A 57,671-nucleotide genomic window follows, 5' to 3' on the forward strand; every position below is an offset into this window, starting at 1 on the left:
GTCTCTCAGTTCCAATGTGGCCGATCACCCTCTCAGGTCGGCTACGCATCGTCGCCTTGGTAGGCCGTTACCCTACCAACTAGCTAATGCGCCGCGGGTCCATCTCAAAGCGGATTACTCCTTTAAATCAGTCTCCATGTGAAAACTGATTATTATGCGGTATTAATCTCCCTTTCGGGAGGCTATCCCCCTCTTTGAGGTAGGTTACCCACGTGTTACTCACCCGTCCGCCGCTAATCCACTCCCGAAGGAGCTTCATCGCTCGACTTGCATGTGTTAAGCACGCCGCCAGCGTTCGTCCTGAGCCAGGATCAAACTCTTAATTTAAAAGTTTATATGGCTCTATAGAAAATCAATACTAACTTCGCATTTCTGCGTCAAACCTTTCGCTGTGGTGCTCATTTACTTAAGTAAACTCCGCTCCTCACTCTAGGTTTTCCTTGAACTACTCGTTATTATTGATTTTAATATATTACATTTCAGCTTGTTAGCAAAATATAATACATTATTCTTACGAAATTACTTTTTAAACTGCTCTCGCAGCTCAAAAGAATTGCTGGTTTATTCTAAATAAGTTGTACTTATATCTTCCTCTGTTTAATTTTCAAGGATCATTTTGCCGTCTTACTTCGACAGCTTTTATAGCTTATCACGTCTTTTTTATCTTGTCAACATTATTTAAAAATTAATTTTTATAAATTCATTTTTAAATAATTGAACCTTGCTGTCATGTTCCAACGGAACAAAAACTATTATATCATATAAAGTAATAAATACAGAACATCTACTCTTCACTTAAATAAGTTATCTAACTTTTTCATCCGTTTTTAATACATTTCTACAAATATCATGTTCAGATACACCTGGATAAGTTTTTAGTAACATAATATGAAAAATTTGTTCAGCCCCTAAGAAATTAGAGATGATCTCATATTTTCTCTACAATTATTCATATTTCTATAATGTAAATAAATCAACTTGTCCAATTCCTGACTTAGCCTTAATACTTCTCCCCTACACAAATCATTACTTAAAATAACTAATTCATTTAATTCTTTTCTAATTTTTTCCATTTGTTCCATAATTCTACCATCCTCATAAAAATTTTAACAACATTTTTTATTGTATTACTTTCTTTAATAAATTACAATACTTGTTAAAAATATATTTTTATATAAATTACAATAAAATATGGTACTTATATTGAAAAATTTTATTAATAATGGTATTATAATATAAAATTTCCATAAATATTCCAATAAAATGGAAAATAGGAGGACACTCATGAACTTAAATAAACTTATTAAACTCATTCCAAAAACAGATCTCCATTGTCATTTAGATGGCAGTATACGACCTGAAACCATTTTGGATATTGCAAAAAAAGAACATATTCCTACTATAAATGATGATTTAAGTAGCTTTCAGAAAGAAGTTAAAGTATTAGGAAAATGTAATTCCTTAAAAGAATATTTGAACAAGTTCTATTTACCTATAAAAATAATGCAGAAAAAAGAATACATATATAGAGTTACTCTAGAATTATTAGAAGATGCGTTAAAAGAAAATATAAAGTATATTGAAATAAGGTTTGCTCCTTTAAACCATTTAGATGGTGGATTAACTTTAGATGAAGTTATAGAAACTGTGCTTTCTGCTATGGATTACGGAAGAAGTAACCTAAACATCATGTCAAATTTAATTATATGTGCTTTAAGACATGAACCTGTAGAAAAAGCCGTAAAACTTATCCATTCAGCCAAAAAATATGCAGGTAAAGGAGTAGTTGCTCTGGATTTAGCAGGAAATGAAGCAGACTTCCCACCTGAAATACACAAAAAGCCTTTTGATTTAGCTAAGGACTATAATATTCACCGTACTGTACATGCTGGTGAAACGGGTATAGTAGAAAATATAATGAAATCTATAAAATTATTGCATGCTGAAAGAATAGGCCATGGAACTTATGCTTATAAAGATAAAAATACCCTCGTATATCTGGCAGAAAATAAAATTCCATTAGAAATGTGTATAACTAGTAATGTAAATACTTCTGCTGTAAATTCTTACGAAGAACATCCTATAAAAAAATACTTGGACTATGGACTTGCTGTAACAGTAAATACAGATAATACAACTGTATCAAATACTACTATAACTAAGGAACTCGAATGTCTCGTAAAATATCAAAATTTTGATATTGAAGATATTAAAAAAGTTACGGAAAACGGAATAAACTTTTCGTTTGCCAGCGCAGAGGATAAATTAAAATTACATGCTGAATATTCCTCATTTATCAAGAGATTCTTAGGTTTAAGTGGAGTTTGCTTATAAGGAATACCTTTTCTCCATCTGAACCTTAGAAGAACTTATCCAGGCGCGTAGCAGTGCTTATCCCCCACTTTGAAAAAAAGCGACTATCACAGAGTACGATGGGGGTGTTAGCAATGGTAGCGATCGGATAAATAACCTATAGAGTCTCTAATCAAAAAAATCAACTTATACATAAAATGTAATGACAAAATTGAAAGCACATTTGAAAACTTTTCAATAAATCTTAGCGAGGTATTTTAGAAAATATTAGGAACTTAGATATGTTTGAAGTATGAGTTTAGCTAAGCTTCTTAGATTTTCAAAATGCCGAGCTTTAGACTTATTAAAGTTTTTAACGTGATGAAATTTGTCATTACATGATTCGTATAAGTTAACTTTCAAGCTAGAAACCCCATATGGATCTCAATTTTAATTTTAGCCTAATTTCTTACATTTTTGCTTATTTTCATACATTTTTGCATCTGCCCTTTGTATAATTTCATCAATACTTAAACTATTACCATAATCCACTTGGAATATCCCATAACTAAATGAAACAGAATAAGGCTTCAGCTTCTTTTCATTTTCTGAATTTATGTCAAAATTAATTCTTTCTATAGCTTTTTCTACATTTTCCTTTTTGCTATTTGAAAAAATAATTAAAAATTCATCTCCTCCTAATCTACATAAAATATCATTACTTCTTATAACTTTTTTTATAAATCTACAAACCATTACCAGAAGTTCATCGCCTTCGAAGTGTCCAAAATTATCATTTACATATTTCAATCCATTTACATCTATATAACATATAGAAAAGAAACTCTTATTTCTCTTTATAGAATTCAATTCAGTATCTAAAAATGCTAATCCCATACCTCTATTATAGCATCCTGTAAGTGAATCTATAGCTGCAAAATATTTTAGTTTTTCTTCTGCTCTTATTCTATCTTCAATTTCCTTTTTCAAATCACCTTGAATTCTATGAAGGTATTCTTGTTGACCATCACTAATTTTTATTATCTTTTCCACATCTCTTATGAGTTTATCAAACTGTTCAGTAAGAATAGTAAAACTTTTCAATAAAGTTTTTTTATCACACTTTTCACCTTTAATTAATTCTCGAGCTTCTTTAATCAATGCTTTTTCAGCTTCGAAAAAATCAGAATCACCTGGCATTACTTTCCCCCCACATCTATAGTTATTTTAATTTAAATGCAAAAACAGTAATATCATCTCTCTGTTCCTTGTTTCCCATGTAATTCTGCAATACTGTTTCAAATTCAATTTTCATTGAATCCAAATCTTGAGCTTCACATTTTTGTATCATATTATACAAACGTTTCTTTCCAAAAGGATAGTTTTTTGATCCTCCATTCTGGTGGATAAAACCATCTGTACTAACAATAAGTATATCTCCTTCCTCAGCTGATATAACTTCACTGCATAGAGATTGATTTAATTCTATATAATCATATCCAACTCCTCTAGTTTGAGGTTTCACAATTTTCATTTCTTTATCACACTTAATATATAAATCCAAATTAGCGCCACAATACGTCACATTAGATTTTTTATCTATACAAAATAATGCTATATCCAGCCCATCATCTATACTTTGAGGATTAGAACTTTTATTTAAAGTTTCCTTAAGCCTTACATGAAGTTCTTTTAAAATTGTACTAGGATCATCACTATTTATAGTAGTTACTATATCATGTAATATTGCATTTACAGTCATAGTCATAAGTGCACCTGGAACACCATGTCCTGTACAATCCCCTACTGCTAATATAATCATGTCTTCAACTTCTCTTAGCCAGAAAAAGTCTCCTCCAACTATATCCCTAGGTTTCCAAATCACAAAACTATCCATAAAAACTTTTTTCATTTCCTTATCTAAAGGCAAGATAGACTCCTGCAGCCTTTTAGCATATTCAATGCTATCTTTTATTTTTTCGTTAGACTCCTGAAGCTCTCGGGTCCTCACACTGACCTTATTTTCAAGCTCCTCATTAATCATCATAGCCTGTTTATATGGATTAGCGATTTTTTTAGAAATAAAGTAATATAAAAGCATAAAAAATAACAAAACTAAGATTACAGTTATTACAGTATTAATTTTTAGCGAGTTAATAAGAGAAATGCTTTCTTTTCTCGGAATTTCATAAAATAGAGTCCAATCAGTTGAGTTTAACTTACAGTAAGCATAGTCCATAATTTCATCATTAGAATCATAATATTGTGCTACTTTAACATTTAGAGGTCGATTTTGAATCTGCTTAACAACATCTTTTGGTAAAAACTCTTCAACTTTTTTCCCTACATCTTCTCTTTTATCAGACAGTTTAATTACACCTTTTTCATCTACCATCCAAAGGTTGCTTTTTTTACCTACTTTAAATTCTTTAAATTCCTTTGTTATGTTGTTGAGGCTTAAGGCAACACCTGTTATACCAACAGGATTTTCTACACTTCCCATAATTGTATTTACAAAAAGAAAAGTATCATCCATTACACGATCATAATTTACATTAAAACTCATTTGCTTTTTAGATTTAAGAGTTTCAAAAAACCACCTATCTTCAGAATTATTTTCTGACAATACTGTAAAATTTTTATTATTTTTATTTAAATTTCGGCTGAAATAATAATAATTTTTTGTTTTTGCTCCTGCTATAAAAAAATAATTATAATCATAAGAAGTTGCAATATTTTCTAAATTACTTAAAACCAATTTCCCAACTTTTTGATCCTTTTCTTCTCCATTTACCCACTCTATATTTAAAGGATCTCTTGCAAAAATATAAGAAGTTTCAACAGCTCTGCTAATACGTCCATCTATCTTAGATGCCATTGATTTTACCATAAAAACAATATCTTGAGACTTAGCTTTAGCTATAAGAGAATTTTTTATATTTATATATCCTAAAAAGGCTGTAGCAATTACTGCAAAAGATATAATTATACCAGATATAAAAATTATTCTAAAAATATTTTTTATATAAGATCGGCTAAATTCTTTAGGTGACTCTTTTTTCTTCATTTCTTATTCCTCATCATTAATTGCAATAAAGTTAAAAGGAATATCTATATCCATTTTAAAGTCTTGTCCCATGTCATAATCAAAACCATTATCTTCATCATAATACCAGTTTGTAATAATTTCTTTTCCATTTTTATAATTAGTATTGAGCTTATCAAACAATATAATTAAGCACTTTATACTGCTAGTATTGATATATGAAAGCTGAAAATTTACAGTTAACTTTTGAAAATTAATAAAATATTCATCTATTAATTTATAAATGGGTTCATAAAAGCTATAGGCATTCTCTGGATAAGACTCTCCTTTGAAAATCAGTTCATTATATTCTGGACTAAACTCTACATAGGGAGTACTTTTTGTACTTTCAACCATAAAATTATTCATTTTTCACCTCATACCGTAACAGTTAATGTGTAATAAGAGTAACTGTCATCTATTCTCTCAAAGTTATATTCAACTTTTTTAGTGGCTTTTCTTGCAATTTGAATCAAACCAAGCCCGCACCTTCCCCTATTCATATCGACTTCTCTTCTTGATACTTCTCTAAAATAATTAGTAAGCTCTTCATCATTCATAGATATTATTTTATCTAGCTTTTCTTTCAAACTTGAAATATCTGTGTTTAATATAGTATTACCTGAGTTTACACAATATCCTGAATCAGTTTTTGAAATAGCTATTACACCAGATCCAACTATAGCCAAAAAATCTTCTGTATTTTCTTTTGATACTTCATATTGTTTAATATTTTGTGTTTGTTCAACAAAAGTAAAAAAAGCCGAGCTAATCTTCCTCTTTTTAGCTTGCTGAAGCTGCATTCTCTGTTTTAGAGCTATTCCAAGTTCTTCTATTAGTCCTTGAGAAAATGTTCCTGAAAATATAAATTCAATATTTGATTGTTTTAACTTTTTCTGAAGCATGTATATTGCATTTTCCAATACGCCCACTCCCCTTAATTAATAATTTAAATTGTTTACCCTATAGCCTTAAATCTACACTATTCTTTAATGACTTAATTTCTAAGTAATATTTTCTTTACGGAAAATCAAATCAGAAAAATTTTTTAATTTATTATATCATACTTTGTCATAAACCTATATAAGTATTTCTCATAATACTATGGTTCTTTAAGCACTTAAATGTAGACCAAATACTAAAACTTATATATAATCTTCCATTTTTTCAGTTTCAAGTTTAAGACCATTTACCACCATATCATCTTTTAATTCTATGAGTAGGCACTTTCTACCACTTTTATTTACTACCTGTTTTACACTTCCTAAGTCGTGAGGATTTATAGTTATACTTGTATCTTCATTTTCTATCTTTATAGATTTACTTTTAAAATCAGGAATTATATTTCTAACTTTAAATTCATAGTCTCCCCCACATACTTCCTCAAATGCGCTTTTTACAACTTGTGGATTTTCTATACCGCTTTCTCCAAGCACTTCCGTCACTTGTTTCATATCTAAAGTAGTTTCTTCCTCATCCTCTTCTTCACTTAGTTTTTCATTCATTTTTTCATATATTTCCTGCATGGTATCGGAATTTATTTTGCCTCCTGCTGCCGTACCTAATATAGCATTAAAACTTTCTTTTTCTTCTACCGCTGTAGGCTTTATAGTACAATTTAATACTTTTTGTACAAAAGCACTGTTTATTTGTTTTGCCTTTTGAGAATAATATATAACTTTATTTACATCTACATACTGGGAAGAAAAACTTGGAAACATAAATCCATCTAGCGGTGAATTTAAATTTATAACCATATCCAGTGCAGAATTTGGTTTAAATCTCATTTCAGCATAATCAAATTTTAGTACCTTTTTGGGAATCTCCACCTTATTTACACTACACAATATAAATTCTATAGCATGTACATATTCCTCTGGAGAATCCTCGTTTCCCTTTTTCTTATCTGCATTATAATATTCTGCTTTTATAAAATTTATAACTACATCTGTATCATAAGTGTAATTTTTAGAAACTTTATCTACTATTTTATCTCCAAATTCAGCTATACTTTGTCCAGAATTTAGCGCTTGATATAATATATTTTGAGTGTGCTCACCATCTTCATTGCCTCTGCTTTCTTTAAAGTCCAACTCAAATATTTTAGAATCCAGAGTTCCCGTAAGCACTTTTTTAAAGTTATTCAAATACAACTCTCTTTTTTCCACTTCCATCATCTCAAAATGTTCCAGTTCCCTAGTTATTATTTCTCCATTATCCTTTTTTAAATACACACTGTATACCTCTTTAATAGGAAGTACATAACTTCCTAGTTTAAACTCTTTCCTTATACTTGCCAAATCCTTTTTATTCATACTTATCTCTCCAATTCATTAAAAATTCACTTTGAATTATTACAAGTTATATTTTATCACAATTTTTAATGGTATAAATTTAAGATTTTTGATACAATGAGTATACAAAATATAATTTTAAGAGAGGTTTTTTATATGGATTTTTTAAAAATAAGTGATATAGCCTACCAGGAATTCAAAAAATTTTTAGATGAGAATAACGCAACTTCTGGTGCAATAAGAATATATTTGGCTGGCATGACCTGCCATGGACCATCTTTTAACATATCTGTAGATGAAAAAAAAGATCATGATTTGATTCAAAAAGTAAAAGACATAACTTTTATCGTAGATAGTGATCTGTTTGTACAATTTAGCGGTTTTATATTGCTGTGTGGAAGTGAAAATGGACTTGGAGGATTTACTTTAGAGCCTGTATTCAAGCCCCAGACTTCTAATTGCAGCAGCTGTGACAGCTGTCATGGATGCGAAGAATAATTAAAAAAGGAGGTACAGCCACTACAATAGGTAAAGCTGTCCTCCTTTTTTTAGTTGAAAAGTTCCGTATTTTTAACTGCTTCTTCTACCAAGCTTTCTATATCCAAAACACTTTCAGCCTTTCTTATTTCGGAAACTCTAGGCTTAGTTTTAGGATGCTTTGGCACAAATATAGTGCAGCAATCTTCATAAGGAAGTATTGAAGTTTCATAAGTACCAATTTTTCTTGCTTCATCCATTATGTCTACTTTATCCATGGCAATAAGAGGCCTGAAGACTGGTCTGTCTGCTACATCATTGCTTACAATTAACCCTTCCATGGTTTGACTTGCCACCTGACCAACACTTTCACCTGTAGTTACCGAATCAACATTGTATTTCTCCGCTAACTTGCAAGCTACTCTCATCATGAATCGTCTCATTATTATAGTTAGTTCGTCTTCCCTGCAATTTTTAATTATCTGCATTTGTATTTCTGTAAAAGGTGCTACATAAAGATTTATGCTTCCTGTATACCCCTTTAATATTCTAGCTAATTCCTTAACTTTTTCCTTAGCTCTTTCACTAGTATAAGGATGGCTGTGGAAGTATACACAATTTAATCTGACTCCCCTTCTAGCCATCATATATCCGGCTACCGGGGAATCTATTCCTCCTGAAAGCATAAGCATTGTGCTTCCATTTGTTCCATAAGGCATTCCACCTATGGCTTTTATCCTTTTCGAATATACATAAGCACTATCTCTTATCTCTATATTTACAAAAAAATCTGGTTTTCTTACATCTACTGTTAAATTTTCAGAATTTTTTAAAATATGAGCTCCAATTTCCCTACTTACCTCCATAGAATTAAGGGGGAATTTCTTATTTGCCCTCTTAGTCACTACTTTAAAAGTAGTTCCTGAATTTTGCTGTATACTTTTAAGGCATTGTTCCTTTATACTATCCATATCTGGTTCTACTTCATCTACTATACAAATTTCAGCTATTCCAAATACCTTTTTTAATTTTGCAATAGCTTCATCCATATCATCACAGCCTATAAACCATCTTCCCTCATCTACCACAAAATCGTATTTGGTTTCTCCAAGAACATTTTTTATATTATCCTTTAACTTCTTCTCAAATTTGCCCTTATTTAATCCCTTTAAAAATATTTCTGAAGCATATTTTAAAAGTAGCAATTTTCTCATTTACCCACACTCCTTAAAAATTTTAAAGATTTGTCCAATACATTTAAGGTATAATCAACTTCATCTTTTGAATTATCTTCATCAAAACTAAATCTTATAGTTCCTTTGGTTTCTTCCTTCTTCAATCCCAGAGCTTTAAGCACATGACTATCTTCATTATTTTTAGCAGAACATGCAGACCCTGTAGATACATATATACCTTTTTCCTCCAACAAGTGTAGTAATACTTCTCCTCTTACACCTATAAAAGATACACTTAATACATAAGGTGAATAGTCATTTCCATCACTATTTATTTTAATATTGGATATAACTTTAAGTTTTTCTATAAAATAATTTTTTACACATGTTACTTTACTAAAACTTTCTTTTCTATTTTTGTACACTTTCTCCGCCGCTTCTGCAAATCCAACAACAGCTGCTAAATTTTCAGTGCCCGATCTAAACCCTTTTTCCTGTCCCCCTCCATATATAAGTGGTTCAGGTCTAAGACCTTTTTTTACATAGGCAATACCTATTCCTCTTGGTCCATGTATTTTGTGTCCACTTGCAGATAACAAATCTATATTGCATTTTTTAACATCAATATCATACTTTCCATAGGCTTGAACTGCATCTACATGGAACTTTACTCCACTATTTTTTTCTTTTATAATCTTTCCTATAGTTTCTATGTCCTGTACCGTTCCAATTTCATTATTAGTGTGCATTATACTTACTATTCTAGTTTCTTTATTAATGCTTCTTTTAAGTTCTTCAAGATCTATTTTCCCACTATCATCTACATCTAAATAAATAACCTTTATTCCTTCTCTTTCAAGAGCTTTACAGGTATTTAAGACACTGGGGTGTTCTATCTTTGTAGTTATAATTTGCTGCCCAGGTTTTATAAAACCCCTTATTAAAAAGTTATTGCTTTCACTGCCACCGGAAGTAAATATTATTTCATCTCTACTACAATTTAAGGTATGTGCCACTATATCTCTACTTTCATTCATCTTTAACTCTGCTTTCAATCCTAGAGAATAAGAAGAAGAGGGATTTCCATAATAATTTTTCATAGTTTCTGCCATTAAATTTATTATTTCATCGTAAGGTTTAGTTGTTGCACTGTTGTCAAAATAAACTTCCACTATCTTTCACCTCGTATACATAAAAATAATTAAAATATCATAAAAAGCCAATATAACATATATTATCACACTTATATGCTATAGACAAAATCTATTTTTACAACTTTCCTCTTATAAACTTATCAAGTGATTCTTAGGTACAGCTGGAGTTTGCTTATAAGAATAACTTTATCCAGCTGTACCTTAGAAGAACTTATCCAGGCGCGTAGCAGTGCTTATCACCTATTTTGATAAAAATGGTGGTATTAGCAATGATAGCGATCGGATAAAAAAATTTATAAGAACACATACTATTATAGATAAAAACTAAGAATAGAAGGGACATTTTAATGAAAGTTAAATATTTTTTATTAACCATATTCTATATTTTATGTATAAGCTTAAATTCTACAGTTTTTGCATCTTCACCAAACACCTTAAAAGAAATTTCCTGCAATAAAACAATATATCTTACTTTCGATGATGGGCCAAGTACAGAAGTTACACCAAAAATACTTGATATTTTAAAAGAAGAAAACGTAAAGGCCACTTTTTTCCTAATAGGCTGTAAAATTCAAGGAAGAGAGGATATAGTAAAAAGAATATTCAATGAAGGTAACAGTATAGGTCTCCATACATATACTCATAAATCAAGTAAAATATATTCAAATTCTGATTCTTTTATCGATGAAATGAATAAAACCGGCATCGAAGTTGAAAAAGTAGTAGGATTTGCACCTAAAATAATAAGATTTCCCACGGGAAGTAATGGCCACTTAACCAATTCACTTCTTGAAAAACTTCATTCTTCAGGCTATAAGATATATGATTGGAATTTGTCTTTGTCCGATGGCATTGACTACAATACATCAGTTGACAAGTTATACAGGGAAGGTACTGGAAAGTGTGTCAATCCAAATAAAATATTTTTACTTGCTCATTGTGACGGTCAAAATAAAAACACCTGTGTGGTACTCTCTAAAATAATAAAACACTACAAAGAATTGGGATATGAATTCAAAGCAATTACAGAAAACACCCCTGAATATCACTTTAGAGTGAAGAGATAGTGAATTATACATTAAAATAAGCTGCCAGGAAGTCAACTATTAGTTAACTTTCCAGCAGCTTTTTTTCAACTTGTTACACAGCGAGTAAAATAATTTTTTATTATTGCTGTCCAAAGCTCCATCTATCAAAATATACAAAATTTCAGTATACAATTTTCTTTTATCCAGACTAGTTATAGGGTTCATAGTAGGATTTTTATGAAGATCAAAAGAGTTGTCCAAATTTTCCCTGTGGACTTTCTTTAAAATCCATATATAATATGCTAGTTCTTCTTTTGATATGGTAAAAAACAATCTATTACAGTTATTTGTTGAAGATATCTTTATCATATCACTCTGCAAGTAAGTCAATTCCATTTCTCCAAAATTGCGTACTTTAAACTTACTGCTTTTAAAACTAGAACTTTTAAATTCACTTAAAAATTCTATATACCTTAAAAAATCTTTTTCTCCAAGTTTAAAATCATTTAGTACAGTATTAAAGCCACACCTTTTTTGGAAAGAAATTTTATAATTGCTACATCCTCCTGCATTGCTCACATTAGAAATAAAAATGCTATCTACAAATTTGTCCATTGCACGTTTTGGTATTAGCTTTATTCCATATTCAAAGTCCCCGTTTTTATGCTCCTTCAAAACAACAAAGTTACTTATATCCATAATTTTATCCCCTTTTTCGTAATATACCTGATTTATTATACATGAAAAAGGTGATTTTTTATGTTTATACGCAATATTGTGAAATTTCACAATATAGTACTAAAAACCCTACTTATAAGCCCATTATCCATAATAAATATATTTATTTCTATATATTACCATTAATAAATTTTTTGATTATTGCAAAGATAATTAAACTCACAAAACTTACAATGAGATGAGTAAAGTTTGGTATTAACACTATAAAAATCATAGGAGTTTATATTTTTTATTATTTTACTCAAGTACCTTTCATTTTCAATATGAGCCTTTTTGCTATACCCTATAGTTATAATATTATTTTCATATTGAGGCTGCCAAAAGTTCATTGTTATATCTTCCAGTTTACATTCAAAGCCAAACATATTTTCAACATTTTCAGCTAATACATACATATATACTAAAGTTTGAACTCTTTTTTTCATCTCCTCTATAGATAATTTTCTATTTTCCGTCTTCCAATCCCATATTTGAATTTTTTTATCTGGTGTTACTAGTATCAAATCATACTTTGCCTGAAGTCTCATGACATCTTTTGTCATCTTCACTTCATACTCTACTAAATAATCATTTTTTCTGTCTATTTTAAATGTGTCCTTTAAAGAATTTACTTTTTTTATTAAATCATCATTATTTAGTTTTCCTAAAGGAATCCCTGCAAAATACCTTTCACATATTAAATGAAAATCCAGACCCTGCTTTATATTCTCATAATAATTTTCTTCTATGGAATCTTCCCTCTTCCAAGACAAGTTTTCCAAATACTTTAGTCTAAACTTAAGAGGACATTTTATAAATGCATTTATAGAATTTTGACTGTAATAAAAATATTCCAATTTCCTTATATCCAAAACTTTCACCACTTATACATTCTAAATTTTATTCTCACAAATGAACTTTTTTATGATTTCAAAATACTTAGATGGGCAATCTTTTTTGTTTTCATCATAGTGGGCCATAAGTATTAAGTACTTCTTTGCCCTGGTTATAGCCACATACAAAAGTCGTATTTTTTCACATATCACTTCTTCCCTAGCCTTTATAATAGGATTGTAGTAAACATCATTTTGAAGTAGTTTTTGCACTTCTGCTTTTCCTATAGCTGTGGGATTTTTAAATTCATCTTTAAAGTAATAGTGTTCTGATCTAAATTTTCCCTTAATACTATAGGGATATATGTAATTATTTAAATACAACAAAAATACGCAGTCCCATTCTAATCCCTTCGATTTATGATAAGTTGTAACCGTAACTTTCTCTGGAACTGGCTCATATCCTCTTATGTCATAAATTACATTGCATATATGTGTAAATGCAGAACTTCTTACATCTAAAAGCTCCTGTGAAATTTCATTCAAAGTCATAGAATTATTTTCAGCATTCTTATGCCTTACATAAGATGCTATATATTGAAGAATAGCTTTATCTTCATTATTTAATTTAAGTTCATAACCTATATATAGAATCAATTCTTGCAAAGGCATATTCAAATTGCCCAATATATCTTTTACCATTCTTAATTTACATATAAAATCTTCAAATATATTCTTGTCTATCTCCTCTAATTTACAAACAGACGTAGTCTTAAATACACTTTCTTTTAGTATGTCCTCAATTTTAAAACTTGTAATATTATTAATTATAACATTCTTTTTTTCATTGTCCCCCTCTATAATTTCATACATCAAATCTCTAAATTTCACGATGCTGTCCGGTTCTCCTAAAAAGCCTAATATTTTCCCCAAAATATTTATGATTTTGAGCCTCTCTGAAGATGTGCTTGACAGTTCATCACATTCTATTTTATTTTTTCTAAGATCTTCTGCTATTTCTTTTACATGGCTGTTAAAGGGAATCAATATGGCAATTGTCATATCTGAATGCTTTCTTTTAAAACTTTTTACCGCTTCTATAGTCCTTTTTTTCACATCTTCCCAAGAACTCATGCTGTATGCATAGATGCCGTATTCATCAACTTCTGGATTTTTCAAATCTTCTACATCTTCTATAGGATGTATTTTTTGATATCTAAGTGCCTCTCTACATCTTTTCTCTGGATGATTTTTTACGGTGTATTCAACTAAAGAATTAGCTAAATTCATTATATTTCTTGTGCTTCTGCCTGCTCTGTTCATTACATAGTTTTTATCTGCTTCTCTTAAGAATTGTTTAAAATATATGGGATTTGAAGATGTAAAACTTCCCATTATACTTTGATTTAAATCTCCTACCCGAACCAAATTACATTCTCTCTTCTTATTATCTGCATCTACCCTTTCAGAAATAATGGACAGTATATCGCACTGCACTAAATTTGAATCCTGACATTCATCTTCAAATACAAAACTATATTTTTGTTGAAACTTTTTTCTCAAATCCTCATCTGAAATAAGTGCCTTATAAGCAAGTACAAGTATGTCATTATAGTCCACATATCCATTTAGATTCAACATTTTCTCATACCTGGAATAAATATAATTTAAAATATAAATTATGCTATTGTTTCCTAAAAGCTCTCTGTTTTCTTCTACTTTTTCAGGAGTTATTCCGTTTAATTTTAATTCACTTATAAGCACGTCTAATATTTGTAAAAAATCTTTCCACCATCTCTCACTTTTTTCATCATATTTTTTAGTGCCATACTCGCTTAAAAGACTTCTGTATATCTTTTCTCCTCCAAGCTTTCTCCACATCTTTACAGCATTATCTAAATAGAAGATCTTTTGTAAATCATCTATGACCTTAAAATTTTCATCTAACCCTGCTGCATCCGGCCTCTCCTGTAATACTTTCATTGCAAGGCCATGTATTGTCATAACTTCATAGTCGTTATTTGAATCTATTCCTCTCTCCTCAAGTATGTGAGAAATTCTATTTTTAAAGTTATTTACAGCACTATTCATGTATGTAACTACAAGTACTTTTCCAGGCTTGTTTAATTTTTCTTCTATTATTTTGGAAACAAGCTCCGCTGTAATAAAGGTTTTCCCTGCCCCAGGCACTGCAGAAACTGCCATAGTACCACCTTTATATTTCATTATAGGCAACTGATCATCTCTAAATTTCATATATCCATATATCCTCCATTTTGCTCATATCCCATTTCAGAATATTCACTTCCGTATAAATATATACTACCACTGCACTTCCTTAAAAGTGCTTTGGCTACACTATACAAATTTTTCTTTCTATTTCTTGTTTCTATTTCCTCTGTATACACAACATTTTCATTCCAACTCTTCTTTAACACACAGTCATTTGAAAATTTTTTTATATTTCTAGGACTCCACAAATTACTCGTCACATCAGTCCAAATTTGTACAGAACTTTTTATATTACTGGTTAGAAAATTAAAGGCACTGCTTAAAATTATATTCTTTTTTTCAAAATACATATTTTCTATGTCTCTAAAGGAACAAAAATTTTCAGCTTCGTTTATTATAAAATCTACAAATTTTTGTGATGGATTATCTATAGTTTTAAATTTATCAAGAGTATTTATAAACCTATCTGCCAATTCACTTAAATTTTCACATATACCTATGTTTTCTCTTGAACCTGGAAGTTCTATCATAATATTTAAAAATATTAGTCTTATAAGCTCTGGCATATCTATAATGTCACTTCTAATATTTTTGCTGCAGTTTCTTATCCAATTTACAATATAGTTATATTTAGAGGCTCTTTCATCTCCCATAATATGGTTTTGGGTATCCGTTAAATCCCCTAGTTTTCGAAAATTTACAACTTCCTTAGATAAAATCCATGAAGTTTTTGCATCTGTGATCAAAAGCGTTGAAAAAAGTTTTCTATAATCATCCATTGTAAAGTCATATTCTATATCTTCAATGCACATGCATATAATCATCATAATGCAGTGAACATACGTATTATCCATCAGTTTGCTTTTCTTTCCTAAATTGTTGATTTCAAAAGGTGCGTCTTTAAACCTACTTTGTAATTCATAACTCAATACAAAATCATTTATAGGGCATATAATAGCTATATCTTCCGGAGATGTCCCAGCATCTATAAGTTCCTTTAATTTATCTCCGATTTTTTCAATCATTTCACTTCTTAAGGAGGACCCTGTATCCTCATAAATATTATCTGAGCATTTGAATTTATTGGGACTTTCTAAAATGTGACAAAACTCAGAACTACATAAAAAATGTTCCTCTAAATTTATAAGTTCACCGCTAAAAAATTTACTTTTCTTTATAAAATCTATATCTGAACCATAAGAATTGCAAAACCCTGCCTCCATGTTAGAAAAAAAGTAACACCTATGTGCATTTTGAGAAATTATTTCTACTAAATTAAGTCCAGCAGCACATATTTCATCCATATCATCTACCAGTACATATTTTATATTCCCAAGCTTTTTTAAATAACCTTCATCTTGAAGTAAATATTTGTTATAGAGCTGTATTGCCACAGCTATGTCAATAGTTCCTGAATTTAAAAAACTTTTTACGTAATGCATTATTACTTCATCCATCTTATCAAAATTCTGGGCATTTACATTTTCCTTCAATTTTAAAGAATTATATAACCTGTGCCCTATTTTATCCATATCAATTAATGAACATGCAGCTTGACTCATGTTTGAAACGAAAATGCCAGCCATTTTTTTAGATTCCACTGTTATATCTAAGAAGTATCCTTTTCTTTTTCTATAATAATCAATTAGCATTTCCATCATGTACCTTGCAGTATCATAATTTACAAATTCAGGTCTTATTTCGCTTTTTCCTATCAGTTTACAGCTTTTTTCAATAATTGGCCAATATTTTATAATTTCTTCTTTTACAAAATTAGCATAAGTTTTTATTTTACACTGACCACAAAAATTAAAAGAAAGATTCCTCCTCCATGCCATTATCTGATTTAAATTCATAACAAATACTAAAATCTCTTCACTTTTAATTTTTTGAGATTCAATCATATGTCTATATTTTTCTTGTGCTAAAGTAGTTTTACCACTGCCGCTTATTCCATCTATAACAAGACTATTTCCTTGGAAATCATCTTTAAAAAGCATTTCTCTTATTTCTTCATACTTTATTTTCATCACCCACTTTTTTAAATTAATTTTTTTAATGAGTAATTATACCACTTTTAAAAAAACCAGGGTCTATAACCCTGATTTTACAATAATTTTAATCTTCATACAAATATTTTCTTGTCATTGGCAGTTCATTATTAAGTCCTTTTGTAAATACAAACTGATGTATATCTACTACCCCATAATGAAATGAAGCAGCACAAGCATTTAAGTAAAGTCTCCACATTCTTATAAATCTAGTATCCTTCATTTTTTTAACTTCATCTATAGCACCTTCAAAATTTTCAGCCCAACATTTTAATGTTTTAAAATAATGAAGTCTCAAACTTTCTGCATCCACAAGGTGAAGATCATTATCTGCCATTAAACTGACTAACTCTCTTATAGATGGTATATATCCTCCTGGGAATATGTATCTCTTTATCCATTCATTCACTTCTCCTTCTGTTTGTGCAGTAATACAATGAAGAAGTGATACTCCTCCTGGATTTAGCATATCTCTTACATCTTCCATATAAGTGGACAGATTTTTTCTTCCCACATGTTCAATCATTCCTACACTTACTATTCTATCAAATTTTTGTTTTTTATCTGCAAGTTCTCTATAATCTGCAAGTTTAACTTCAACTTTTCCCTGTAAATTATTTTCCTCTATTCTTTCATTTGCCTTTTTTAACTGTTCCTTACTTAAAGTTATGCCTACAGCCTTTATTCCATATTTTTTTGCAGCCATGAGAATGAGTTCTCCCCATCCACATCCTATATCTAAAAGTGTTTGTCCCTCTTTTAAATTAAGCTTTTTCAATATATGATCTACCTTATTCAATTGTGCCTGATAAAGGGAATCATTTTCATGCTTAAAATATGCACAAGAATAACTCATTGTTTTATCAAGCCATAAACTGTAGAAATCATTTCCCTGGTCATAGTGATACTGTACATCAGTTTTGCTTCTCTTTAAAGTATTTGGAAGTATTTTGTACACTTTAGAAAATATATCCGCTTTATTTAAAAAGCTTTCTCTATTCTTATATACTGATTCTAATATTTCTCTAATATTTCCTTCAAAATCAAGAATCCCGTCCATATATGCCTCTCCTAGAGTAAGAAAAGGATCTCGCAATATGTCTTTTTCAGAAATGGGCTTATTCATACATACTTTAAATTTTATGTCTCCCTCTCCATACTTTTCTTCAGAACCATCCCAATACTTAACTGCTACAGTGTCCGAAAAGGCACTTTGTAAAAATTTTCTAAAAAATATTTTATCTAATCCCATATCTTTATATCTTCCTTTCTTGAAAAATAAAACTATATTTAAAATAGATATATACTACACAACAATCACACATTTAATTTTCATTACTATGACTTTCATTTGGAATATATATCTTTAAGCTCTCTATTCTCTTCTCATCTACTTTTTCCACTTTAAAAATTATATTTTCATATTCAACTGTATTTTCTTCCCCTTCTTTAGGAATGCTTCCTAAAAGTTCTATTACAAAACCACCTATAGTATCTGAATTATCTGATTCCAATTCTAAATTTAAAAATTCATTTACTTCATCTATTGATACTAATCCACTTACTAGATAAGTATCCTGATCAATTTTATTTATATACTGGTCATTATCATCATACTCATCAAAGATATTTCCCATTACCTCTTCAATCAAGTCTTCTATAGTTACAATTCCAGAAAATCCACCATATTCATCAATTAAAATTGCCATATGATTTTTAGTATTTTGGAGCTCTTTAAAAAGTACATCTATATTTTTATTTTCCGGTATAAAATAAGGAGTTCTGAGCAGTGGTTCTATATCTACATTATCTGCAGAAGTTTTCATAAGCTTCACAAATAGATCCTTAACATACAATATACCTATTATATTGTCTATATCATCTCTATAAACAGGTATTCTAGAATATTTTTCTTCAATAATACTTTCAATAGTACCCGAATCTATGTCATTTATATCTATAACAAATACTTCTGTTCTAGGAGTCATAACTTCTTTTGCTAGTTTATCATCGAATTTAAATATTCCCTCTATCATTTTCTTTTCAGATTGATTAAAAACTCCTGTTTCCTGTCCAAGTTCTATCATTGATCTAATTTCTTCTTCAGATACTTCATCTTCAATATTTTCTGTACTTATATTACATATTTTTAAAAGGACATTAGTAGAACCTGAAAGTAATTTTACAAAGGGTAACATCAACTTACTTATAAACAAAGTTGGATTTATTAATGCCATTGATATTGTTTCTGATTTTTGAAGTGCAATTCTCTTTGGAAATAATTCTCCAAATACAAGAGTAACATAAGATAATAGCACTGTAATTATAATTACAGACAGTTTGTCACTATAGGGAACGTGAAGTTTACCCAAAAAAAATGAAAACTTCTCCGATAAGGTAGTAGCTGCAAACGCACTAGCTAAAAATCCAGCAAGAGTTATTCCCACCTGTATAGTAGCTAGAAAATTGTTTGGTTCTTTTAATAATTTCAATATTCTCTTTGCCTTTTTATTCCCCTCTTCTGCTAAATAATTAATTCTACTTTTGTTTAAAGCAACTATAGCCATTTCTATGGCTGAAAAAAATGCATTAATCACCGTGAGTACTAATAACAACATAAGTTCGAATATTATACTCTGCCAGGTAACATCCATGCCCACAATCGTCCTTTCATCTATTTTTTAGATAATAAAATAAATAGGAATTAGATGATAAGTCTAATTCCTGCAATAAAATCCTTTTATTATACTTGTGTGTAACTTACAAGCCATTCTTATCATTTATAACTTGAATATAACTTGAACTTTCTTGTAAATCAATGGTGCAGGTGAAGGGAGTCGAACCCCCACGCCGTAAAGCGCTAGATCCTAAGTCTAGTGCGTCTGCCAATTCCGCCACACCTGCATATATAAAAAATAAATATTAGGATTTTTCCACGTTACAACTTTACCACAAAACTACAACCTCGATTGAATTGGTGGCTTACCGGGGAATCGAACCCCGGGCAACATGATTAAAAGTCATGTGCTCTACCAACTGAGCTAGTAAACCATTGGCTGGGATGGCAGGATTTGAACCTACGAATGATGGAGTCAAAGTCCATTGCCTTACCACTTGGCTACACCCCAACGTTAAACAGATTTCCTTCTTCTTATATATGAATAAGTATCCATAAAGCAAAAACACTATAGAAATCATTAATTTACAGGTTATATACTTAAGTGTACTAATTTATTCCTCTACCTATAAAACTAGGGAATTTTTTGTAACTGCAATATATATTATAAAACACAACAAATATAATGTCAATAGTTTTTTTGTTTTAATAATTGTTACCCTTTATTATTTCCTAGTATGTTAACTTTTATATAGATAAGAGAGACATTTTGTCTCTCTCTTTTGTTAATTGCCTGTTTTGTTTTTAATTATTTTATTGTATTCATTTAAAATTGAATCCAACATTTGACTTGCAACAATCACTTCTGGATCGAGCAAATTTTTCTTTTGCTCAATTAAATTCTCTAGTTCTTTTCTTAATTCAGTTATTTTTTGCAATATTCTTTCAATTTCGCTCATATTATTCCCTCCTTTCTCAAATTAGTATAGAAAGGAAGGAATTTCTTATAAATATTAATCTATTGGGAATACCACCATAGTATTGACTAATTGTATTTAAAAGTAAAAAAAATAAGAACTGGTAAATACCAGTTCTAAATAAAATTATCAATTATTTAAATTTACCAACAATCATAAATACTGCTGCACTAACAATAGATATTACTGCAGTATTAAAAAACTTATGTGGTAAAAAGTAGGATAATATAATTAAAAAGGACGTAATTATTATAGAAGCATATTTAAGCTTCATTCTACGTTCTTTACTTTTTATTCTTTTGTTAATATTATCTACAGGAGAAAAAATACAAATAAGTACAAAGGAAATAAACTGCAGCATCAACAATATATATGTATTAAATGAAACATATTTTCCAACAATTATTATAGATAAAAATGCAATAAAACTAATGAAAAAGCATCCCCAATAGGTTTTTGCATGATACCCTCCTGAAAATATCCTAATTGGGCAAAAAAATATAAGAATAACTACATAATACTGCTGCAATGAAAACAGCCAAAATATAATAAAATATGGAATAATCTTTGTTATCTCATCAAAAATACAAAGTAATCCATACTCCATCTTTTTTAGTTCCAAATCAGAAAATTGAGGATTTGTTTCAGAAATTTTTTTTACTATAGCTCCTATAAGTTCATCCATTTATCTATCCTTCTATCTTAAATCTTATTGTGAATTTAGTAACTTCCGGACTACTTTCCACACATATACTTCCATCGTTTTTTTCAACTAGTTGTTTAATAATATATAGTCCAAAACCATGGTCACTTTTTTTGCTAGTTTTCGTAGAGAAGCCTTTATCAAAAATCTTTTTTTTCGCATTTTCTGAAATAACCTCCCCATTGTCAGCTACTTCAATGCAAAAATCTTTATGCTCTCTAAAAGTACTTACAGCTATTTCTTTATAATCCGTATATGATTTAGATTAGAATGCCTCAAAAGCATTGTCTACTAGATTACTTATAATGCTTATCAACTCATCCTGTCTAATTTTTATCAAATCAAAAGGTTCATCAATCATCACTTCAAAATCTATATTATTTTTCATAGCATAGTTATTTTTGATAGACAATAGCCCATCTATGTAATCATTTCCTGTATCTAAGTACTTAAAAGAAGAATGTACGGTATCTGAAATTTTTAACACATAGTCGTTTATTTTTTCAACAGTGTTAGGTTTATTTAACATGCATAAGCCTTGTATGACATTTATGTGATTGGCAAAATCGTGTTTTTCCTGTCTTATTATACTAATTATTTCTTCCATATTTTTAATTTGGCTTTCTTGAACTTTATACTTAGCATTTATGTCTACAAGAGTTTGCTTTTCTTTTAAGTTTTTAAACTTTAAAATTAAAAATACAAAATATACAGAAAAAATTAAGATATTATAAGTTTGTATACTTTTTATATTAAAAATGGTTAAATTGACACTATATACAAATAAGGTAACTATTCCTATTTCAATTATTAAGTTTGAAAAAACATGGCCTTCTTTTTCAAATAATTTGAGTTTTATAAAATGAAAATTAAATTTTAGAAATATACATACAATAGTTATTTGTAAAACTTTAGACAATATTAAAAATATCCATACACATATACCTTTTGAAACAAATTGGTTCATATTGACATCAAAAATAAACATTTCAATTACTTCAATAAAAGTTTCCGAACCTAAAATTATTGTAACAAATAGACAATATATAACTGTAGAATCATATAACTTTACTTTTACAATATAAGCTAGTACTAAAATATCAACTATTGAAAGAAAAAGTGTATGATAAACATTTGGAATATAAAATGTACTCCAATAAGTTACAAAAATGTATGCTATACAAAATAAGGCTACCTTTAATTTATTGCTCACTATAAATTTTTTTTTATCATAAAGGGCTTCAAAAACCCCCAAAAAAAGCAAAGCCTCAATACCATCCAATACTATTTCTTTTATTACATCCATATGCCCTCTCCTATACTTATATCTTTTATAGTACAGTTAACATTATATTAAAATTTTAACTGTACTATTTATAAGAAACTTGATGTACTACTTTAAAAGTTCTTTAGGACATTTGGGTTGATACCCTAAACCTAATGATGTAGGAGTTATAACTATTGCTGCTAAAAATAAAGATATTGAACCTACTACCTTCATTATCTTACTTAATAGGGTTTTTTTTAAATTTTTCATTTTATACTACACTCCTTTAGTAAAAATTTTGTAATTATATAGCTCATTTTATATATTCTACAATATATTGTTTTTTCCTCCCCCAATTTATAAAAAAGTAACATTTATCTAAAAAATTATCTTTTTAGATAAATGTTACTTAAAACGCAGTCAAAAACTTACAATTAATAAATATCTAATTACGTCAATAACTCTTCTTTACATTCTTATTAATTTTGTAGTATTATAGACACGCAAATCTTTAAACTGAATAACAAATAAAAATTCTAATAAATAACTGAACATATTTTAGATAAATGTACTAAATAAGGAGGATTTTAATATGATAAGATACAGCTTAGTAACACAAAAAAATCCCAGGGAGATTGTTTTACTTAAAGCCTCTCCTTGCATATGGGGACACTGCAGTTTTTGTGATTACATAGATGACAACAGCACAGACACTAATTCAAATATAATTTTTAATGAGAACATTCTCAAAAAAGTTACAGGAAAATATAAAACTCTAGAGATTATAAATTCAGGAAGCTGCTTTGAGTTACCCATTGAAACACTGGAATACATTAAATCTATAGTAGTTTCAAAAGGCATAAAAAAGTTATTTTTTGAAAGCCACTGGCTTTACAAAGATAGGCTTCATGAAATGGAGGATTTTTTTAAAATACCTATAATATTTAAATGTGGTATCGAAACCTTTGACGATAATTTTAGAAATAAGGTATTACGTAAAGGTGCTGTTTTTTCTGGACCAGCTGAAGTTGCCAAATATTTCAAGTCCATATGCCTTTTAGTTGGAATAAAAGGACAGACTACTGAAATGATAAAAAAAGATATAGAGTATCTGCTTAAATATTTTCAATATGGATGCGTAAATATATTTACACAAAATTCCACAAGCATAGAAAGAGATGAAAATTTGATAAATTGGTTTAAAGAAAATTATTCCTTTTTGGATGAAGAAAAAAATATAGAAGTACTTTGGAATAATACTGATTTTGGTGTTGGAACTATTTGTGACAGTTAAAAATCTACGTTAAGTCATTGACTTACCAGAAGGTAAGCCAGCTTTAATGTAATAAATACAAGTGTACTTATTACATTAAAGCTGTTTTTTTAAAAAAGCTTTTATATCTTCTGAAGGCATTGGCTTTCCAAAATAATATCCCTGAATTTTGTTACAATTTTTACCTTTCAAAGATTTAATCTGATTTTCTTCTTCAACACCTTCTGCTACTACTTCCAATTTCATTCTATGAGCAAGTTTTATTATCTCTTCCGTTATAATATCTTCATAATAATCACTGCATATACCATCTATAAAAGTTTTGTCAATTTTAAGCGTATTTATTGGAATACTTTTTAAATAGTTCAAAGAAGAATATCCACTTCCAAAATCATCAAGTGCAACTTTTACTCCCATATTTTTAAGTTCATTTATCACTTTAAGATTACTTTCAAGAGACTCCATCATAACATTTTCAGTTATCTCTATTTCCAAGTATTCTGGTTTTAATTCAGTTTCCTCCAGAACTTTCTTTACCGTATATACAAAATTATCATCTTTAAGTTGTATTGGCGATACATTTATGGATATAAAGTCATAAGAATATCCATTATCTTTCCACATTTTATTTTGAGAACAAGCAGTTTTTAAAACCCATTCTCCTATAGGTATTATAAGCCCTGTTTCCTCTGCCAAATTTATAAATTCTAAAGGCATAACCCATCCTAGCTTAGGACTATTCCATCTAATTAAGGCTTCAAAACCTACTACTTTTGTATTCTCCATATCCACTTGAGGTTGATAGTATAGAATAAATTCATTATTTTTTATTGCCTTTCTAAGCTCTTTTTCCATCTCAACTTTTTTCAAAATTTCATTGTACATGGATTTTTCAAACAATTTATAAGAATTTTTACCTAGCAATTTAGTTCTATTTAACGCTATATCTGCATTTCTAAGTAAAGTAGCGACTTCTTCTCCGTCGCTAGGATATACAGTTATTCCTACAGTAACCGATATTAAGGTTTCCGTTCCATCTATATTCCAAAGTCCACTTATGGTATTTATCATACACTGAGCTATGCTTTCCAAATGCTGTTTATTATCATATCCATTTTTTAAAATTAAAAACTCACTTCCGCCCATCCTTGCAACCATACCCAAATGCAATTGGCTTAAAACCTCTCCTGTTTTTGTTAACAGTTTATCTCCATACTCATATCCAAAGATATCATTTATATTTTTAAAATTATCCAAGTCTATTTGGAATATAGAAAAATTATCTTCTGATTTTTTTTCTATTCTCTTTTCAACTTCCTTTTTGAAAAGATTCCAATTGGGTAAGTTAGTTAATTGATCATAATAGGCTAATTTTTTTATCCCATCATATTTAGATCTAAGCTGCCGTTCTGATGCACATAATTGTTCATATATACCAAAAAGTTCTACATAACTTTGATTTAGCTTTTTATTTGTATCCAGATCCATGATAAATCCATCTTCCGTCTTTTGTGCTAGTATCAACCCATAATGAAAAAACTGGGTAATTTTTTCAATGTACCTTTCCGAAATAACAGGTGTATTTTTTATTAGAAGCTTATATTTTCTTTCATCAAAGTTAGATTCTTCAAATTTAACTTTAAAACAATCTTTATCAGACTTTTCAATAAAAACAGGGTTTAAAAAAATTGTGCCAATATGCTCCTCGTTTATGGTAATTGGTATACCTATGTAAACTAAATTACCATATCCCTTGAAAATTCCTATTTTACTTTCGTTTCTAATTTGATTTAATATATATTCTTCTTTTTTGTTATCGCCTAATTTATCAAATATATGTATGTATTTTTGTGAATTTATATTAAGTATTTCTCCACTTATATCTTTTACATAACAAGCTATTGAAGTTATAGAATAAAATCTTTCCATTAAATTTTTAAGTTCGGATATATTTATCATATCAGCTAATACAAAGGCCATATGGGCACCAACTTTCATCCTCATTTATTTACAGGAATTGTAAAATATATTTTACTATCTAAATTTTTACTATTATAATCATATTGCAAAACTTTACTTGAAAGTGTTAATAAATTTGCATATTGTCTTTAAATTATATAATCATTTCATCATTTTGAAAACACTTTTATTCAAATTTTATATTTTTTAATTTATCTTTTAGTAAATCCCCCAGGGTAACTCCACTTTCATCTTCATCTAAATACTGTTTAAAATTATCTTTAGGCTTATCCACTGCATCTTTTATACTAAGAGATATTCTACTATCTTTTGTATTTATATCTAATATTTTTACTTTTACTCTATCTCCTACTTTTAATACATCAGATGGTTTTGCAATATGTTCTTCAGATATTTCTGAAATATGGACAAGTCCTTCTACTCCTGGTTCAATTTCTACAAATGCACCTATATTTATAATCTTGCTTACAGTTCCCTCTATTATATCATTTACGTTATACTTTTCATCCATATTATCCCATGGATTTTTTTTCGTATCCTTTAAGGAAAGTGATATTCTATTTTTATCTTTATCTGCATTCAGCACATATACCTCTACACAATCCCCAACAGATACTACTTCAGAAGGATTTTTTATTCTTCTCCAGGAAAGTTCTGAAATATGTGCAAGCCCTTCTACACCACCTAGATCAATGAAAGCTCCAAATCCAGTTAGCCTGCTTACTACTCCTTTAACCTTATCTCCTTTAGATATGCTGCTCCAAAGTTTTTCTTTTTTCTTTTCAAACTCTAGTTTTTCTACTTCTTTCCTAGATAACACAATTCTTGATTTACTTTTATCCAGTTCTATTATCTTCACCAAAAGAGTTTTTCCTAAAAATTCGTTTAAATCACTAACATATTTAACTGAAAGTTGTGAAGCTGGTATAAACGCTCTAAGGCCATATAAATCAGCGATTACTCCACCCTTTACTACTTGTTTTACCACTATTTCAAATGCTTTGTCATCCTTTAGCACCTCAGTAAGTCTGTCCCAACATATTTCTCTATCTGCTTTAATTTTTGACAACAGTACATTTCCATCTTCATCATTTGTTTTAATTACATAAACGTATATCTCATCCCCAACTTTTAAAACTTCATCCACATTTACATTTTCATCTTTACATACTTCACTTTTAGGTAATACTCCATCAACTATGTAGCCAATATTTACCATGGCCTGTTCATCGGTTACAGAAATTACTTTACCTTTTACTACTTCTCCACTTCTCACATTTTTCATAGATGAATCAATTTGATCCATAACTTCGTTCATTGAATTTAATTCATTATCATTGTCCATTAAATTCCATCTCCCATTCTGTTATAGTTATAGTTTAATTTTTACTTAAAATCACTATATCATTTTAACAATTATATTCTATCACAAATGCTATATAAAGTTACATTTATCCGATGACTACCTGCTCTAATACTCCTACTTCTCCAAGTAAGAGTAAAGAGCAGCTACGTCCCTGGATAACGATTTTCCCTAAAGGATAACGCCTTCTAAGTGCTGAAGCACTAAGAATCCTGTTAATAAGCATCAGGTGGAGTCAAAACTCCATCTGATGGCAAGAACTCTGTTTATGTAGTTATACATACTTAAAGGTCTTTATAACTTTTATATTGTAAAATTGAATCTGCACTTTTTACAGCTCTTACAATAGCTTTTTCCATAACTTCAGCAGCTAAAAATCCAACTACACTTAAATCAGCTTCTATTTTTCCACATGACGCAGCAAAAATAGTATCTCCATCAAACATAGAGTGGGCAGGTCTTATTGCTCTTCCATAGCCATTATGTGCCATTGAAGCAACTTTATTCATTTGTGTTTTTGTGAAATTTCCATTAGTTACCACAGCCCCAATAGTAGTATTTCCACTAAACAAATTCTTCTTTTCAGAATATCTTTTAAGCATTACTTTTTCAGTGCCTGCAAAAGATTTTTTATCCTCATTTAAGGCTCCTGCAATTATACTCTGACTCTTGCTATCTATTACATCTCCAAGACAATTAACTGCAACTACAGCTCCTACCTTAAGTTCTCCAACCTGAATTGCAAAAGTTCCAAGTCCGCCCTTCATGGCATGTTCATTTCCAAGTATTTTTCCTACAGTTGCACCTGCTCCAGCACCTACATTTCCATTTTCACATAAATTCAATTCCGAATTTTTACAGGCTTCATATCCCATAGTCTTATCTGGTCTTACTCTAAAATCTCCTATATTCAAATCAAATAAAACAGCTCCACAAACTATAGGCACTTTTGTAACTGATACATCAAAACCAATACTCTTCTCTTCTAAGTACTGCATTACTCCTCCTGCTGCATCAAGTCCAAAAGCACTTCCTCCTGCAAGTACTACGGCATGAATTTTATCTACTAAGTTTACGGGATTTAAGAGATCAGTTTCCCTTGTACCTGGAGAACCTCCCCTTACATCAACTCCAGCGCTTGCTCCTTCTTCAAACACAAGTACAGTACAACCTGTAGGTCCATTTAACTTTTGAGAATTTCCTATTCTCATTCCTTCTATGCTATTAAATGTTATTTCCTTCATTTTTTCCTCCTATATCAAAACCCTAAGCTAAAAGCTTAGGGTTTATTTCTATATTATCAATTTAAGATAAAACATAATTACAACTATTTGTGTTTTATCTTAGTAACTGCCGTAACTACGGATATTGTAATAAGTATACATAAAATCATTTCAGGTATACCATTTGTAACACCTACAGCTATAATTCCCTTTTGGGCAGCACTTGAACTTATATTCAAAGCCTTTGCATAAGATCCAAGATATATAATATATATCATTCCTAAGACCATAATAGTATTCATCAATGAGCCTACTGCTGAAGCTATTCCTATAGGAATAATCTTTTTCTTCATATTCAAACACCTGTATACATAATAAGGTATTATGCCTATGAGTACTCTAGGTAAAACTGATACCAGTGGATTCATAAATACAAAAGAAACTGGTGTAGGTGCAGTTATAGACTGAATCACACTAAATATACCGAAAATAAGCCCTACTGAGGCACCAACTATAGGTCCTTCTAAAATAGAACCTATTATGACAGGTACATGCATTATAGTGGCTTTCACCGGTGGAATAGGTATAAAACCCAGTCCTGTAATTCCAAGTACAATAGAAATTCCAGACAGCATTCCAATTACAGTAATCTGTCTAATTCCAAACTTTGAATGACTTTTTATTTGTCTTTCCATAATTTTTTCCGTTGCTGTTCTTGGGCATTTGAAAAAAATGCCTTATGTAGATACAACACGGACCCTCCTTTATAAAATTTAGTTCAGTTTTATTTCAATAAATACTGACGATTTAATTTTATCATGTTTAACCAAAAGTTCAATATATAAATCATAAATATAGAATTTAATCTCTTTTTATTGGAAAACCATCTTTAAAACATTCCTTAGGATACAGTAAACTTATTACCTTTTCCCTACTGCATTTTCCATTTTTCATAAATACATTAGGTATTCCTTTCAAATAAACCCGTACATTTTCTTTAGGAAATATGTCACATACATTTTTTATACATTCTACAACAGAATTATTTTTAGATTTTCTTATGTACTCATCTATTTTTTCTCCTTTTAACCAATCAGCCCCTTTATATTTGTCATCATAGTTTATAACAGTACATTTTAATTTTTCTTTATCATTTCCCGATATAGATGACATAAAAAAAGTTTTAACCATAATATCATCTATAGGCAAACTGTATCCTGCAAAAATTATATGTTTTGCATTCTTTATAAGAAGCCCCATCTCAGTTTTTAACTCTTCTAAAGCAGGTATATTCTTCTTTTTAGAAAGGCTCTGTATTATAAGTGTCATATCATAGGGATAGGTTATCTGTCCACAATAAGGACATTCTATTGCTCCTCTCTTATTTAGCTTTTCCTTAGGTGTCCTATACTTCCAATTTTTTTGTAAAGGTTTTAAAATAGAGGGGCCAAAAATTTCTGAAGATAATCTATCCCATTTTTCTGCAAAGGTTACTATAGATTTCCCACATTCAGGACAAATCCTTGATCCAAACATTCCATGAGGGAATAATACTTTACCTATTCTCATTGTTCTAGAAGGATAGCTATAATCATTTATAACCTTGCACTGGGATTCATTGGTAGTATACCGTATTTCGCATTCATTTCCGTCTAATCCAGCAGAAGCTATTTGAGTTCCAAAATCGTCATATAGCTGAAGCTTTAATCCATTTTCTAAATAGGTAGGATTCATGTTCACTTCTTTGTGCACATTAAATATGTTCCAAAGTATTACAGGATCCCAATTAAAAGATATTATAGCATAGGAATAAAGGTAAAACCTCCTTGTATCCATTTTATATCCTCTGCTTTCAAATGTTTTTGCCTCCTCTACCATAAGTTCGGCAAGAATTTTTCCAAATTGATAATAAGGTTCCATTTTTTCTTCATCCATATATCCCGGTACCTTTTGTATACTTAATCTTTCTAATTCTTCAATAAGAAGTATAAGACATCTTTTAGCTGCCTGTACTCTCTCCACTCTTAAGAATTTCCTTTTCCCATCACAAAATGCATTAAATCCCATGTTATTATCAATAAGTTGATCCAGCATAGTGAATAATTCATGCATATTAAACTTAGTATTTGTACTTATTATAGTTTCAAGGGCCTTAAAGTCATAGACTTTTGACAATTTAGGGTCCTTAATTAGATCTTCTGTTACTAATTTTTTAAAAGCGCTTGCTAGTTTTTCGTCTTTATCTTCCAAAAATGAAAAATCATTTTTACTGATTTTTAGAACCAATTGTATTAACTCACTTGTAGGATGAAGTCCTAAATTTTTAGTAGCACCAGCTCCCCATAATACTACCGTTTCAGGCCAATATTTTTCAGGCATAAACCCATCTCCCTCCTTTAATTTAATTTTAATTAATTACCATTTTTCAAATATATATATTATACCACCGCAAAACATTTCATATAAAAATTAACCGGGAGATTTTTCAATCGCCCGGTCTATTTTTTAATATTTATTCTACTTTAAATTCTGTTCGTAGGATTCTATCATTCTTTTTACCATCTGTCCTCCTACTGATCCAGCTTCTCTTGCTGTAATATCACCATTATATCCATCTTTTAAATCTACTCCAACTTCTCTTGCTGCTTCCATTTTAAATCTATCCAGACCTTCTTTTGCTTCTGGAACTAATGCTCTATTACTTCTACTTGCCATAATTAATTCCCCCTTTAGGATTTTGATAGATTTTTATTGAAGTACTTATTAGTTGTGTATTTAAATTTTGTGCAATTTCAAAATTAATACTCTATTGAATTAATAACAAAAAAGTTAAATTTTAAGTTGCTTTATATTTTCTCGTAAATTCTCTAAAAGTATTTCTAAAATTTAAAAGGCACAAAAATACGGACAATCTTTACTCTTAGGTTGTCCGCAAAAATATTTTTACAATTAAAATTACACTTGAGACTTATTTTTTTCTAAAAAATCCTTTGCTTGTCCAATGGTAAGTGGCAAATCATCAGCATTTAAAATTCCATCTCTATCTAAAATCTCAATTAAATGTGCTACTCTAGGAAGTCTTAAATTAATCTTACGGATAACTTCCTTCTGATTAAATACTTCTTCAGTAGTTCCTCCCATTACGACCTTTCCTTTATCTAGAAGATAAACTTTATCTGCAAGAAGTGGAACTGTATCCACATCATGTGTTGCAAAAATTAGAGTAATTCCAAGTTCTTTATTTATAGAATCCAAAAGCCTAATTAATTTGTGTACTCCTCGTGGATCAAGTGCTGCGGTTGGCTCATCCAATACCATAACTTTTGGTTTCATAGCAAGTACGCTTGCAAGTGCAATTCTCTTTTTTTGTCCACCACTTAAATTGTGAGGGCTTTTATCTTCATACCCTGACATTCCCACTGTTTTTAAAGCCCACTCTATAGTATTCTCTAACTTTTTCCCACTAACTCCCATGTTTAAAAGTCCATAGGCAATTTCCTGCCTGACTGTAGGGTTAAAAAGCTGGTCATCAGAATCCTGAAATACCATTCCCACATTGCGCCTAATCTCTACTAAATTTTTTTTACATACTTCCATACCATTTACAGTGATAGTTCCAGATGTAGGTTTTAAAATTCCATTAAATAGGTGAAAAAGCGTAGACTTTCCCGCACCATTTGGGCCAAGTATTGCTACTTTTTCCCCACTTTTTATTTTCATATTAATATCTTTAAGCGCCATACTCCCATCACCATAAGCATAACTAACTTGAGACACATCAATAATTTCCATAAACATTCTCCTTTAAATCAATACATTTGCAATAATTAGAACAACCAATAAAATCACACCTACTACACCAAGTTCAAAATCCTTAGAAGGTACTGGATATGTAAAAAATTTAGCTTCTATACTATCTTCATTATATCCCCTTGACAGCATGGCATTATAAACTCTTATACTTCGATCTAAAGATTGTATTATAACATAGACTGCTATTTCTGCAGTATCTTTAACCTGATGAAACCAACTAGCCTTATATCCCATACGACTCAACTGAGCGTGTCTCATACTTTTTCCCGTCTCTTCTATAATAAATATATACCTATACATCATATCTGCCAAGTCTACTATTATAGATGGCATTTTAAATATTCTAAGAGTTTCGAGTATTTCAATCATAGGCGTACAAAAAGATAGTACACAAGCTAAGGTAACAGCTGCCATTATTCTAAGCATAAGTAAAATTCCAAGATCAAGTCCTTCTTTATAAATATTTAAATGATAACTTCCAAATGGGATATAGGTTAAAACATGACTACCATTAGTAAAAAGCATACTTATAAATACAATCCACGCTATTCCAAAAGGTATAAGTAATCTTTTTACAAGCCTTTTCCATGGCAAATGTAATGTATAATACCCAAATAAAGATAGTACCCATAAAAAAGTTACCAAATACCAATGCGAAAGGAAAGTAGCAATGATAATACCACTTAAAAACAAAACCGTTTTGACTCTCCCATCTAAACAATGTAAAAAACTATTTTTATCATACATTTTTCTAAATGAAGCTAGTTCCATAATTTTATTCTTCCCCTTTGATTTTAATTTGCTGAACATCTTTCCCCAGTAATATCCAACTATCAATTCTGCACAAAATTAGTCACAAAAGCACCTACTTATTCATCACCTTACATGACGTCCAATTTTTAATAATCTTTTCGTAAACGATTTTACCCTTCCTAGAAACCTAGGAAGGGTAAATTATAATAACTGAAATAATATACTATAACAAAGGTCACCCCCCTATCACTCGTAGAGTTTAATGGTTCCTAAAACAACATAGGCAGGTCTTCTGACTTAAGATCATCATCCCTATAGCCTTCCCAGTTTCCCAGTGACATATAATAAGGACTCCTCTTTTCACAGCGGCGGGACCGTGCAGACTTTCCATCTGGCTTCCCTTTTCAGCATAATAATGCACCTATATCTTTTTTATATTTTTTTGTCAATAGTTGCTTTTCTAATTATGATATATAACTATTTAAGGCAATTTTCTCACAATATTTCTTTCATGTCAAGCATGCGACTTAATTAGTTGCAATTGGTGATTTGAAAATTAATTATTGTAAAAACTATCCGAAGTATAAGTTGATTTTTACTTAGAAACACCACGAATCTAGTTTTCATACATAAAATAAGCAATAGCATCTTTTAATGATGTAGCAAAATCTACATTTCTCTTATGATAAGCATTTCCTCCATACTCATTTCCCTGGTTATCACATATATAAGCATAATCATAACTTTTTGGATCACACCACTTCATAAAAGTATAGGTATGGCTTGGACCATTCGTTGTAAAACATATATCTCCAGGTCGAAGTTGTGCTAAATCCTTACACTTAGTCCACCCTCTTTGTAAAAGTTGTGATGTAAATTCTACAGTATTACATACCCACTCTGGCAAATCAGTAAGCCCTGATCTTCTCAAAGCTTCACTTTGAAAATATACACAGTTATTGCTTGTGTCACCACCGTGAAGTTCAATAGCTCTACTTAAAACTGATTGTCTATGATCTTCATCACTAAGATAATTATAAAGATTTTTCTGCAATTCAGAATGGGAAGCAGAAGTATCTGTTGGTGTAGTTGGCTCAGATGATGGGTCAGCTGGTGCTGGCTGCGGCTGCGGTTGTGGCTCAGGTGATGGTTGAGGCTTATCTGACGTTTTGCCATTTGTCAAAGCTGCTACTATGTCTCCAGTTATCCCAGCTTCGCCGCCAAATACATATAACTTACTAAAGCTTTTATTTTCTATAAAACATTGTGTTATAGGAGCTGTACTGCTTCCTACCAAAACTATTGGATTTGAATTTAATGCAGCAAAAGCTGATCCGCTTAAAGCATCTGCAAAGTCTTCTGAATAAGCCAGACAAATCGAACTAAAATCAAATTTATCAGAAAAAGCATTTATTATATTTATATTTCTTTCATATTTATCGCTGCCAGAAATCCTCTTAACATTTTGGAACTTAGATGACACAGCATCACTTATTATGTCTTGTCCACCTAATACATAAGTTACCGGTATATTTTTATTTTCTACCAATTGGCTTACTGAATCTGGAACTGAATCCTTTGGTACTAATATAATTGGCATTTGCAATTTTGCAGCTATAGAAGCTATAGAAAGTGCATCAGTATAATCACTATCTGTAGTTAAGATTATTCCATTGGATGTCCCTATTTGATTTGCCACTGATACAGAAGTCTCAGTTCTGTTAAGTCCAGAAAATCTTTCAGTTGATATATTCATCCCATGAAGCTCATCCTCAACTTCATTGCTTATAACTCCAATGCCTCCTACAATAAAAACTTGTTTAACACTTAATCTCTTTATTTGCTCAATTGTAGTATTCTCTAATCTATCACTGCCATTTAAAAGTATTGGTGCATTATACTTTTTAGCTAAAGTCGCTGCACTTAAAGCATCTGGAAAGTTATATCCATTCACAATAACTGCATAGTTGGAACTCTTCCAACCCTGATTTACTATTTGTGAACAGGTTCCATATCTATCTTGTCCACCTAATCTTATAGATTCCGGTGAAGCAGCACTAGCTTTCACTCCAAAAAATATAAATACAAACATAAAAACAGAAAGTAAACTAATTAATTTTTTTCTCATATGTACACCCCTTATTATTTAATAACTTAACTTTCACATATATAAAATTTTCACTTAATATGAAAAATTTGCGAATCAAAGCTTGCAAGTTAAGAATTAATAATGAAAAATTAATAGTGAAGGATGATTTTTAGCTATCGCAAAAAATCTTTAAGTTTATATAATTCATCAATATTTCACTTTAGCGAAACGAGTGATGAAAAGCTTAATCAAAGATTTTTTGTAGTGTAACGGAAAAAAATCTACATTAATTATTAATTCTTCGTTCTTAACTATTATTTAAACACTGCTTTACATACCTTCAACATCTTCTTTTTGAATATCTATTATTTCTGCGTCAGTATTGTTTTCTACAAAAGTTATGATATTTTCCATTGTTGAATCTACTTGTGCAGAAGTTCCACATATTCCTGCAGCTCCTATAACTATCATTTGATGAACATCCTGCTCATCAACTTCTGCCACAGATACGTTAAACTTATTTTTTAACTTTTGAACTATGCTTTTTACTACCATTCTTTTTTCTTTTAATGAATGAACCCAGGACGCTCTCAAGGTAATTTTCATAAGCAATATTTTCATATGTTTCACCATCTTTTCATTATAAGTATAATTTGCTTTCTGTTTTCCTGTCAACTTTTGATTATAGAAATAGTTTTACAGTAGCACAAATAACCTTTTCAATTATGCTATCCAAATTGCTAATATCATTTCTACTTTTCATATTGATAACCTTCTATATTTTTAATTATTGCCATTTGATCGGGCAAATTTTCAATTTGAATTTTAACTTCTGTTAGTTCATCAGTTATATCTTCATTATAGTTTCTTAAATAATCATAAAGATTAGATGTATTAACATGGCTGTAACTATTTACAGCTATAACTACCTTACTTATCTTTAAAATCCTATTTAAACTGCAGCATTCGCTTAAAGCTCTGGATATTTTACTCAATAAAATCATATCGTGCATTTATTATTTACCCCTTTTTTCAAAACTAATTTGTTATTAAATTTTTAACTTTCCCACTTTAGGTAGGGCATTTAATATCCTTATTTCTCCACTGTGACATGCCTTAAATTGTCCTGTTAAGTCTTTTCCAGCATACAGACCAAAATGCGTCCCTCCACCCCATACAGGAGACAAACTCACATCATACACTATTCCATTTACAGCAACATACGCCGGAGAACCACCAGAACCATTATATTTCGAGAGTTCTTCCAAAGTAAATTGTTTTTCCTGTCTTACTATATCTTTGTTCATTGCATTCATTAGTCTTTCTAATTCACCTACTTGAATATTCATGAGATGTCTATAATTGCTTTTTATAAAAGGACATACAGCAAACATACTATTTCTTTTATAAAAAGTAATTTTTCTCCTAATTATCTGCAGCTTTTTCATTAAATAAAAATCCAACTATTTTTCCTCCTCTGCTCTATCATTCAATCTCAGGAAAATACTTTTCAATACATCTTTTGAAATAGCCTTAAGTTTATTCTGTAAATTATAGCTAAGTCCCAATTTAAAGCTTACACTAGCTACTTCAATTTCAATAATAAACCCAGTTAATGATTTGTAATAAACTCCTATCAAATCTATGAAACTATAGCTATGCTGGGTATAACATTTCTTTTTACACTTATAATCTTGTAAGCTGGCAACTGTTATCGTACCTGGAACTTTTCCATTATAAGAAGCATCTATTATAAATATAAAATCACCATCTTTTACTTGGGAAATGCAATATTCCACATCTGTTTCTCCAATTATAGATTCAATATGGTTATGTGCAAGTTCCTCTTCTATATTTTCCAGAACCTTAATTCCAATGCCGTCGTCTTCCATTAATATATTTCCTAAAGCAACAACTTTTGCTCTCATACTATAACCTGTACATCCACTGGTTCGCATTTATCACTTACAAGATGCGTTGCACAGGAAACACAAGGATCAAAGGATCTCATAATTCTCCCAACTTCTATAGGCTTTTTTATATTTTTTATTTTTGTTCCAACTAAAGATTTTTCTCCAATTCCAAGTGCACCTGATTGATTCCTTGGCCCCATATTCCACACTGTAGGAGTTATTATATTGTAATGCTTTATAAATTTATCTTCTATACTTACCCAGTGCCCCAAGGATCCTCTAGTTGTGTCAATTAATCCTGAGCCAAATGCTTTATCTGGGATTTCATATATTCTTTGCTCTGCTGGAATAAGCTTAATTCTATCTGCAAGTCCTTGCATAATTTTCAAAATCTTTTTTGTTTCAAGTACTCTGGCAACATTTCTGTCCATACAGGAACTTCCACCAGTATACTCACCTGAAAGTATCAATCTTGCCAGAGGTCCTACTTCCATAGAATAACCATCATAAGTTGGCGATTTTATAAAGCTGTAACCTGTTTCTTTAGATAAATTTATTTTTTCATCATCGCTTGTATACCAGGTATGGAGTATATTTTCTGTAATTTTATTACTATTGAAATTATACTTTTCTCCATTTATTAAGACAGAAGGTCCTACATAACTTATCTCAGGATCAGCATACTTGTCAAAAATTCCATAAGTCATAAAGTTTCCATAAGCTCTTCCCATTTTAAAATAATCAGCATAGTATTTTGAAATTATATTCATGTCCTCTAACATAACACTGCTTACAAATTTACTAATTTGAGAGATAATAGATTTAACTTTCGTGAGTTTATATGAATCTATATTTATGGTAACTCCTCCAACAAAAATTCCGTGATTATGGGGAGCTTTTCCTCCAAGGACAGCTAACCCTTCATGGGCTAACCTGCTGTACTTAATACTTTCAATATAATCTTTACTTATCTTTTTATTTAAGTTATCAGGCAATCTATAATCCTCATATTGATCTGAAGAAAGAGGATTTACATTGGGCATTTTCACATAACTTGGTATGGTCAAATTATAAAAATGTCTTATATGATTTTGTATAAATTCAAAACCATGTATTAAATTACGCATGTACGAATCATTTACACTAATTTTTATCTTCAAAGCATCTTCAAGAGCTGTAGCAGCTGCCACGGCATGAGCTGTTGAACATATTCCACAAATTCTTTCTGTAAAATATACTGCATCCAGCGGCTCTCTGTTCTTTAACATTTTTTCAAATCCTCTAAAAAGCAATCCACTAGTTTCAGCATCTACTATAATATTTTTTTCTACTTGCACTTTAGTTTCCAAAAAACCGCTTATTCTCGTAATTGGATCAATAGTAATTTTCTTTTTCATAGCACCCTCCTTACTAGTACCTTACAAATGGCTCCATACCATCTGGAAATCTAGAATTTGCACATCCTATACAGTTGGTATTGTCTTCAACAGGCCAGTTCACATATCCATTCCACTTTCTCCTAGGACAATCCGTCTTAGTTACAGGTCCCCTGCATCCAAGTTTAAACATACATCCATATTCTCCAAATTTTTTTGCAAAAATTCTGTTATCAAAAAATCCTCTTCTTGTACAACTATCATGAATGGTAATTCCATAAAAAAGAAGAGGTCTTCCCTCTTTATCCAATTGTGGTTTGCCAAAAGCAGCTAAATGTGCTAAAGTTCCAACTACCCAATCCGGATGACATGGACAGCCTGGAAGTCTTATGACCTCACGATTTAGTATTTCTTTAACACTTTTGCTTTCTGAAGGGTTTGGCCTGGCGGCAGAAATTCCACCATAGGATGCACAAGTTCCTACACATAGGACATACTTCGCTTTTTCTCCTGCCATTTTTACAGCTTCAAGTGCAGTAACAGGTTTTCCTTCATAATTGGCAACAATATTATAAAAACCGTTCTGGGCAGTAGATACTGCTCCATCTACTAGTAGTATAAATTCAGTATTCAATGTATCTAAGAATTGTTTAAAAGCGTACTCCCCTTCTGAAGTCATTAGAGTATTGTTGTATTTTAAATTAATGAGTTTTTCTAAAATATAATCGAGTCCAGGATTTTCACTATTTAAAAAAGAAATAATATTTCCTGAACATCCTGTTACTTCAAGCCATATAGCATTTAATTTTTTCGTCTTTCCCCTTTTAATTAAATCTATAGCTTCACTAGTAAAAGCCTTTGAACTGCGTTCCTTATCTACGATTAAAGGACATATAACCTTGTTTCGAGTATTCATTTACCTATCACACTGCCTTTTAATTTTCTATATTATTTATATAATTAAAAATCAATCAATATAACTTGTATTTATACAAAAAAAATAAAACTACCTTATTTTTTAAAGTAGTTTTATCTTTTAAATCATTCTAATATATTCTTAAATTTTTATCCGATGTCACCTACTGTAACACTCCCTCGCACACAGCGAAAGCGACTAAGGATTCATTGATATTTTATTTTTAATTATAGTCTATTTAGTTGATGTTATAATTCTAAGTAATTTATCTAATTCATTTGCTTGTAATTGTCCTGGTGCTGATGCTGCTTTAACTGAGCCAAAAGTAAGTGCTGAGCCAAAAGTTTCACCAGCTAAACGGCTTATAACTCCAAGAGATCCCATTGACATAGTAATAACTGGAGTTTGGTCATGATCACGTCTCATTTCATTAGTTGCACTTAAGAGCTCAAGTACATCATCAGGGGTTGAAGGCATAACTGCTATCTTAGGTATATCTGCTCCTAGTTGCTGCATCTTGCACAATCTAGATACTATTTCTTGTTTTGATGGAGTCTTATGGAAATCATGATTTGACATAATTACCTTTACTCCATTTTCATGCACTATATCAACAATTTCTTTTACTACTTTGCTATTACCAATAAATAATTCAACATCAATTAAATCTACATTCTTAGTCGCTACAATTGCCTTATTGAGTTCAACATAATATTCTAAAGTAATTTCTTTTTCTCCACCTTCTTTTGCAGTTCTAAAGGTTACCAAAAGTGGGATTTTTCCTAACATCCTTCTAATTTTACTCAAAACTTCTTCTATTTTTTCAATATTTTCTACATCTTTGTAGTAGTCAATTCTCCATTCAACGAGATCAAAATTAATTGTCTTTAAATACTTAATATCACTCATTAATTCTTCATCATTTCTTCCCATAAGAGGCACTGCAATTTTAGGAATTCCTTCCCCTAGTTTTATATCTCTAACTTCCACTACACTTTTCATTTTCCCAATCCTTCCACTTTTATATAGAGTTTTTAGGTTTAAATAGTTTTTACAAATTCTCTGTTTAGGATTATCAAAATATTTAACCAAGCTTGCAACTTACCAAAACATCCAAGATATAAGTTGTTTTGTTGTTTTGAAACTTTATATAAGTATTCTAACACACATTTTTGCGTTTACTTATAGTTTTTAGCAGATATTTACCTGTGCCCCTTCCTCAACATTTTTAAACATTCCAGTACTTCCTTCTATAACCATTTTAGTTTTTCCCTGGGGCATTATAATCTTCCCTGGTTTCAGGTCTTCTACTTTCTTTATCACTTTCATGTCCTCACTTATAAACAAAACGTCGATAGAAAATTTCATAAAGAATGTATGAATGCTGTTACAAGGCTTAATCAAAATTCCCTTATGATGTGGTTTTTTACGAAACATAAACCCTGAAAATCTTTTAACAAAACTATCTGCTATAAATATTTCAGCTATAACCTCTGATTCATATACTAAAGTCTTGACCACATTATCACCTCTTAGCAAATATAGTAATCATCCTTATAACGGCAGGGCCTAATATAATTATAAATATGGTAGGAAAAATAAAAAAAATTAATGGGAAAAGCATTTTAATAGGAGCCTTCATCGCCTTTTCTCTAGACACCTGTCTCCTATGTTCTCTCAAATTTGCAGATTCAATTCTGAGCACTTTGCTTAAACTTACTCCCAATTCATCTGCCTGAATTAACGAACTAATAAACATGGAAAGTTCCTTTACATCACAGCGTTCACTCATATTCTTAAGGGCTGCTTTTCGCTCTATTCCCATAGTAATTTCTTTAAGACTCTTTGCAAATTCGTCACAAAGTTCTCCACTTATATTACTTATAACTCTAGCTATAGCACCATCAAAGGATAAACCTGCCTCAACGCTAACTGTAATTAAATCTAAAGTATAAGGTAAGTCCTTTAAAATTTTGTTTTTTCTATTTTGAATTCTTCTTGATAGATAAAAATTAAAGAAGACATTAATAGTTATCACTACAAGTATTGTAAAAACAATAACTTTCATTATATTAAAATCAACCATTAGCACCAGTACTCCTAGAATTGTAGAAAAAATCAAGATAATCATGCTCTTTTTAAGCATCCATTTTTGAGCAGTGCTATTTTTTAAAATCCCTGCTCTTTCTAACTTTTTGTTAAGCATTACAATTTTTTGATGAGGCGTTATTCTAAGCAAAACCTTACTAAAGTTTTCATAAAAGGGCATTATCATTCTTTCTGAAAAAGTCTTATTCTCAATTTCTTCTTCTTTCAACTTATCCAGCTCATTAAGCTCTGTAAATCTCTTTTTAATTTTTATTTTGTCACTGTTTATAGCTGTTAGTATTCCATAGAAAAGAAAGAAAATTGATAAAAAGAAGATAAAAAATGCAAAATAAAGCATGTACCTCTCTCCTTTCTCACATATCTATATTAATAATTTTTCTTATTATTAATAATCCAAGAAACTCACTTAAGACAGCAGCCGCCACCATAATTAAGCCAATAGAAGTTGTAAATAGCAAAAGTATATACTCCTTGTTAAAAAGATAAATCGTTACTCCTAAAAAAATAGGTATAAGCATTAAAATAATGCCTGATAATCTTCCCTGAGCTGTCAGTGTTTTTAGCTCATTTTTTATCTTTTGTCTTTCCATTATAGTTTCCGATATATTATCAAGTACTTCAGATAAATTTCCTCCTATATCTTTCTGTATTAAAATAACATTCACTATAAGTCTGAGATCTTCTGATTCAACTCTACTAAGCAAATTTTTTAAAGCATCTTCTTCAGAAATCCCAAGACTCATCTCTTTGAGTAATTTCTTAAATTCCTTTGAAAAAGGATCACTGGTTTCTTCTGATACTACAGCTATAGCTTGTAAGAAAGAATATCCTGCTTTTAAGGAGTTTGAAATTATAGTTATACCCTCATTTAATTCACTGTCAAAGTGCTTTATTCTATCTTTTTTCCTCTTTCTTATTATAAATTGGGGAACGTTCCATATTAGAATGTAAATTAAAATGATAATAAAATAATTTTTAAAAACTGCAAATGCAAGAAAAGCAAAAGCAGAGGAAAATAGTATTTTTATAACTAGAAGTTCCTCTACAGTAATAGATAAATCTGCCTTCATAAGTTCAATCTCAAGCTTTTTATCTTTCTTTTTATTTAACCAGATCTTAGGAATTAAAGTTGATAGAGTTTTTAATATGCTTATCCTGTCCTTCTTATTATCTTTATACTTTTGGGAAATAGCATAATCTTCATCAAAATATTTAAGCTTACGAATAGGTTTATCTTTACTAAATAAGGCAATTAATACAGTGCTTATAAAAAGCCACACTATTAAAAATATCGCTGTTACTATAACATATATCATAAGCCCTCCTCCTTGATTTTGCTTTAGGCATTTGAAAGAAAATAAGAAGTTATCTCAAAATATCTGGTGGTACATTTATACCTTTCTCCTTAAGCTTCTGTACAAATTTGGGCATAATACCTGTAGAAACAAATTCTCCTCTTACTTTTCCCCTATTATCAACGCCCTTTTGCTCAAACTTAAATATATCCTGAAGTATAATTACATCCCCCTCCATGCCTTGAACCTCCGTTATATAAGTGATTTTTCTACTTCCATCCATGAGCCTTGATTGCTGAACTATTATATCAATAGCAGAAGCCACCTGATCTCTGATAGCCTTAATTGGAAGATTCATTCCCGACATAAGCACCATGGTTTCAATTCTAGATAGCATATCTCTTGGCGAATTAGCATGACCTGTTGTAAGAGATCCATCATGGCCAGTATTCATAGCTTGCAGCATATCCAAAGCTTCTCCAGAACGAACCTCACCTACAATAATTCTGTCAGGACGCATTCTTAAACTATTTCTAACTAAATCCCTTATAGTAATTTCCCCTTTTCCTTCTACATTTGCCGGTCTCGTCTCAAGCCTCACCACATGCTCCTGAGAAAGCTGAAGCTCTGCTGCATCCTCAATAGTCACTATGCGTTCATTCTCAGGTATAAATGATGAAAGAACATTTAACGTAGTAGTTTTACCACTTCCTGTACCACCTGAAACAACTATATTTAATCTTCCTTCTACACAATATTTTATAAGTTTTGCCATGCTTTGAGTCATTGTTCCAAAGCTAACCAAATCCTCTACTTTAAATGGATCTTCTGCAAATTTTCTAATAGTGATAGAGGGACCATCAATGGCTAAGGGAGATATTATAGCATTTACTCTAGAGCCATTAGGAAGCCTAGCATCTACCATAGGTGAACTTTCATCTATTCTCCTTCCAATTGGTGCTACAATTTTTTTTATAACATGAAGTACGTGATTATCATCTTTAAACTTGGCATCTGTAAGCACCAGCTTTCCGTTTTTTTCAATATATACATGCTCTGGACCATTAACCATAATTTCAGTAACGCTATTATCTGAAAGCAATCCTGTAATCGGACCAAATCCTATAATTTCATTTAACAGCTCTTCTTTTATTTTTTTCTTATGATTATTGGTCATATTTAGTGATTCCATTTCAATATGCTTGGTGACAATATAATCAATTTTTTGCTTTAGTTCCTGATTATGTTCAGAAATTTCATCAAAATCTATATCAAGTTCTTCGATTACCCTATTTTGAATTTTCATCTTCAATTCATAATAAGGATCTATTTCTTCCCTAACAGATTTATTGGCTTTTTTATCTACATTTATTTCTTCCAGTCTTTTCATAAGAGACATAGTAATTCCTCCTACTTAAGTCTTAAAAAAATAACAAGTCAAATATTCTTCCCATAGTGACTTGTTATTTCTTTCAAAATGCCTTAATCAAGCTCTTACACATTTCATCCAGTGCCTTTCCTACTTTTAATTTATAGTATTTGTCATCATGACATAAAGGAATCCCTTTATTTACTGAAGCAATAACAGTCTTTTCTTCATCTGGTATAAATGCAAAGACACCATCCTTAAAAGCCTCCTCCACTTCTTTTTTGTTTATTCCATACTTTACATTAAATCTATTTATAACAAGCTTAACTTTGTCTTTATCATATCCAACGGATTCCATAACTTTAAGACCCAATTTAGTATTCTTAAGAGCTATAATCTCCATAGTTGACACCATAAGTATTTTTTGTGCCATATCTAAAATATAAAGGGTACTATCATTAAAATTAATACCTGTGTCTACAACAATTACGTCGTATTCCTTTCTTACATCCTTCATTATTTTCTCAATAGTTTCTTTTGTTATATATTCCGCTGCTTCTGGTTTTTGAGGAGCAAAGAATATATCAAGATTATTATTATATTTATATAAATAAGGTTTTATATTTTCATAAGAATCTATTTGTCCATCCTCCACTGCATCTAGAATAGTCTTTTCATTATACTTATTAACCAACATGGATATATCCCCAAACTGCAAATCCATGTCCATAAGGAGTACTTTTTTATCGGATTCCTTACTTAAAACAATAGCTGTATTAACCGCTAAAACTGATTTTCCCACACCACCTTTAGAACTAAAGAAAGCTATAGTTTTTGCATCTTTCACTTTTTCTGCACTTCCTGTAAGCTTTACCTGTCGTTCCCTGCACTTTTCATAAGTTGTTGTTATAGTCTCAATTAAGGTGTTATAGTTAAAAGGTTTTATTATATATTCTTTAGCACCATGAAACATTGCCTTTTTTAAATACTCACTTTCAGCCTGAACAGACATAATGATTACCATTACAGAAGGGTACTCCATGGTTATTTTTTCAGTAGCTTCTAAGCCATTTAAAACAGGCATATTAATATCCATCAAAACCACATCAGGCTTTACCTTTGGTATAATTTTGAATACTTCTTCACCATTATCCGCTTCTCCTACAACTTCAATATTTTCTTTATCTAACTTCAATATTTTTTTTATTACATTTCTAGTTTCTTCAATATCATCTGCAATTAGCACTTTGATCTTATTCATTGTTTCATCCCCCTACTGCCCGAGTATTGGAATTTTAATTGTCTCCCCAGTTAATATTAAATTCTCATCCTGTATATTATTTGCTTCTTTTATAACCGTATATTTATTTTCATTTTCATAAAACTTCTTACTAATACTTTTTAAAGTTTCCCCAGGTTCCACTGTATAGCTTTTATAATTTTCACTACTTGTAATATTTAAATTATTTTCTTTATTGAAGGTCTTTTCATCAATATTAACAGACATATCTTCCCATGTAGTTCCATTTGTTTGTGTAGTTATTTCATCTTTTAATGGTCTAAGAGCTAGCTTGATGCTTCCTATACTTTGAGCAAGTACTACCTTTTCCAAATCTGATACTTTAACTGATAGGGTTACTAAAAAATTTGTTGGTGCTTTTCCATTATCACTGCTTTTATTACTATTACTTTCTTTATTGTCTCTGCTCATCTGTTTATCTACTGCTAATACCTGAATGTTCTGTAATACAATTTTTGCTTCATCTGGTCTAACTACTTTTATTCCATCTCTTTTTTCAGATGTATACACAATGATATCCACATAATCTTTTGGTTTTAACAATCCTGAAACTCCTGAATCACCTGTGACACTAATGGAAATTGCTCTATAATCATTATCTATTTTTAAGTTAAGTTCATCTCCACCTTTCTCCAAAAGTTTATCAATATGAAACCCTTCATTTTTTGAAATTGTTTCAGTTGTATATTTTCCAGCAATTTTTGAAGAATCCTTAATATAATTATCAAAAATAGGATTATAAGGCACCTGTATCTTTTTTATCATTTTCTTGTCTATAAGGGTTCCTGGAGATATTGTCTCAGCTGCTACTAAAATCATCGTTTTTTTATCCGCTTCACTTGACGATTTCAAAGATTGTAAATATGCAAAAGCAGCCACTGCAGCTATTAGTGCTAAAATAAAAGATATCAATATCAATTTTTGTCCTCTGCCTTTCATCACTATCCTCCTTCATCCCATATTAGTAATTCTATTTATTTTGATAATTTTGCACCATATAACCCTGTGTCATTTAAATTTGTATCAACCGGACAATTTAAAACAAATCTAACAAACCTTCCTTTAACTTCTATTTTCCCTGAATTATTAGTTACATTCTCTACATAAAACGCTGCAAATCCTACTACTAATACTGACTTTTGTCCACTTACAGCTAAAGAATCTACTAAGGGCATTATCCACAGCCTTATGGAATCTCTAGGAAAATTATCAAAAGTGCTGTGTTCAGAGTTGATATAATTTTTTATATCATTACAAGCTCCTGCCATATTACCCGGTTCAGTATCTATATAATCACCTACTGATATTGTTCTACTGTAACCATATAGTGCATTTGCTCTAAAAACACTTTCACCAGACCCACCAAGCGAAACTGCACCATAATTCCCTGAATATCCATCTCCTGCATCTTCTTTAAGTGTTACTAAGTCCCCATACGAAAATTTATATACTTCTACAGCAAAAGGCCTTATCCCACCTGTTACTGATTTTGCAGGTGCAACCACAGCCTTTGTCTTAGCCTTTATATTGCTGCTGTTTATTCCTATTATTTGAGCAAATAGGTGCTTTACATTTTTAACTTCTTCTATTTGAATGCTCTTATGATCTGCACCAACATTTATTAGAGCTAGACTTGGATCTACATTATTTTTTTGAAGATAATCTACAGCTGCAATCCTTGCCTTCATCTCATTATCAGGTAATTCAAGTGCAGCTGCTAAGGCCCCTGAGTCGATTGCATTTGTTAACTTTGTCTTTTCAATATAGATCATACCTATATCAAGTACGTAAGCAGTAAAGCCAAGCAATGCGGTAATGAGTAAACAGGAAATAATAGCAACATTTCCTCTATCATTTAACTTTCTCATTTATATCTCTCCTCACTCAACCCTCATAGTTGTCTGTCCATTTAATACTATTACATTATTAAAAAGACTGCTTATAATTGGAACAGTGAGATTATATTTATAAGTTACTTTTACAATAAGGCTATCTCCGGATCTTCTGCTACTTTCACTAGGAGTTATAGTTACTGTTAAATTCTTAGGATCTAAATTAGGAGAAGTAGTTACAATTAAATATTGAATTTCCTGATCAGTGCTGCCTATAATTCCTGCTCTTGCACCCTCTCTCGATGCATTTTCAATAGTAATGTAGGAATTTACCACCATTCCAAATTGAACTATTCCCATTACAATCAATAGAAGGATTGGAAGGATTATTGCAAATTCAACTAAAGCCTGTCCCTTTTCATTATTTAAGTTTTTCAATATAACCACTTCCTTTTGATTAGTTTTCAAAATACTCTAACCACCTTTTTGTGATTAGAGTATTTTGGAAAAACCTCAGCAGAACTTTTTCTATTTTATTGAAGGGCATTTATTATATCCTGAAATTTTGCAGAAATCGCTGGTCCAAGTAGTACCAATACGGCAATAACTACTATTGCTACAAGTCCTATTATTAGTGCATACTCAACCATACCTTGTCCTTTTTCTTCTTTTAACTTATTTAAGGCATATTCTTTAAATTTTTGCAGCATATTATTCATCCCCTTTAAATTTATTTTTCTATTGATTTTATTATAAATCTACCATTTTTAACTTGGCAGATTTCAAAAGTCACATATCATAGGTAAAAAAGTCAGAAAAAAATAGAGACCAAAGTCCCTATTTTTATATGATTAAGTTTCATATTTACTTCTATAATATTCATCAATATTATTTTCTATTGCAACAATTGCTGCGTGGACCCTATCGTCTACATTTATCTTCTTAAAAAGATTTGTAGCATAATTTTTAACTGTCTTTTCAGAAATATATAATTGTTTTCCAATTTCTTTGTTGCTATATCCTTTTGAAATTTTGCTAAGCACTTCAATTTCCCTTTTTGAGAGATTATCTAAAATATTAGATGCTTTCTTTGCCTTAATCTTTATGTCAGAAAAAAGCGTGGAAACCAAAGACTTATCAATGTATTTTTCACCCTTATATACTCTTCTAATTGCTTCTGCAATATCTGTTCCAGCTGAATCCTTAAGCATGTAGCCATCTGCTCCAATACTTATAGCCGTATTAAGGGTCTTTCTATCATCTTCAACAGTTAACATTATAACCTTAATTTTATTGTCCTTATCCTTTATGCTTTTAAGAACCTGAATACCATCCATAATAGGCATATGGCAATCCAATACAACAACATCTAACTCATGATATTTTAAAAATTCCAGAGCCTTCTCTCCATTTTCCGCCTCACATACAATATCCATATCACTTTCAAAACTTATAATTCTTTTTAAACCATGCCTTATTATATCATGATCATCAGCAATTAATATTCTAATCACCTTGTTCTTCATCCTTTATCACCTCTCGATTAATAGGAAGCTTAACAGTATAAGTTGTGCCTACTTTCTCAGAGGATTTAATTTCAATTTCTCCCTGAAGTTGCTTTACTCTATCTAAAATTCCAATAAGTCCATAGGAAGCTCCTTTGGTCTTTACCCTCTTTAAAGTCTCTTCTACATTAAAGCCAACACCATCATCATTTATTATTAACATTAAATACTTTGTACCAAAATCCATTCTTACCTTTGCATGCTTTGCTTTAGAATGTTTTCTGATATTATTAAATATTTCTTGAACAATTCTATATATTGCTACTTGAATAATAGGTTCTATTTCCATTTTAATTGGCTTCATTTTTATCTTTATATCAATATTTGACTCTTTGAAAATAGCATTTGCTGTTTGATCTATAGTTTGGCTTAAACCTAAATCATCCAAAGACATAGGTCTTAAGTCAAAAATAATACTTCGAACTTCTTTTAATGCCACCTTAACACTTTCCTTTAAATCTTCTAACTCCTTAAGTCCCTCTTCCAAATTCTTTTCAATAACCATCTTGCATATATCTACTTTCATAACTGCATTAGCCATATGTTGAGCTGGCCCATCATGAATATCCCTTGCAATTCTTTTTCTTTCACTTTCCTGAGCTTCTAAAATTTTTATACCAATAAACATCTCAGAATTCTTGTCTGATCCTTCTAAAGCAGAAAGAACATCCCCTTCTAAATAACCCATAGCTATACTTATTTGATTAATTATCCTTTCACCATTTTCAATATTATCCATTATCTTTTTTATGGTTATTTCCAGGCTATCTCTTTCTTTTCTCAATGACTTTTCTTCATTTATTTTCGTATAAAACTTAATTCTCATATCAGATGCTGCTTCATAAGCTTTCTTAATATCATCTTCAGTATACTTATTAAAGTTTGCAGATACATGAGCCAATCTTCTTCTAGCAGCCTTATCCTGTTCTTCCAATTCGTCAACTTCATCTATAACACTAGCAATGTCTTTTTTAACTTTATCTAGTTTAAGCTTTAAATCTTCGTGATCTTTTCTTATATAATCAACAATACTGAGTACTTGCCCTCTACTTGAACTTATCTCATCTATTACATTTTTGATTATTTTATTAATAGCGTTAACATCCAAGTTTATATTATTCATCATATTCTCCCTTCATTTAAAGTACAACCAAACCAAATTAAATTCACATGAAAACTAATAGTGAAATAAAACTTCCTAGTGATAAAAATGGACCAAAGGGAATATAATCTTTAGTTCCTTTTACTTTAAATAATATTAAAATAATTCCAACTATCGAAGATAGGACAAAGGCTAAAAAAATTGCCCACAAGGTTTTCTTTAATCCTAAAAAAGATCCAATAGCAAACATAAGCTTTATATCTCCACCACCCATAACATTAGGAACAAGGGATAATAAAAACATTGTTCCTCCTCCAAATATCATTCCAAGTATTGTATCTATAAATGAACTCCTAATGAAAAAAGGAAGCATTATTCCCATAATCAAAGTTATAATCACCATAAAATCAGGTATAATTCTATAGTTAAGATCAATAAAAGAAATTATAATTAAAATTAATATCATCACTATTGCCTTAGCAAGTATAATAGTAAAACCTAATCGTAAAAATGAAGCTTCAAAGCATAGACTACAAATAATAGGTATAAAAATACTCCCGGTTTTTTTATCATTTTTAATAATGTTGTATGAGATACTTTCTATTACAGTATTTAATAACATTCCTATAATGAAACCTATAGCAAAAATTAATATGTACATACTTCCCTCTTAAATAAAATTATTATTTTCTTTATTATTTGCATTGGAGGAAATATTATTATAAGTTATATTTTAACTTGAGTTTTTTGGAAAATTTAAGTTAACCTCTTTACAACTAATAATAAATATTATATAATTATTATTATAAAGGGAGATGATATAATATGGAAACTGATATAGATTTTAATTCCTTAATAACATCCATGGAAACCTGTTGTTTAGGGAAGGAAAACTGCGGAGGTAAGTGCGATACTTCCAATTGCATTATAGGATATTGTAAAAAAAATCTACTTGCTTGTCTTAAATCTAATGAACAATTTCTAGAAGATGAAATAGAAAACATTCCTTTATTTGATACAAAAGTTTTTGATGAATCCTCTGTAATAGATACTGTTGGCTTTATACTAAATCAATGTAAAAATTGTAATGCATATCATGATGAAGATTGCATAATAAATATTTTAAGAAGTGCCTGCGAAGTAATTTTATTTGGAAACCCAAAAGATTATAACGGCAGTGTGCTCCTATACTTAAATGATATAAAATTAGACAATTCAAAAGTAGCAGATAAAATACAGGAATCTTATTTATCTCATAAAAATATAACAAAAAATTAATTATTTAAAAAAAGGAAGGGTATTAATATGGAAGATGTAAAATTATCTTATGAAACAACTTTAGGAGATACTAAGGGAACTAATTTAGAAAGGTCTGTAAAACAAACTTTTAATGGCGAAACCAAGGAAGCAGGATTATATACTGCCATAGCACGCCAGGCCCAAAGGCAGGGATATGGCGATATTGCCGAAATACTAAAAGTTCTCGCAAAAGAAGAAGTAGAGCACGCTGCAACTTGTGCAGAATTGAACAATATGATAACAGATGATTGTTTTCAGGATATAAAACAAATGCTAGAAGGAGAAATTTTTGCAAACAATGCAAAACATGAGGATGCTCTAAAAGCCGAAGAACAAAAAATAGATGCAGCAAAAGAATTTTTCAATTCAGCTTCAAAAGATGAAGGACGTCATGCCCGAATACTGGAAGGAATATTAAAAAAATATAACAAATAGTATTAAATTAATAGTTAAGAATTAATAATTATGGATGATTTTCTTTAGCTTAGCTAAAGAAAATCTAAATTGCAGGTGCTTTAGAAAGTATAATTCAGCAGGTTGATATAGAATTTCTAAAAGATAAACGCAGCAAGATAGTCACTGTGGATATGCAGTGTCCAAGGTCAGAAGTTATAGAAAATATGAATCTTTAATAATAAGTTTAGGACCTCTTATCAAGGTCATCAAGCATTATGTTTGCAAGAAGCGGACTTTTACCGCCGAGTTATCACCCATACTGGACTCACAACAAAAGAAATACTGGAATAATGTAGTCCAGTATTTCTTTTATTCGTTTTGCTATTTAAAGAGCTTTTTCTTGTAATAGCCCTCAGCCAGGTATATAGCTGCAAGTGGGTTATGTCCTGTTACACGTTCCTTAAATGCAAGGACAGTTGCAGGTTTCTCCAGGTATTTAATCACCAGAGTATTGTGCCCCACACAAAGTCCAAGCAATATGTTAAACTCAATTTCCTACTCATTCATAAGAAGTGCCTGTCCTATGGGGTTGCACATGCTTTTCCTTGTACAGCCTGACACCGTTTCATCGTCCTTTATTCCCATAAAGCTCTTTGGAACATCGTCATTCTTACATATTATTGAAACCACCTCAAAGCCATTATGAGTCAATATCCTGTCAACCTCCTTGGCTTCTCTGTAAAAGACCAATACAGAATATAAGGCCTATTCCTTGTAGCCAGCCTTGTTCATGAACAGCATTATCTCCTCCATACGGGTAAGACGTCCATAGCTCTCTGCCTCTACAAGTGCAGCATTATAGGCTATTTTATGGTTCTCCTCATCCTTGTATAGCTTCTTTTGCTTTCCTCTGTATCTCCTCATTTTTGCTTGGACAGTCCTCCATGGTCTTCATCATATCATGTTTGCATACATGAATGGTACATTCTGCACACCTATACACAATACCTTCTCCTATACTGAAACAGATCCCACGAACCTCTGTATTCTTGGGTTGCTGCTATTAAATATCTCCTCGGAGGTTCCCTCCTGAACAATAAATCCATTCTCCATAAACACTATACGGTCTGACACCTCTCTGGCAAACCTCATCTCATGGGTTACAATTAAAAGCGTCATTGTATGTGTTGAGGCCAAGGATCTTATAACCTCCAGCACCTCATTTACCAGCTCCGGATCAAGGGAGGAAGTAGGCTCATCAAACAACATAACCTCAGGTTTTACTGCCATGGCACGTCCTATTCCTACACGCTGCTGCTGTCCTCCTGACATATGTGACGGATACACATCCCTTTTATCTTTAAGCCCCACAGATGTCAGAATCTCCATAGCCTTAGCCTTTGCTTCCTTTACATTCATACCCTGGCATTTTATCATTGGCTCCATTATATTCTGAAGGGCAGTTTTGTTCTTAAACAGATTATAGTTCTGGAATACCATTGCGGTCTTCCTTCTTAAGGCATAAACCTCCTTATGCTTATGATGCCCGCTACTAAGAGTCACGTCTCCTATAGTAATAGTACCATCTGTAGGCTTTTCAAGGTAGTTGATGCACCGCAGCAGTGTAGATTTTCCTGTTCCAGAAGGTCCAATAATAGTTACTACTTGTCCTTTTTCAACAGTTAAATCGATTCCCTTTAATACCTCTAGAGAATCAAATCTTTTCTTTAAACCTTCAATCTTTAACATAATATTACCTCATTTTTCTATTCTGTTAATATGCTTTATTCATGTGCCTCTCCAGCCTGGACTGCAGATAGGATATGAAAGAAAGTATTATCCAGTATATAATCAGTACTGCCATATATCCCTCCAGATAACGGAAGGATACATTAGCCTCATTTTTGCAATAAGCTATCATGTCCTTCAGACCCACAATAAAGCAAAGAGAGGTAGATTTGAATAGATTTGCAAAGCTGTTCACCATACCTGGTATAGCCACTCTTACTGCCTGTGGAATAATAATACGATATACAGTCTGCCAAGAGCTAAGCCCTATAGATATGCCAGCCTCAAACTGACCCTTATCGACTGATGTTATAGCTCCTCTTATATCCTCACTCATATAGGCTGCAAAGCTCAAAGAAAGCACTATTATTGTCGCCCAGAAGCTGGGCATATTCTTTACTAGTTTTGATACCTGTGCAATACCATAATAAAAAACAAACAGCTGTGCAATAAATGGAGTACTCCTAAAAAAGGATACGAACACATTGGAAAACTGCTTAAGCACAGGTATGTTATAATAGCGGAAGGCCGCAATTACAAAGCCTAGTATAACCGAAAAGAACAGTGATGCTCCTGCCACCTCAACAGTTATAGGCAGTCCCCTGAGAATAATGGGAAACATAGAAAAAAAATATTCAATATTAAAGTCCATGACATGTCTCCTTAATTGAAAAGCTATATTACAGCAGGTGTCTCTCAAATGGAGGCACCTGACAAATATGCTTATTTATTCTTATTGTAGTAATCCTTTGCAGCATCAGTCTGCATAACATCATATTTGAACCACTTCTCACACAATTTTTTGTGGGTTCCATCTTTAATCATGTCATTTAAGGCTCCGTTTACCAGTTTGAGCAACTTAGCACCACGTTCCGTACGTGCAAATGGGTAACCATTTACCTCAGTATAGATAGGATGCGCTATATCAACAGCCTTCAAATTCCAGTTAGGGTTTTTTTCTATCAGGTAAGGTATCAGCAGATATGCATAAGGCATTGCATCTACACGTCCAGACACAACCTCCTGTGGAATTGTAGAAAAGGATTCATATGTAGTTTTCTTTACCTTGTTGTTAGGATCAAGTTTAGTGATAAACTCATTCATTGCACTTCCATCAGCAAGACCTATAGTCTTTCCTGCCATGTCCTTCCAGCTAGTTATGTTGGTGTTATCGCCTTTTACCATAAGGCAGTAAGGGCTGAAGAAGTATGGGGTTGTAAAGTCATATTTCTCCTTACGGGCAGGTGTTATACTTATCTGTTTTGCTACCGTATCCACATGCCCTGTTCCCAAATCTCCAAAGGCGGAAGCTACATCCTCCTGTACGAATTTTACCTTGTAGCCTATACGTTTAGCAATTTCATTCCACATGTCTATCTCAAAGCCTGACCAAGTCTTTGATGATTCATTATACACTGTAAAACCAAGATAATCTCCAGAGGTAGCAACATTAATAGTCTTGTCCTCCTTTTTATTTTCTGATGAGGTATTTTTTTCCCCTGTGTTGCCACATCCAGCTAACATTGCTATCATGGTTACAGCACAAAGAAGTAATGTAACAATTTTTTTCATAAGATGCCTCCATTTCATTAATTTAATAATTCCCAATATTCTCCCTAATAAATAATATTTTATATATAATAAATTAAAATGTAAAATAGTAATTTCGAATTTGTCCAGCATGAACTATAATCAAATTCTATAAATTGCATTATTGACTTCTATAAGCTATTGTACATATAATTAAGCATGCTTATATAGAAAATGAGACAATGAACAGGGAAATAGTATTTGTAGATCGTAGGAATACAGACTAGAATAAGTGGGATAATCTAGAGGCAACGTTTGGAGAAGCGAATCTCCACGCCATGTGGATAGCAGATATGGACTTTAAGGTTTCCAGCTGCATAACAAAGGCCTTAGAGAAATATCTGGAGTTGGGAGTGTTTGGATACTATAAAGTTCCAGTCTCCTATCAGAAAGTCTTTATGGAATGGGAGCAAAAATATTATAATTATAAGTTAAAGCAGGAGTGGTTGCATTTTGCCCCAGGAATAGTGCCTGCCATAAACTGGTTTATACAAATTATGACAAGACCACAGGATAGCATAATGGTACAGGCTCCGATTTATTATCATCTTTTTATGGTCGCTGTAAAAAACAATGGGAGAAAGCTTGTGTGCAACGATCTGGTAAACACAAACGGGTATACACCATAGATTTTAATAAATTTGAAAAAGAAATTACAGACAATAACGTACAGCTTTTCATTCTCTGTTCTCCTCACAACCCATCAGGCCGTGTATGAAAAAGAGCTGAGCTAAGCAAATGGAGACCGATTCGAAGGAGAGTGTTTTGGAACCCATGTACGAATAAACCTATCCACCTCTAGGGCTTTAGTCGAAAAAGCAGTGGATAATATAATAAAGCAGCTTGCATAAGAGTATGGGCTTGTCTCCTTAATGATTTCATAATCGTTGGGCGAGAGCTCTTTATTTTCTAAAATTTGAGTTAATTTAAGAACTCTAAAGTCCATAAAAATCAAGCCTTTATAAAGTATTAGCCAAGCTATCAACCCAGATGTAATTTAAAATATGGATAAATATCAATAATTTACAGCTTCAAATTTTATAAGAATATATCATCTTTAAAAGGATAAAAAAAAGAACCCCGAGGGGTTCACAAAAAGGTGATATTATGGTAAAACGAAACAGTAAAAAAATCAATAGGTTTTGGCTTGGCAATGTTAGGGAAAAAATTGCAGGTGCTTTAGAAAGTGTAATTCAACAGGTTGATATAGAATTCCCAAAAGATAAAAGCAGGTGGTTGTCCCAATACAAATATAGGAAGAGAAAAATGTAGAAATTATACTAACATTTTTTATGGAAATCTACTTCTTCATTGGCACTAATGTCCATGTTAGTTACGTAAAAATCATGCTCATATTCGTCATACTCAAACATTTTTTCTTGAATTACTTTTTGCTCAACTTTTTTCTTTCTTGTTATTATAAAATTTCATCCTTGATTCCATGCAGCTGGTTTAATAATTCTAGAAGCTATCTCTTTTATCATTTCTGCCGTTCCATTTGAAGTATATGTATTACCAAATCTTTAAAATCTTGTTACAAAGCATTTGATATCGGAACAAAAGGACATCAAAGTATTATAGCATTTATTGCCATATTTCTTGGGGTGCATCCTTTCATAACTCCTTCTTGATTACCTTCAACATTTTCTAAAGTACTATCTATATCAATAGTAATTGTTTTTAACTTGCTTGCTTTTAATATTTTTTGAAAATCGAAAAATTTATGTTTCTTAACATTTGCACTCCAATTTTAATTCTATCAAGTTAAATTAAGTCGTTAGATCCTTTGGCTTTCTCGGCAGCTTCAGTTAAAATATTAGAGATACTTCCTGCAGATATATGAATATCAAATATATTTTCAAGATGTGCTTGAATATCTTCAATGCTTCCATTGCATTCAACATCACAATTTACTATAATTCTTCTAATTGTTTTTTTATCTATATTAATTGATGCGTAATTATCTTTATTTATAGCATTATAATAATGTATGGTATGTTCAACCTCCTTTAAAACTTTTAGTTTTATTTAGAGGTTGAGCTTTTTTTATGTTTTTTCTACTATGAAATCCATTGGGTATTTGTTAGATAATAGATTTCATAGTAGAACTAATTTGTTTGAAGTTAATGTAAAATTACTTTTCTTCTTCAATTGGTTAATTTTCTGTTTTTTCATCCATATTATTATAAATAAAAATGTCCATCATATTTGAACTACGCCCTTAATCTAGTTTATATTTGTCTTATAGCTCCTCTTTTTAAAGCTACATTTATTATATTAAATAAAATTGCTCCTGCTATGGTATTTATAACTGCAGCAGGTAAAACTACAGATAAGAACAATGCTGTAAAACTTGTCTTTAATCCTACTGTAAGCAATACTACCATTAAGAATGTGGAACCACTTATAATTGTACCTACAGCAG

The 57,671-nt window shown here is 30.8% G+C and carries 58 protein-coding genes, 3 tRNA genes, 1 rRNA gene, 3 pseudogenes and 1 riboswitch (1 of these 66 running past the window's edge); of the genes and pseudogenes, 8 read left to right on the forward strand and 57 right to left on the reverse strand.

Annotated features, from left to right (window positions below):
* Together CLCOS_RS05270 and CLCOS_RS05275 are read right to left on the reverse strand one after the other, a co-directional pair.
* Positions 1–327 (reverse strand): 16S ribosomal RNA (locus CLCOS_RS05270); the annotation flags it as partial.
* A gap of 581 nt (positions 328–908) precedes the next feature.
* Positions 909–1,082, reverse strand: coding sequence for an aspartyl-phosphate phosphatase Spo0E family protein (locus tag CLCOS_RS05275; protein WP_013239468.1), 174 nt, complete (start codon positions 1,080–1,082; stop codon positions 909–911).
* 202 nt (positions 1,083–1,284) lie between these two features.
* Between CLCOS_RS05275 and add the strand changes: the two genes are divergently transcribed.
* Complete coding sequence (add, locus tag CLCOS_RS05280) at positions 1,285–2,334, forward strand: adenosine deaminase (RefSeq protein ID WP_063600634.1); 1,050 nt, start codon at positions 1,285–1,287, stop codon at positions 2,332–2,334.
* Positions 2,335–2,748: 414 nt separating this feature from the next.
* Here the strand turns inward: add and CLCOS_RS05285 are convergent, their stop codons facing one another.
* The 5 genes from CLCOS_RS05285 to CLCOS_RS05305 form a co-directional block, all read right to left on the reverse strand.
* A complete protein-coding gene (locus tag CLCOS_RS05285; RefSeq protein WP_063600635.1) occupies positions 2,749–3,492 on the reverse strand; it encodes a GGDEF domain-containing protein in 744 nt (247 codons plus the stop codon).
* 22 nt (positions 3,493–3,514) lie between these two features.
* Positions 3,515–5,359, reverse strand: coding sequence for a SpoIIE family protein phosphatase (locus CLCOS_RS05290; RefSeq protein ID WP_063600636.1), 1,845 nt, complete (start codon positions 5,357–5,359; stop codon positions 3,515–3,517).
* 3 nt (positions 5,360–5,362) lie between these two features.
* Entirely contained in the window at positions 5,363–5,746 is a 384-nt protein-coding gene (locus CLCOS_RS05295) for a DUF1987 domain-containing protein (RefSeq protein ID WP_013239472.1), read from the reverse strand.
* Between the two features lie 8 nt (positions 5,747–5,754).
* Positions 5,755–6,300 carry a SiaB family protein kinase gene (locus CLCOS_RS05300; protein ID WP_013239473.1) on the reverse strand — a complete coding sequence of 182 codons (546 nt, stop codon included), beginning with the start codon at positions 6,298–6,300 and terminating at the stop codon, positions 5,755–5,757.
* A 222-nt stretch (positions 6,301–6,522) separates the two neighbouring features.
* Complete coding sequence (locus tag CLCOS_RS05305; protein ID WP_063600637.1) at positions 6,523–7,692, reverse strand: DUF4317 domain-containing protein; 1,170 nt, start codon at positions 7,690–7,692, stop codon at positions 6,523–6,525.
* A 135-nt stretch (positions 7,693–7,827) separates the two neighbouring features.
* On the opposite strand from CLCOS_RS05305, the gene CLCOS_RS05310 reads away from it, so the two are divergent.
* Positions 7,828–8,169 (forward strand): HesB-like protein, encoded by a 342-nt coding sequence (locus tag CLCOS_RS05310; protein WP_013239475.1) that lies wholly within the window; start codon positions 7,828–7,830, stop codon positions 8,167–8,169.
* A gap of 50 nt (positions 8,170–8,219) precedes the next feature.
* On the opposite strand, the gene thiI is transcribed toward CLCOS_RS05310, so the two are convergent.
* Together thiI and CLCOS_RS05320 are read right to left on the reverse strand one after the other, a co-directional pair.
* Entirely contained in the window at positions 8,220–9,362 is a 1,143-nt protein-coding gene (gene thiI, locus CLCOS_RS05315; protein ID WP_063600638.1) for a tRNA uracil 4-sulfurtransferase ThiI, read from the reverse strand.
* On the reverse strand, positions 9,359–10,495 hold the full coding sequence (locus CLCOS_RS05320; protein WP_063600639.1) for a cysteine desulfurase family protein: 1,137 nt from the start codon (positions 10,493–10,495) through the stop codon (positions 9,359–9,361). The genes thiI and CLCOS_RS05320 overlap by 4 nt, the downstream gene beginning before the upstream one ends.
* A 329-nt stretch (positions 10,496–10,824) precedes the next feature.
* Here CLCOS_RS05320 and CLCOS_RS05325 point away from each other — a divergent pair, with 329 nt between their 5' ends.
* Complete coding sequence (locus CLCOS_RS05325) at positions 10,825–11,544, forward strand: polysaccharide deacetylase family protein (protein WP_063600640.1); 720 nt, start codon at positions 10,825–10,827, stop codon at positions 11,542–11,544.
* A 39-nt stretch (positions 11,545–11,583) separates the two neighbouring features.
* Here the strand turns inward: CLCOS_RS05325 and CLCOS_RS05330 are convergent, their stop codons facing one another.
* The 13 genes and pseudogenes from CLCOS_RS05330 to CLCOS_RS21380 all read right to left on the reverse strand — a co-directional run bounded on the left by CLCOS_RS05330 (position 11,584) and on the right by CLCOS_RS21380 (position 23,172).
* A complete protein-coding gene (locus CLCOS_RS05330; protein ID WP_063600641.1) occupies positions 11,584–12,204 on the reverse strand; it encodes an IDEAL domain-containing protein in 621 nt (206 codons plus the stop codon).
* 161 nt (positions 12,205–12,365) lie between these two features.
* Entirely contained in the window at positions 12,366–13,103 is a 738-nt protein-coding gene (locus CLCOS_RS05335; RefSeq protein ID WP_242866895.1) for a PD-(D/E)XK nuclease family protein, read from the reverse strand.
* A gap of 12 nt (positions 13,104–13,115) precedes the next feature.
* Positions 13,116–15,311, reverse strand: coding sequence for an ATP-dependent helicase (locus CLCOS_RS05340; RefSeq protein ID WP_063600643.1), 2,196 nt, complete (start codon positions 15,309–15,311; stop codon positions 13,116–13,118).
* The gene (locus CLCOS_RS05345; RefSeq protein ID WP_063600644.1) at positions 15,308–17,317 is read right to left on the reverse strand and encodes a UvrD-helicase domain-containing protein; all 2,010 of its coding nucleotides are present in this window, start codon (positions 17,315–17,317) and stop codon (positions 15,308–15,310) included. The genes CLCOS_RS05340 and CLCOS_RS05345 overlap by 4 nt, the downstream gene beginning before the upstream one ends.
* A gap of 88 nt (positions 17,318–17,405) precedes the next feature.
* Positions 17,406–18,590, reverse strand: a complete 1,185-nt coding sequence (locus CLCOS_RS05350) for an SAM-dependent methyltransferase (RefSeq protein WP_063600645.1) — start codon at positions 18,588–18,590, stop codon at positions 17,406–17,408.
* Positions 18,591–18,663: 73 nt separating this feature from the next.
* The gene (locus CLCOS_RS05355; protein WP_013239484.1) at positions 18,664–19,992 is read right to left on the reverse strand and encodes a hemolysin family protein; all 1,329 of its coding nucleotides are present in this window, start codon (positions 19,990–19,992) and stop codon (positions 18,664–18,666) included.
* Positions 19,993–20,157: 165 nt separating this feature from the next.
* A tRNA-Leu gene (locus CLCOS_RS05360) sits at positions 20,158–20,242 on the reverse strand.
* Positions 20,243–20,313: 71 nt separating this feature from the next.
* A tRNA-Lys gene (locus tag CLCOS_RS05365) sits at positions 20,314–20,389 on the reverse strand.
* A gap of 2 nt (positions 20,390–20,391) precedes the next feature.
* A tRNA-Gln gene (locus CLCOS_RS05370) sits at positions 20,392–20,466 on the reverse strand.
* 274 nt (positions 20,467–20,740) lie between these two features.
* Complete coding sequence (locus tag CLCOS_RS05375) at positions 20,741–20,914, reverse strand: aspartyl-phosphate phosphatase Spo0E family protein (RefSeq protein ID WP_013239485.1); 174 nt, start codon at positions 20,912–20,914, stop codon at positions 20,741–20,743.
* Between the two features lie 151 nt (positions 20,915–21,065).
* The gene (locus CLCOS_RS05380; RefSeq protein ID WP_063600646.1) at positions 21,066–21,617 is read right to left on the reverse strand and encodes an accessory gene regulator B family protein; all 552 of its coding nucleotides are present in this window, start codon (positions 21,615–21,617) and stop codon (positions 21,066–21,068) included.
* A 4-nt stretch (positions 21,618–21,621) separates the two neighbouring features.
* A pseudogene (locus tag CLCOS_RS05385) lies at positions 21,622–22,941 on the reverse strand (sensor histidine kinase).
* 87 nt (positions 22,942–23,028) lie between these two features.
* Positions 23,029–23,172, reverse strand: a complete 144-nt coding sequence (locus tag CLCOS_RS21380) for a cyclic lactone autoinducer peptide (protein ID WP_082853511.1) — start codon at positions 23,170–23,172, stop codon at positions 23,029–23,031.
* 322 nt (positions 23,173–23,494) lie between these two features.
* Here CLCOS_RS21380 and CLCOS_RS05390 point away from each other — a divergent pair, with 322 nt between their 5' ends.
* Positions 23,495–24,196: a hypothetical protein gene (locus tag CLCOS_RS05390; RefSeq protein ID WP_063600648.1), complete on the forward strand. Its 702-nt coding sequence runs from the start codon at positions 23,495–23,497 to the stop codon at positions 24,194–24,196.
* Between the two features lie 75 nt (positions 24,197–24,271).
* On the opposite strand, the gene CLCOS_RS05395 is transcribed toward CLCOS_RS05390, so the two are convergent.
* The 28 genes from CLCOS_RS05395 to CLCOS_RS05530 form a co-directional block, all read right to left on the reverse strand.
* Positions 24,272–26,179 (reverse strand): EAL domain-containing protein, encoded by a 1,908-nt coding sequence (locus tag CLCOS_RS05395; protein ID WP_242866896.1) that lies wholly within the window; start codon positions 26,177–26,179, stop codon positions 24,272–24,274.
* Positions 26,180–26,321: 142 nt separating this feature from the next.
* Entirely contained in the window at positions 26,322–27,500 is a 1,179-nt protein-coding gene (gene rpsA / locus CLCOS_RS05400) for a 30S ribosomal protein S1 (RefSeq protein ID WP_063600649.1), read from the reverse strand.
* A gap of 302 nt (positions 27,501–27,802) precedes the next feature.
* Entirely contained in the window at positions 27,803–28,762 is a 960-nt protein-coding gene (locus CLCOS_RS05405) for a P1 family peptidase (RefSeq protein WP_013239493.1), read from the reverse strand.
* An 83-nt stretch (positions 28,763–28,845) separates the two neighbouring features.
* Positions 28,846–29,436, reverse strand: coding sequence for an ECF transporter S component (locus CLCOS_RS05410; RefSeq protein ID WP_063600650.1), 591 nt, complete (start codon positions 29,434–29,436; stop codon positions 28,846–28,848).
* Between the two features lie 166 nt (positions 29,437–29,602).
* Positions 29,603–31,120 (reverse strand): hypothetical protein, encoded by a 1,518-nt coding sequence (locus tag CLCOS_RS05415; protein WP_063600651.1) that lies wholly within the window; start codon positions 31,118–31,120, stop codon positions 29,603–29,605.
* Between the two features lie 138 nt (positions 31,121–31,258).
* Positions 31,259–31,456, reverse strand: a complete 198-nt coding sequence (locus tag CLCOS_RS05420) for an alpha/beta-type small acid-soluble spore protein (protein WP_013239496.1) — start codon at positions 31,454–31,456, stop codon at positions 31,259–31,261.
* A gap of 240 nt (positions 31,457–31,696) precedes the next feature.
* The gene (locus tag CLCOS_RS05425; RefSeq protein ID WP_023161996.1) at positions 31,697–32,533 is read right to left on the reverse strand and encodes an energy-coupling factor ABC transporter ATP-binding protein; all 837 of its coding nucleotides are present in this window, start codon (positions 32,531–32,533) and stop codon (positions 31,697–31,699) included.
* A 12-nt stretch (positions 32,534–32,545) separates the two neighbouring features.
* A complete protein-coding gene (gene cbiQ / locus CLCOS_RS05430) occupies positions 32,546–33,325 on the reverse strand; it encodes a cobalt ECF transporter T component CbiQ (protein WP_063600652.1) in 780 nt (259 codons plus the stop codon).
* A 247-nt stretch (positions 33,326–33,572) separates the two neighbouring features.
* A riboswitch (cobalamin riboswitch) is annotated at positions 33,573–33,747 on the reverse strand.
* A gap of 176 nt (positions 33,748–33,923) precedes the next feature.
* Positions 33,924–35,435 carry a cell wall-binding repeat-containing protein gene (locus CLCOS_RS21820; protein ID WP_063600653.1) on the reverse strand — a complete coding sequence of 504 codons (1,512 nt, stop codon included), beginning with the start codon at positions 35,433–35,435 and terminating at the stop codon, positions 33,924–33,926.
* 291 nt (positions 35,436–35,726) lie between these two features.
* Positions 35,727–36,017 carry a DUF503 domain-containing protein gene (locus CLCOS_RS05440; protein WP_013239500.1) on the reverse strand — a complete coding sequence of 97 codons (291 nt, stop codon included), beginning with the start codon at positions 36,015–36,017 and terminating at the stop codon, positions 35,727–35,729.
* A gap of 131 nt (positions 36,018–36,148) precedes the next feature.
* Positions 36,149–36,409: a hypothetical protein gene (locus CLCOS_RS05445; RefSeq protein ID WP_063600654.1), complete on the reverse strand. Its 261-nt coding sequence runs from the start codon at positions 36,407–36,409 to the stop codon at positions 36,149–36,151.
* Positions 36,410–36,445: 36 nt separating this feature from the next.
* Positions 36,446–36,859, reverse strand: coding sequence for a cytochrome b5 domain-containing protein (locus CLCOS_RS05450; RefSeq protein WP_242866897.1), 414 nt, complete (start codon positions 36,857–36,859; stop codon positions 36,446–36,448).
* Positions 36,860–37,324 (reverse strand): hydrogenase maturation protease, encoded by a 465-nt coding sequence (locus CLCOS_RS05455; RefSeq protein WP_082853513.1) that lies wholly within the window; start codon positions 37,322–37,324, stop codon positions 36,860–36,862.
* Positions 37,321–38,706 (reverse strand): nickel-dependent hydrogenase large subunit, encoded by a 1,386-nt coding sequence (locus tag CLCOS_RS05460; RefSeq protein ID WP_063600655.1) that lies wholly within the window; start codon positions 38,704–38,706, stop codon positions 37,321–37,323. The genes CLCOS_RS05455 and CLCOS_RS05460 overlap by 4 nt, the downstream gene beginning before the upstream one ends.
* Before the next feature lie 13 nt (positions 38,707–38,719).
* Entirely contained in the window at positions 38,720–39,601 is an 882-nt protein-coding gene (locus CLCOS_RS05465; protein ID WP_063600656.1) for a hydrogenase small subunit, read from the reverse strand.
* Positions 39,602–39,835: 234 nt separating this feature from the next.
* Positions 39,836–40,603: a type I 3-dehydroquinate dehydratase gene (aroD, locus tag CLCOS_RS05470; protein ID WP_063600657.1), complete on the reverse strand. Its 768-nt coding sequence runs from the start codon at positions 40,601–40,603 to the stop codon at positions 39,836–39,838.
* 189 nt (positions 40,604–40,792) lie between these two features.
* On the reverse strand, positions 40,793–41,122 hold the full coding sequence (locus CLCOS_RS05475) for a DUF192 domain-containing protein (protein WP_242866898.1): 330 nt from the start codon (positions 41,120–41,122) through the stop codon (positions 40,793–40,795).
* 4 nt (positions 41,123–41,126) lie between these two features.
* Positions 41,127–42,047 carry a type II secretion system F family protein gene (locus CLCOS_RS05480; RefSeq protein WP_063600659.1) on the reverse strand — a complete coding sequence of 307 codons (921 nt, stop codon included), beginning with the start codon at positions 42,045–42,047 and terminating at the stop codon, positions 41,127–41,129.
* 16 nt (positions 42,048–42,063) lie between these two features.
* Positions 42,064–43,026 carry a type II secretion system F family protein gene (locus tag CLCOS_RS05485; RefSeq protein ID WP_063600660.1) on the reverse strand — a complete coding sequence of 321 codons (963 nt, stop codon included), beginning with the start codon at positions 43,024–43,026 and terminating at the stop codon, positions 42,064–42,066.
* 49 nt (positions 43,027–43,075) lie between these two features.
* A complete protein-coding gene (locus CLCOS_RS05490) occupies positions 43,076–44,404 on the reverse strand; it encodes a CpaF family protein (RefSeq protein WP_013239519.1) in 1,329 nt (442 codons plus the stop codon).
* 73 nt (positions 44,405–44,477) lie between these two features.
* Positions 44,478–45,635, reverse strand: a complete 1,158-nt coding sequence (locus CLCOS_RS05495) for a response regulator (RefSeq protein ID WP_063600661.1) — start codon at positions 45,633–45,635, stop codon at positions 44,478–44,480.
* Positions 45,636–45,647: 12 nt separating this feature from the next.
* Entirely contained in the window at positions 45,648–46,613 is a 966-nt protein-coding gene (gene cpaB, locus CLCOS_RS05500) for a Flp pilus assembly protein CpaB (RefSeq protein ID WP_063600662.1), read from the reverse strand.
* 35 nt (positions 46,614–46,648) lie between these two features.
* On the reverse strand, positions 46,649–47,542 hold the full coding sequence (locus CLCOS_RS05505; protein WP_063600663.1) for a pilus assembly protein TadG-related protein: 894 nt from the start codon (positions 47,540–47,542) through the stop codon (positions 46,649–46,651).
* A gap of 12 nt (positions 47,543–47,554) precedes the next feature.
* Positions 47,555–47,974, reverse strand: a complete 420-nt coding sequence (locus CLCOS_RS05510) for a TadE/TadG family type IV pilus assembly protein (protein WP_082853514.1) — start codon at positions 47,972–47,974, stop codon at positions 47,555–47,557.
* A 65-nt stretch (positions 47,975–48,039) separates the two neighbouring features.
* The gene (locus CLCOS_RS05515; protein ID WP_063600664.1) at positions 48,040–48,216 is read right to left on the reverse strand and encodes a Flp family type IVb pilin; all 177 of its coding nucleotides are present in this window, start codon (positions 48,214–48,216) and stop codon (positions 48,040–48,042) included.
* 141 nt (positions 48,217–48,357) lie between these two features.
* The gene (locus tag CLCOS_RS05520; RefSeq protein WP_063600665.1) at positions 48,358–49,032 is read right to left on the reverse strand and encodes a response regulator; all 675 of its coding nucleotides are present in this window, start codon (positions 49,030–49,032) and stop codon (positions 48,358–48,360) included.
* Positions 49,013–50,194: a sensor histidine kinase gene (locus CLCOS_RS05525; protein ID WP_192847888.1), complete on the reverse strand. Its 1,182-nt coding sequence runs from the start codon at positions 50,192–50,194 to the stop codon at positions 49,013–49,015. The genes CLCOS_RS05520 and CLCOS_RS05525 overlap by 20 nt, the downstream gene beginning before the upstream one ends.
* A 43-nt stretch (positions 50,195–50,237) precedes the next feature.
* The gene (locus tag CLCOS_RS05530) at positions 50,238–50,834 is read right to left on the reverse strand and encodes a prepilin peptidase (RefSeq protein ID WP_192847889.1); all 597 of its coding nucleotides are present in this window, start codon (positions 50,832–50,834) and stop codon (positions 50,238–50,240) included.
* 164 nt (positions 50,835–50,998) lie between these two features.
* Here CLCOS_RS05530 and CLCOS_RS05535 point away from each other — a divergent pair, with 164 nt between their 5' ends.
* Together CLCOS_RS05535 and CLCOS_RS05540 are read left to right on the forward strand one after the other, a co-directional pair.
* Positions 50,999–51,451, forward strand: a complete 453-nt coding sequence (locus CLCOS_RS05535) for a hypothetical protein (protein WP_063600666.1) — start codon at positions 50,999–51,001, stop codon at positions 51,449–51,451.
* Between the two features lie 27 nt (positions 51,452–51,478).
* Positions 51,479–51,907: a ferritin family protein gene (locus CLCOS_RS05540; RefSeq protein WP_063600667.1), complete on the forward strand. Its 429-nt coding sequence runs from the start codon at positions 51,479–51,481 to the stop codon at positions 51,905–51,907.
* Between the two features lie 342 nt (positions 51,908–52,249).
* Here the strand turns inward: CLCOS_RS05540 and CLCOS_RS05545 are convergent.
* From CLCOS_RS05545 to CLCOS_RS05560, 5 genes and pseudogenes are all read right to left on the reverse strand, one after another.
* Positions 52,250–52,792: pseudogene (locus CLCOS_RS05545) on the reverse strand (DUF1847 domain-containing protein).
* Entirely contained in the window at positions 52,749–52,871 is a 123-nt protein-coding gene (locus CLCOS_RS22950) for a hypothetical protein (protein WP_275507161.1), read from the reverse strand. The pseudogene CLCOS_RS05545 and the gene CLCOS_RS22950 overlap by 44 nt, the downstream one beginning before the upstream one ends.
* 11 nt (positions 52,872–52,882) lie before the next feature.
* Complete coding sequence (locus CLCOS_RS05550) at positions 52,883–53,617, reverse strand: amino acid ABC transporter ATP-binding protein (RefSeq protein WP_063600668.1); 735 nt, start codon at positions 53,615–53,617, stop codon at positions 52,883–52,885.
* Positions 53,618–53,642: 25 nt separating this feature from the next.
* Positions 53,643–54,308 (reverse strand): amino acid ABC transporter permease, encoded by a 666-nt coding sequence (locus CLCOS_RS05555; protein ID WP_063600669.1) that lies wholly within the window; start codon positions 54,306–54,308, stop codon positions 53,643–53,645.
* A 71-nt stretch (positions 54,309–54,379) separates the two neighbouring features.
* Positions 54,380–55,228, reverse strand: coding sequence for a transporter substrate-binding domain-containing protein (locus tag CLCOS_RS05560; protein ID WP_242872327.1), 849 nt, complete (start codon positions 55,226–55,228; stop codon positions 54,380–54,382).
* A 311-nt stretch (positions 55,229–55,539) separates the two neighbouring features.
* Between CLCOS_RS05560 and CLCOS_RS05565 the strand changes: the two genes are divergently transcribed.
* Positions 55,540–55,875, forward strand: coding sequence for a hypothetical protein (locus CLCOS_RS05565; protein WP_153042910.1), 336 nt, complete (start codon positions 55,540–55,542; stop codon positions 55,873–55,875).
* A gap of 478 nt (positions 55,876–56,353) precedes the next feature.
* The gene (locus CLCOS_RS22320) at positions 56,354–56,518 is read left to right on the forward strand and encodes a hypothetical protein (RefSeq protein ID WP_156496369.1); all 165 of its coding nucleotides are present in this window, start codon (positions 56,354–56,356) and stop codon (positions 56,516–56,518) included.
* Positions 56,519–56,703: 185 nt separating this feature from the next.
* On the opposite strand, the pseudogene CLCOS_RS22760 reads toward CLCOS_RS22320, so the two are convergent.
* Positions 56,704–56,986 (reverse strand): annotated as a pseudogene (locus CLCOS_RS22760) (IS1380 family transposase); the annotation flags it as partial.
* Between the two features lie 491 nt (positions 56,987–57,477).
* Positions 57,478–57,671, reverse strand: the final stretch of a protein-coding gene (locus CLCOS_RS05570) for a tryptophan transporter (RefSeq protein ID WP_063600671.1). Its footprint extends 322 nt past the window's final position; 194 of the gene's 516 nt are visible here — the last part of the coding sequence; its start codon lies off the right edge, out of view — the gene reads right to left on this strand; it ends in the stop codon at positions 57,478–57,480.

Origin of the sequence: Clostridium coskatii, from assembly GCF_001675205.1 — a bacterium.
Classification (GTDB): domain Bacteria; phylum Bacillota; class Clostridia; order Clostridiales; family Clostridiaceae; genus Clostridium_B; species Clostridium_B ljungdahlii.

What these genes read in the sequence shown, in the direction of transcription:
- CLCOS_RS05275 (WP_013239468.1), bottom strand. Translation starts at nt 1,082, where the DNA reads ATGGAACAAATGGAAAAAATTAGAAAAGAATTAAATGAATTAGTTATT.
- add (WP_063600634.1), top strand. Translation starts at nt 1,285, where the DNA reads ATGAACTTAAATAAACTTATTAAACTCATTCCAAAAACAGATCTCCAT.
- CLCOS_RS05285 (WP_063600635.1), bottom strand. Translation starts at nt 3,492, where the DNA reads ATGCCAGGTGATTCTGATTTTTTCGAAGCTGAAAAAGCATTGATTAAA.
- CLCOS_RS05290 (WP_063600636.1), bottom strand. Translation starts at nt 5,359, where the DNA reads ATGAAGAAAAAAGAGTCACCTAAAGAATTTAGCCGATCTTATATAAAA.
- CLCOS_RS05295 (WP_013239472.1), bottom strand. Translation starts at nt 5,746, where the DNA reads ATGAATAATTTTATGGTTGAAAGTACAAAAAGTACTCCCTATGTAGAG.
- CLCOS_RS05305 (WP_063600637.1), bottom strand. Translation starts at nt 7,692, where the DNA reads ATGAATAAAAAGGATTTGGCAAGTATAAGGAAAGAGTTTAAACTAGGA.
- CLCOS_RS05310 (WP_013239475.1), top strand. Translation starts at nt 7,828, where the DNA reads ATGGATTTTTTAAAAATAAGTGATATAGCCTACCAGGAATTCAAAAAA.
- thiI (WP_063600638.1), bottom strand. Translation starts at nt 9,362, where the DNA reads ATGAGAAAATTGCTACTTTTAAAATATGCTTCAGAAATATTTTTAAAG.
- CLCOS_RS05325 (WP_063600640.1), top strand. Translation starts at nt 10,825, where the DNA reads ATGAAAGTTAAATATTTTTTATTAACCATATTCTATATTTTATGTATA.
- CLCOS_RS05330 (WP_063600641.1), bottom strand. Translation starts at nt 12,204, where the DNA reads ATGGATATAAGTAACTTTGTTGTTTTGAAGGAGCATAAAAACGGGGAC.
- CLCOS_RS05340 (WP_063600643.1), bottom strand. Translation starts at nt 15,311, where the DNA reads ATGAAATTTAGAGATGATCAGTTGCCTATAATGAAATATAAAGGTGGT.
- CLCOS_RS05345 (WP_063600644.1), bottom strand. Translation starts at nt 17,317, where the DNA reads ATGAAAATAAAGTATGAAGAAATAAGAGAAATGCTTTTTAAAGATGAT.
- CLCOS_RS05350 (WP_063600645.1), bottom strand. Translation starts at nt 18,590, where the DNA reads ATGGGATTAGATAAAATATTTTTTAGAAAATTTTTACAAAGTGCCTTT.
- CLCOS_RS05355 (WP_013239484.1), bottom strand. Translation starts at nt 19,992, where the DNA reads ATGGATGTTACCTGGCAGAGTATAATATTCGAACTTATGTTGTTATTA.
- CLCOS_RS05375 (WP_013239485.1), bottom strand. Translation starts at nt 20,914, where the DNA reads ATGAGCGAAATTGAAAGAATATTGCAAAAAATAACTGAATTAAGAAAA.
- CLCOS_RS05380 (WP_063600646.1), bottom strand. Translation starts at nt 21,617, where the DNA reads ATGGATGAACTTATAGGAGCTATAGTAAAAAAAATTTCTGAAACAAAT.
- CLCOS_RS21380 (WP_082853511.1), bottom strand. Translation starts at nt 23,172, where the DNA reads ATGAAAAATTTAAAAAAAACCCTATTAAGTAAGATAATGAAGGTAGTA.
- CLCOS_RS05390 (WP_063600648.1), top strand. Translation starts at nt 23,495, where the DNA reads ATGATAAGATACAGCTTAGTAACACAAAAAAATCCCAGGGAGATTGTT.
- CLCOS_RS05395 (WP_242866896.1), bottom strand. Translation starts at nt 26,179, where the DNA reads ATGAGGATGAAAGTTGGTGCCCATATGGCCTTTGTATTAGCTGATATG.
- rpsA (WP_063600649.1), bottom strand. Translation starts at nt 27,500, where the DNA reads ATGGACAATGATAATGAATTAAATTCAATGAACGAAGTTATGGATCAA.
- CLCOS_RS05405 (WP_013239493.1), bottom strand. Translation starts at nt 28,762, where the DNA reads ATGAAGGAAATAACATTTAATAGCATAGAAGGAATGAGAATAGGAAAT.
- CLCOS_RS05410 (WP_063600650.1), bottom strand. Translation starts at nt 29,436, where the DNA reads ATGGAAAGACAAATAAAAAGTCATTCAAAGTTTGGAATTAGACAGATT.
- CLCOS_RS05415 (WP_063600651.1), bottom strand. Translation starts at nt 31,120, where the DNA reads ATGCCTGAAAAATATTGGCCTGAAACGGTAGTATTATGGGGAGCTGGT.
- CLCOS_RS05420 (WP_013239496.1), bottom strand. Translation starts at nt 31,456, where the DNA reads ATGGCAAGTAGAAGTAATAGAGCATTAGTTCCAGAAGCAAAAGAAGGT.
- CLCOS_RS05425 (WP_023161996.1), bottom strand. Translation starts at nt 32,533, where the DNA reads ATGGAAATTATTGATGTGTCTCAAGTTAGTTATGCTTATGGTGATGGG.
- cbiQ (WP_063600652.1), bottom strand. Translation starts at nt 33,325, where the DNA reads ATGGAACTAGCTTCATTTAGAAAAATGTATGATAAAAATAGTTTTTTA.
- CLCOS_RS21820 (WP_063600653.1), bottom strand. Translation starts at nt 35,435, where the DNA reads ATGAGAAAAAAATTAATTAGTTTACTTTCTGTTTTTATGTTTGTATTT.
- CLCOS_RS05440 (WP_013239500.1), bottom strand. Translation starts at nt 36,017, where the DNA reads ATGAAAATATTGCTTATGAAAATTACCTTGAGAGCGTCCTGGGTTCAT.
- CLCOS_RS05445 (WP_063600654.1), bottom strand. Translation starts at nt 36,409, where the DNA reads ATGCACGATATGATTTTATTGAGTAAAATATCCAGAGCTTTAAGCGAA.
- CLCOS_RS05455 (WP_082853513.1), bottom strand. Translation starts at nt 37,324, where the DNA reads ATGAGAGCAAAAGTTGTTGCTTTAGGAAATATATTAATGGAAGACGAC.
- CLCOS_RS05460 (WP_063600655.1), bottom strand. Translation starts at nt 38,706, where the DNA reads ATGAAAAAGAAAATTACTATTGATCCAATTACGAGAATAAGCGGTTTT.
- CLCOS_RS05465 (WP_063600656.1), bottom strand. Translation starts at nt 39,601, where the DNA reads ATGAATACTCGAAACAAGGTTATATGTCCTTTAATCGTAGATAAGGAA.
- aroD (WP_063600657.1), bottom strand. Translation starts at nt 40,603, where the DNA reads ATGAAAAGTGTAGTGGAAGTTAGAGATATAAAACTAGGGGAAGGAATT.
- CLCOS_RS05480 (WP_063600659.1), bottom strand. Translation starts at nt 42,047, where the DNA reads ATGCTTTATTTTGCATTTTTTATCTTCTTTTTATCAATTTTCTTTCTT.
- CLCOS_RS05485 (WP_063600660.1), bottom strand. Translation starts at nt 43,026, where the DNA reads ATGATATATGTTATAGTAACAGCGATATTTTTAATAGTGTGGCTTTTT.
- CLCOS_RS05490 (WP_013239519.1), bottom strand. Translation starts at nt 44,404, where the DNA reads ATGTCTCTTATGAAAAGACTGGAAGAAATAAATGTAGATAAAAAAGCC.
- CLCOS_RS05495 (WP_063600661.1), bottom strand. Translation starts at nt 45,635, where the DNA reads ATGAATAAGATCAAAGTGCTAATTGCAGATGATATTGAAGAAACTAGA.
- cpaB (WP_063600662.1), bottom strand. Translation starts at nt 46,613, where the DNA reads ATGAAAGGCAGAGGACAAAAATTGATATTGATATCTTTTATTTTAGCA.
- CLCOS_RS05505 (WP_063600663.1), bottom strand. Translation starts at nt 47,542, where the DNA reads ATGAGAAAGTTAAATGATAGAGGAAATGTTGCTATTATTTCCTGTTTA.
- CLCOS_RS05515 (WP_063600664.1), bottom strand. Translation starts at nt 48,216, where the DNA reads ATGCTGCAAAAATTTAAAGAATATGCCTTAAATAAGTTAAAAGAAGAA.
- CLCOS_RS05520 (WP_063600665.1), bottom strand. Translation starts at nt 49,032, where the DNA reads ATGAAGAACAAGGTGATTAGAATATTAATTGCTGATGATCATGATATA.
- CLCOS_RS05525 (WP_192847888.1), bottom strand. Translation starts at nt 50,194, where the DNA reads ATGAATAATATAAACTTGGATGTTAACGCTATTAATAAAATAATCAAA.
- CLCOS_RS05530 (WP_192847889.1), bottom strand. Translation starts at nt 50,834, where the DNA reads ATGTACATATTAATTTTTGCTATAGGTTTCATTATAGGAATGTTATTA.
- CLCOS_RS05535 (WP_063600666.1), top strand. Translation starts at nt 50,999, where the DNA reads ATGGAAACTGATATAGATTTTAATTCCTTAATAACATCCATGGAAACC.
- CLCOS_RS05540 (WP_063600667.1), top strand. Translation starts at nt 51,479, where the DNA reads ATGGAAGATGTAAAATTATCTTATGAAACAACTTTAGGAGATACTAAG.
- CLCOS_RS05550 (WP_063600668.1), bottom strand. Translation starts at nt 53,617, where the DNA reads ATGTTAAAGATTGAAGGTTTAAAGAAAAGATTTGATTCTCTAGAGGTA.
- CLCOS_RS05555 (WP_063600669.1), bottom strand. Translation starts at nt 54,308, where the DNA reads ATGGACTTTAATATTGAATATTTTTTTTCTATGTTTCCCATTATTCTC.
- CLCOS_RS05560 (WP_242872327.1), bottom strand. Translation starts at nt 55,228, where the DNA reads ATGAAAAAAATTGTTACATTACTTCTTTGTGCTGTAACCATGATAGCA.
- CLCOS_RS05565 (WP_153042910.1), top strand. Translation starts at nt 55,540, where the DNA reads ATGGACTTTAAGGTTTCCAGCTGCATAACAAAGGCCTTAGAGAAATAT.
- CLCOS_RS22320 (WP_156496369.1), top strand. Translation starts at nt 56,354, where the DNA reads ATGGTAAAACGAAACAGTAAAAAAATCAATAGGTTTTGGCTTGGCAAT.